This is a genomic window from Microbacterium sp. Bi128, assembly GCF_918698205.1.
Genome location: NZ_CAKKMM010000003.1, coordinates 1 through 49,598, shown reverse-complemented (window position 1 = coordinate 49,598; position 49,598 = coordinate 1). Strand labels below are relative to the sequence as shown.

Below are 49,598 nucleotides of genomic sequence, written 5' to 3'. Positions count from 1 at the left end.
CGGCGGGGGGCGCGCCGTGGGGACGCAGCATCGCGGGGCGACGCATGAACAGCACCGCGACCAGCCCGATCAGGATCACACCGATGGGCAGGAACAGCGCCTGGCCCATGGCCGTGGAGAACCCCTCGACGATCTGCGGCGGAAGGGTTCCGGAGCCGAAGCTCTCGGCGGCATCCCCCGCCCCCGGCAGGTTGGCCTCGAGCCGCGCCTGCATGAACGCGGCGATGGATGCCGAGCCGATCACCGAACCGACGGTCCGGGTGGTGTTGTAGATGCCCGCACCGGCACCGGCCTGCCGCGGGGGCAGGTTGCGAGTGGCGGTCGTCGCCAGCGGCCCCCACATGCCGGCATTGCCGACGCCCATGAGGGCGGCGGGGATCAGGAAGGCCCAGATCGGCGCGTCGCCGAAGACGAGCGCCGCGTAGAGCGCGAGGGCGCCACCCACCAGCAGGAGTCCGGGGACGAGGAGGAACCGTGGATCGGTGCGGTCGAGGAGCTTCCCCGCGAACGGGGCCAGAACACCCGAGAGAATCGCGAGCGGGATGAGCAGGAGTGCCGACTCGGTCGGGGTGAGGCCGCGCGCGAGCTGCAGATAGAACATCTGCGGCAGGGCCATGCTCGTCACGGTGAAGCCGACCGCCGCGATCGCGATGTTGGCGATCGAGAAGTTGCGCTCGCGGAACAGCTCCAGCGGCACCAGGGGCTCGGTCTTGCTGCGCGCCTGGGTCCAGATGAACAGGGCCATGACGGCGACACCCGCCGCGACCATCGCCCAGATCCACGGGGCCCAGTCGAAGTGCTCGCCCTCCTGCAGACCGAACACGATGAGGAACAGACCGACGGCGCTCAGGGCCACGCCGACGAGGTCGAACTTGTGGGACGTCTTCGGCAGCTGCGGCACGAGCACGACGGCGGCGATGAAGCCGATGATCCCGACGGGGATGTTGATGAAGAAGATCCACTCCCACCCGAGGCCGTCCACGAGCAGGCCGCCCGCGAGCGGGCCCACGAGAGTGGCGACACCCGCGGTCGCGCCCCACAGCCCCATGGCCGCACCGCGGCGCTGGGGCGGGAAGGTGCGGGTGATGACGGCCATGGTCTGCGGCGTCATGAGCGCGGCGCCGAGCCCCTGCACGGCACGGGCGATGATGAGCACCTCGAGCGACGAGGCGAGACCGCACGCGAGCGAGGCGAGGGTGAAGATCGCCAGACCCACGAGGTAGATGTTCTTGGGGCCGAAGCGGTCGCCCAGGCGTCCGGTGACCAGCAGCGGCACGGCGTAGGTCAGCAGGTAGGCGCTGGTGACCCACACGACGTTGTCGAGATTGTTGGTCGACGGGTCCAGCGCCGCCTTGATGGCGGGGTTGGCCACCGAGACGATCGTGGTGTCGACCAGGATCATGAAGAAGCCGATGACCAGGGCCCAGAGGGCCGGCCACGGGCTGCGTTCGGGCGGAGCGGATGCCGCGGAAGCGGCGCGGGAATCGGTCATGCGAGGGTCTCCTTCGAGGCGCGGAGTCGTTCGAGGTGGTCGGAGGGTTCGTCGACGGACCACGGGAGGGTGCCGTCGACCAGGGCCGTGCGCAGGGAGTCCTGCCAGGCGAGTTCGGCGTCGAGGAGAGCGGCCTGCCGTTCGACCTCGATCATGTACTGGCGCGGAACCGCTCGGTCCCCCGCGCGGGCCAGTCCCGCACGGTGGACGTCGCGGGAGGCGACGAGCAGATCCCGCCGCCGGTCGAGGAGGGCGACGACCTCGTCGCGCTCGAGGTTGTGCGCTTCGGCGAGCGCGACCCGGAAGTCACCGGGCCGGTCGATCTGCGGCAGTTCGGCGCGCACCCAGGCGTCCACGGCCTCGCGCCCGGCGTCGAGCAGCGTGTACGTCGTGCGTTCGGGGCGGTTTCCGTCGCGGTCGACGCCAACCTCGGCGATCAGGTTCTCGCGTTCGAGACGCCCGATCGTGTGGTAAATCGTGCCCTTCTGCAGCGGCACGAGGCGGTCGTCGCCCCGGTCGCGCAAGAGACGCATGATCTCGTACGGATGCATGTCGCCCTCGCGCAGCGTCGCGAGCAGCATGACCGCGAGCGGCGTGAGTCGTGTGGGCTCCGGCATCCACCCCTCCTTGGTCCGTGTCGACTAGTCCACATGGACTATACAGCAGGGAGGGGCCCGTGGCGGTGCCGGTCGGGTTAACGACGAATGTCCAAGACACGCGGGTCATCCGCGTGTCTTGGACATTCAGCAGAGGGCTGGTCGGTTACGGCATCGGCGCGTCGTGCTCGGCGTCGGCAGACACGGCGCGGCGGCGCTTCCCCCACGCGGGGAGACCGAAGATGCCGCGTTGGTTCGCCTCCTCGACCTCGAGCCCGTAGTGCTCGCCGATCTGATCGCGCAGCTGCGCCCGCTCGACCTTGTCGTACGCCTTGAGCTCTCGACGGAACGCCACGACCGTCGCCCAGCAGATCGCGAGCAGCACGAGGCTGAACGGCAGCGCGATGCTGATGGCCGCGGTCTGCAGCGCCGAGAGACCGCCCGCCACGAGGAGCGCGAACGCGATCACGGCGGTGGCGATGGTGAAGAACACGCGGACCCAGCGCTTCGGCTCCTCGTCGCCGCCCGTGGCGATCATGCTCATGACGAGCGCGCCGGAGTCGGCCGAGGTGACGAAGAAGATCCCGATGAGGATCAGGAACCCGATCGTGAGGAACACCGAGCCGGGCACCGTCTCGAGCATCTGGAACAGCGCCGTCGACACGTCGACCGTGCCGTCCTCACCGATGAAGGAGGCCGAACCGGTCAGCTCCGCGTAGATCGCCGATCCGCCGAGCACGGTGAACCACAGGATGCCGACGAGCGTGGGAACGAGGATCACGCCGGTGACGAACTCGCGCACCGTGCGACCGCGCGAGATGCGCGCGATGAAGATGCCCACGAAGGGCGCCCACGAGATCCACCAGCCCCAGTAGAACGCCGTCCACGCCCCCTGCCACGCGACGCCCGCGTCGCCGGTGTAGGCGCTCACGGTGAACGAGAGTCCGACGAAGTTCTGGATGTAGTTGCCGATCGACTGCACGACGTCGCGCAGCAGGAACTCGGTGGGGCCGGCGAACAGCAGGTACAGCATCAGGACGCCCGCGAGGACGAGGTTGATGTTCGACAGCCACTTCATCCCGCGACCGACGCCCGAGAGCACCGAGAACAGCACGAAGCCCGTGATGATGCCGATGAGAATTGCCTGGCTGATGATCGACGGCTCGACGACGTTGAGGAAGTCGAGGCCGGCGCTGATCTGGATGACGCCGAGGCCCAGCGAGGTGGCGACACCGAAGAGTGTGCCGACGAGCGCCGCAACGTCGATCGCGTTGCCCCACCCGCCCTGCACCAGACGCGCGCCGAGGATCGGCTCCAGCGCCCAGCGGATCGTGCGCGGGCGCTTGCGACGGTGGAAGGCGTAGGCCAGGGCGAGGCCGATCACGACGTAGATCGACCACGCGTGCACGCCCCAGTGCAGGAACGTCTGCGACATCGCCTGCTGCGCGAGCTGCGTCGGGGTGCCCTCCACGCCGGGACGCGGCGACGCGAAGTGGCTGAGCGGTTCGCTGACGCCGTAGAAGACCAGGCCGATGCCCATGCCCGCGGCGAACAGAAGCGCGAACCACGACATCGTCGAGAACTCGGGCTCGTCGTCGTCGCTGCCGAGCTTGATCCGCCCGAAACGACTGAACCCCATGGTGAGCGCGAACACCACGAAGAAGGCGGCGATGAGCACGTAGTACCAGTTGAACGCCGACACGATCGCCGTCTGCAACGTGCCGAAGGCCGCCTCGGCGGCGGACGGGAAGATCAGGGCGAACGCGATGAACGCGAGCGCGATCGCGGCGGCGGGCCAGAACACCCAGCCGCGCAGGGTGCGGTGGGAGCTGCCGGCGTGCGGGTCTATGGATACCTCGGTGTCGGGTTTCGCCTCGGTCATCCTTCAACGGTAGCGAGACGTCCCCGCGACACAGGGGGGCGGGCGCGGGGCGCGGCGATATGGCAAAATCTCCGCCCACGCGGCCATCGGGGCCACGGACGACCCGCGATAATGAGCGGGTGAACCCCGCTCCCCCTCTCGCGCTCGACGGCTGGCGCCACGTCTACTCGGGCAAGGTCCGCGACCTCTACGTCCCCGCCGACACCGCCGACGGAGCCGCTCCCGCGCACCTGCTCGTCGTCGCGAGCGACCGGGTCAGCGCCTTCGACCACGTCCTCGAGCCCGGCATCCCCGACAAGGGCGTGCTGCTGACGACACTGAGCCTGTGGTGGTTCGACCGGCTCGCCGGTGCCGACGGGGGTCGTGGCATCCCGAATCACCTGGCCGCCGACCACGTGCTCGAGGGCGACGAGACGAGAGAGCTGATCCCGGATGCCGTGCGCGGACGCGCCATGCTCGTGCGGTCGCTCGACATGCAGCCGATCGAGTGCGTCGTGCGCGGCTACCTCACCGGGTCGGGCTGGGCCGAATACCAGGCGACGCGCACGGTGTGCGGCATCCCCCTGCCCGATGGCCTCGGCGACGGCGACCGCCTGCCCGAGCCGTTGTACACCCCGGCCTATAAGGCGCCGATGGGTGAGCACGACGAGAACATCACGTACGAGCGCTCCGTCGAGCTCGTCGGCGCAGAAACCGCCGCCGCGCTGCGCGATGCGTCGCTGGAGATCTACCGCCGCGCCGCCGCGACGGCCGAGGAGCGCGGGCTCATCCTCGCCGACACCAAGTTCGAATTCGGCTTCGACGCGGCGGGTGTCCTGACGCTCGCCGACGAGGTGCTGACCTCGGACTCGTCGCGGTACTGGGATGCCGAGGCCTGGCGCACCGGCACGACCCCCGCCGCGCGCATGGCGAGCTTCGACAAGCAGATCGTGCGCGACTGGCTCGCCGCGAACTGGGACAAGCAGGGCGTGCCCCCCGCCCTCCCCGACGACATCGTGACGCGCACCCGCGCCCGCTACGCCGAGCTACTCGCCCGCCTGACGTCCTGACCCGGGTGCACCCGGGTGCACCGGGGTGCGCCAGATCACGTGATCTGGCCGAACGTACGCGTCACGACGTGCGATAAGCCGTACTCTCGCCGAGATCACGTGATCTGGGCGACATCACCCCCTCGAGGAGACACATGTTCCGTTGGAAGCTGCACGGGAACGGGCGCACCGTCGCCCCGGGCGCGGTCGTCGCCCCGGGCGAGCGCCTCAACTGGGGTGCGACGATCGCGATCGGGATGCAGCACGTCATCGCGATGTTCGGCGCCACGTTCCTCGTGCCCGTGCTCACCGGGTTCCCGGTGTCCACGACGCTGCTGTTCTCGGGCGTCGGGACGCTCCTGTTCCTCCTCGTCACCCGCAACCGCCTCCCCAGCTACCTCGGGTCGTCGTTCGCGTTCATCGCGCCGGTGACCGCCGCCACCGCGACCGCGGGGATGGGCTCCGCCCTCGCGGGCATCGTGGCCGTCGGCATCCTGCTCATGGCCATCGGGTTCCTCGTGCAGTTCGTCGGGCTCGGCTGGGTCGACCGGGTCATGCCCCCGGTCGTCGCGGGCGCGATCGTCGCGCTGATCGGCTTCAACCTCGCCCCGGTCGCGTGGTCGAACTTCCAGCTGCAGCCCCTGCCCGGCACGATCACGCTCGTCGCGGTGATCCTGTTCAGCGTGCTGTTCCGCGGGTTCCTCGGGCGCATCTCGATCTTCCTCGGTGTCATCGTCGGCTACGTCGCCACGGTGCTGATCCAGGCGGTCACGGGCGAGCAGCTCATCGACTTCGCGAAGGTCGAGGCCGCCCCGTGGGTCGGGTGGCCCACGTTCGCGGTCGCCGACTTCGCGTCGCCGCAGACGTGGTCGGTCATCGCGATGTTCCTCCCCGTCGTGCTCGTGCTCGTGGCCGAGAACGTCGGCCACGTGCGGGGTGTGGCGGCGATGACGGATGCCACGGCCAACCGCTCCACCGGGCGCGCGCTGATCGCCGACGGTGCCGCCACGACCCTCGCCGGCACGTTCGGCGGATCGGGCACCACGACGTACGGCGAGAACATCGGCGTCATGGCAGCGACGCGGGTGTACTCCACGGCGGTGTACTGGGTCGCGGGTCTCACCGCGATCGTCCTGAGCCTCTCGCCGAAGATCGGGGCGGTGTTCAACACGATCCCGGCCGGGGTGCTCGGCGGCGTCACGACCGCGCTATACGGCCTCATCGGCATCATCGGCATCAAGATCTGGGTCGACAACCGCGTCGACTTCTCGCGGCCGGTCAACCAATACACCGGAGCGGTGGCCCTGGTGCTCGCGATCGCCGGGTTCACGATGCAGTGGGGCGACTTCCAGCTCGGTGCGATCGTGCTCGGCTCGGTCGCGGCCCTGGTCATCTACCACCTCGGCAACGCGATCGCCCGCGCCCGCAAGACCGGCGCCGACGACGGCGGCCCCATCCCCGCCGTGGGTCCCCTGGGCGGCGACCCGTCCTGACGCCCCGGGGCGCGGCATCCTGCGCCGAGCGCCCACGGTGGGCATCCTGCGCCGAGCGCCCACGATCGGGTCGAGCGCCCACGTTTCGGACGTCCCGAACGTGGGCGCTCGACCGTTTCATGGGCGTTCGGCGACTTCCGTGGGTGTCGCGGCGGAGCGCAGCACACGCGGTGCGGAGCCGCAAGCCGGTCCGCGCGCACGGTGGGCCTCGGTAGCGTCGGCCGTCCCGGCGACGGCGCCCGTGCGCCCCGCCATCGATCACGAGAAGGGCATGCTCATGGCATCCGACACCGATCCCTCGCAGGCCGCCGCCGACGAGGACTCCTACGAAGGCGCCGACGTCGAGGTTTCGCCGACAAACGGCGAGCCCAAGGCCGGCGGCCTCGGTGCCGACGGCACCATCCCCGACGCCCCGAACGGCGTCGCGGCCGGCCACTCCGACACCGCGTCGAACTTCAACGCCGAGGAGGACTGACGGCGCCGCCGCGACCTGCGCCGAGCGCCCACGCCCGGGCCGAGCGCCCGCGTTCGGGCCGAGCGCCCATGTCCGGGTCGAGCGTCCACGCCCGGGCCGAGCGCCCACGCCCGGGTCAAGCGCCCACGTTCGGGCCGAACGCCCACCGAAGGGACGCCCCGAGCATGGGCGCTCGACCGGATCGTGGGCGTTCGCGGTTCGCCCAGGCACGCCCCGGTAGAATGGTCGAGGCGTGTCGGGAAGTCTGGTCGACGATCGTGTCGATCGACCCCGAAATGGATGCCATGACCGAGAACGACGTCCGCGCGCCGCGCTGGCCCGGATACGCCGAAGTCCACCGCGTCACCACCGTGCTCCGCCGCGAGTCCGTCGGCGGCATGCTGCTGGTGATCGCCGCCATCGCCGCGATCATCTGGGCCAACTCCCCCGCATCGGACGCGTACTTCGCCCTGCGCGACTTCCGCTTCGGGTACGAGCCGTGGCACCTCGAGCTGAGCGTCGGGGCGTGGGCCGCCGACGGACTGCTCGCGATCTTCTTCTTCATGGTCGGTCTCGAGCTCAAGCGCGAGATCGTCGTGGGGAGCCTCCGCCGTTTCAGCACGGCGATCGTGCCGATCACCGCCGCCGCCGCCGGCGTCGCGGTGCCCGCGCTGATCTACGTCGCCGTGGTCTCGTCGCAGCCGAGCCTGCTGGCCGGCTGGGCGATCCCCGCGGCGACCGACATCGCGTTCGCCGTGGCGGTGCTGGCGCTCGTGGGCTCGCACCTGCCGGGTCCGCTGCGCATCTTCCTGCTGACCCTCGCGGTGGTCGACGACCTCATCGCGATCGCGATCATCGCGCTGTTCTACACCAGCGACATCTCCCTGCTCCCTCTCGCGATCTTCGCGGTGCTCGTCGCGGTCTACGGCGTCATCGCGCATCGGGGCCGCGCCTGGTTCGCGCGCACGCCGTGGGGTGCGTGGGTCGTGCTGCTGCCGATCGGCTTCGCCGCGTGGGCGTTCCTGCACGCGTCGGGCGTCCACGCCACGATCGCCGGTGTGGCGTTGGCCTTCACGATCCCGGTCGCGCCGTCGAAGCGGAAGCCCGAAATCCGCGGGATGGACCTCGCCGAGCAATTCGAGCACCGCTTCCGCCCCCTTTCGGCGGGCATCGCCGTGCCGATCTTCGCGTTCTTCGCCGCGGGCGTGGCGATCGGCGGCGGCGAGGGTCTCGCCCGCGCAATTATGGACCCCGTGACGATCGGCGTCGTCGCCGGTCTCGTGCTCGGCAAGCCGCTCGGCATCCTGCTCGGGGTGCGCCTCCTCACGCTCGTGACGAAGGTCCGCCTCGACCCGGCGCTGAAGTGGATCGACCTCGCGGGCGTCGGCCTCCTCGCGGGTATCGGGTTCACGGTGTCGCTTTTGATCGCCGAGCTCAGCTTCCCCGCCGGTTCGGAGCACACCGACGACGCGAAGATCGCGATCATGGTCGCCTCGCTCGTGGCGTCCCTGCTGGCCGCCAGTGTGCTGCTGGTGCGCAACCGTCGCTACAAGCAGCTCGCCCTCGCCGAGGACGTGGATGCCGACGGCGACGACATCCCGGACGTGTACCAGCAGCCGATGCCCCCGAAGCGTCACCCCTCGGCTTGACCCTCACGCGGCGTGAGGCCCGAGCCTGGAGCGATGAGCGAGTTCTACGACGCCTTCGAGACCAGCCCCGTCCCGCCGCCCGGACCGGATGCCGTGGCCCCGCCGCTGTTCCGGGGCATCTACGGGATGCCGATGTTCGTCACCGTCCCGACGCGCGACCTCGCGGCGTCCGTCGACTCCTGGACGCGGGGGCTCGGTTTCTTCGAGCTGTTCGGCATCCCGGGACAGATGGTGCACCTGCGGCGGTGGGCGTTCCAGGACGTCCTGCTGGTCACGTCCGACGGCGACGCGGACGCCTCGGCGGCGAGCGTGAGCTTCGCGTGCGTGCTCGGTCAGGTGCCCGAGATCGTCGCCGCGCTGCGGGACGTCGGCGTCGAGGCCGTCCCGAACGACAGCCCCTGGAACACGCGCGACGTCGAGGTGCGGACGCCGGAGGGGACCCGCGTGATCTTCACGGCGGCGAAGGTGTTCGACCCCGAGAGCACCGAGGGGCGGAACCTCCGCCGCGTCGGGATCGGGAACGGCGACGACAATGGGCACCATGAGTGAGCGGGGACTGGCCGTCGGCGAGACCGCCGCGCGCCTGGGTCTGACCGTGCGGACGCTGCACCATTGGGACGAGATCGGCCTCGCGCGGCCCGCCGCCCGCTCCGGGGCGGGCTACCGTCTCTACACGGACGACGATCTCGAGCGCCTCCGGCGGATCCTCGTATACCGCGAGCTCGGCCTCGACCTCGAGGCGATCCGCACCGTGCTCGACGAGCCCGGCGGCGACGTCGCCGCTCAGCTCCGGGTCCAGCGGGCCCAGCTCGCCCGGCGGGTGGAGCAGTTGCGCGAGCTCGACGACGACCTCGCCCGCATGATCGCGGCCCAGGAGCGCGGCATCCTGCTGTCCGAGGAGGAGCAGACCGCCGCCTTCGGCCCCGACTGGGACACCGCGTGGCCTGCCGAGGCCGCCGAACGCTACCGCGGGTCCGAGCAGTGGCAGCAGTACGCCGAACGCTCGGCGGCGCGCACCGCGGGCGACTGGGCGGAGGTCACCGAGACGGTCGCGGCGCTCGACCGGGAACTCGGCGACGCCCTGGCATCCGGAGTCCGTCCCGGGGATGCCGCCGCGAACGCGTTGGTCGAACGCCACCGCGAGGTCGTCTCGGCGTTCTTCCCGGTCAGCCGGCAGATGCAGGTGTGCTTGGGGCGGATGTACGCCGCCGACCCCCGGTTCACGGCGCACTACGACGGGGTTCGAACGGGCCTTGCCGTGTGGCTGCGGGACGCGATCGACGCGAACGCCCGCGTGCACGGCGTCGATCCGGACACCGCGACGTGGGAGTGAGCGTCAGCCGTAGATCTGTGCGGCGATGTCGGACAGCCAGGCGCGCGCGTTGACGTTCACGGTCTCGAGGTAGATCCACACGTCGTCGCGCGCGACGATGACGTCTTCGCTGTCGGCGGCGTCACCCGGACGCGCGCAGTACTGCGCCCCGAAGTCCTGCGCCGCCTGACACTGGTACCCCTCGGATGCCAGCCCCGCGATGCCCTGCGTCACGGCGGCGTCGCTCGCGGTGCTGACGATCAGCAGGACGGCGGCGGCCTCTTCCTGGATCCAGTTGCACGACAGGACGGTCGTGGCATCCGCGGGGGCGGGGCGGACGAAGCCGTCCGCGTGCTGGGCGGTGAGTCCGCCGACGGTCTCGGCGCGGCTCGTCGCGGTGCCCAGATCGTCGCAGGATGCCGGGATCTTCGAGGCCACGCTCGCCGCCGTCTCCGACACGGAGGGGCTGGGCGTCGGGCTCGGGACGACGACGGTCACCGACGGGGTCGAGGTGGCCGAGGCCACCGGCGCCGCCTCCTCGGGAACGCACCCTGCGAGACCGGCGACCGCGATCAGTGCGGCGGCCGCGACGAGGCTTCTCCAACGACGCATGTCATCCTCTCGGCGCCGGCGAGGACTCGGGTATCCGCGCGGCGCTGCGCTCAGGGTAGCGTCTGGCCGCCGTGCGCGCCGCGAGGGATCTGCTTGATCGCCCGCCGCCGGTCAGGCCGAGGCGCGCGGGACGATCTCGATGGGCAGGATCGCGGAGTTCGGGGTCGCCCGCCCGGCGAGCACGTCGAGCAGCATCGTCGCCATCTGGCGCCCCTGATCGTGGGAGGGCTGCCGGACCGTCGTGAGCGCGGGCACGAGCGAGGTGGCGACCGCGGAGTCGTCGAAGCCGATCACCGCGATGTCGCGCCCCGGTTCGTGTCCGTGCTCGCGCAGCGCCGTGTATGCGCCGCGGGCCATCAGGTCGCTCGCGACGAACACCGCGTCGGGGAGGTTCCCGGATGCCAGGATCCGACGCATCGCGGCGGCACCCCCGACCTCGGTGAAGTCGCCGTCCTCCGCGGCGGCGGGCTCGAGCCCCGCGTCGGCGAGGGCGTCGCGGAAGCCCTGGAGGCGATCGATCCCCGCGGGCATGTCGGAGGGACCGGCCACCGTGGCGATACGCCGGTGTCCGCGGTCGAGGAGATACTGCGCCGCGGCGCGCCCGCCCTGCACGTTGTCGACGTCGACGTAGTGGTCGGTATCGCGCACGCGTGCCGGACGTCCGCCGTAGACCACGGGCACGGCATCCGCGAGCCGGTCGACGAAGGTGTCGCTGGTGTGGTGCGAGGCCACGATCGCGCCGTCGACGCTCCCGCTGCGGAGGTAGCCGAGCGCCTTGGCGCTGGCGTCGTCGCTGGCGATGAGCATGTTCATGACGTAGTCGGACTCGCCGATCACCTCGCCGATGCCGGCCACGATCGACCCGAAGAACGGGTCGCCGAAGAAGCGATCGGTGTCCTCGGGGATGACGAGCGCGATCGCGCGCGTCTGCCGGCTCGCGAGCGAGCGCGCGGCGCGGTTGGGGACGTACTGCAGTTCCTCGATGGCGCGGCGTACCGCTTCGAGCGCAGAGGGCGAGACGGCGGTCGAGCCGTTGACGACGCGCGAGACGGTCGAGCGCGAGACGCCGGCCCGCGCTGCCACCTCTTCGATGGTGGCGGCACCGCGCACAGGGGTCAGTGACATCGGTCTCCTCCCGGGCTCAGCGACCGCGTCGCTTCACTCGCGGCGACGTTGCGAGCGTACTCCCCCGGCCCCGGGCGGAGCGGTCACGCCGTATTTGGACAGAGCGTCTTTCATCGTGCGAACGGATGCGAAGCCGGAGAGGGCGAACGCGGGTGAACGTCGGAATGAATGTCACCCCGTTCAGGCACGACGTTCGCACACCGCTACCGGGCACTCAGTACTCGGCAGCAATGGCCCGGATAGAGCAGACGCACTGTGTCGCGGTGGCGCCGCGCCTCGCGGCACAGCTAAGGAGGACCTCCGTTCCGAGGTCTCGACGGATCGCGTTCACCAGGAGCCCCGCCGACGCCCTCTCTCAGCGCATCACGGCGGAACAACCGCGCCTCACGTACGGTGCGGGTCCATGCATGAAAGCCACAGAGCGCTCCGCCTCAACTATTCGCTCATCGTCGCCGAGACCGACGACGGACTCGCTGTCGACGTCGCAGACGCCGAGCCAATCACGCTCCAGGGCGACTACGACCTACTTCTGAGTGTCCTCGAGGCAATCGACGGCACCACTACCGGGTCATCGATCGCTGATCGCCTCTCAGATCGATACGCGCAAGAGCAGGTCGAGCAGGCGCTGGCTTTCGCTAAGGCGCAGAATCTCGTCAAGGATGTCGGCACCGAGGATGCAATCCAAGCAAAGAACCTCGGCAAGTGGGATCGCCAAATTCGAAACTTCACAAATCTCAGCGGCGTGGGGGATGACGAGGCCGTTAGCTACCACGAGCGGTTGGCAAGATCTCACATTCTTGTCCTCGGCGTCGGCGGTGTAGGCGGCTATGTAGCTTCCGCGGCAGCCATGATCGGCGTCGGTCGACTCACCATCGCTGATTTCGACACCATCGAACTCAGCAACACATCCAGGCAGATTCTCTACACAGAAGCAGACCTGGGACGCCCCAAACTGGAAGTTGCGATCCACGAACTGGTTCGTCGGGCACCCGCGGCAAACATCATCGCCATCGACCAGGAAGTCACCGACGACAACTCGATGCAGGAGCTGATTGACCGAGCTGTTGCCAAGAACGGAGCAATTGATCTTCTTATCCTCTGTGCCGACCACCCTCGAGGCAGAATTGCTCACATCGTTGATCGCATCTGCATCGAAGCGAAGACACCATACTTGCTATGCAGCCCTCATGATCTCTCCTGGGCATCGGTCGGCCCTCTCGTCATTCCGGGGGTTACCTCCTCCTACAGCGACATGTTTCCGGAGAATGCCATACGAACCCATGATGCACGCATTAGGGCAGTAAATGAACGTTTCGTCGCCAACATCATGGAGCCCTACAACGGGCTCGCAGCCAAAATGGCGCTCGTCGAAGCGGTAAAGTTCATCACCGGGTATGCGAAGCCCTTCGCGCAGGGTCGAGTAGTCGACCTTGACACCACTGACTGGTCGGTGTCCATCTATGAAGTCGAGTAGCGGCACCAGCCTTCCTGATTCTGCGCGAAACGCGCAGAACGTCTATCAAGCACTCTCCATTCTTCACCGCAGGGGCTTCGCGAATATCGATCTGACTGCCGTGGATCATTATCGGGGCGTGGACGACAAACCCAAGCTCGATCGGCTGACCCACCACACACGGACAGTCGAGGAGTTCCTCGAGAAGATCGCTCGCTCTGATTCGAACTTTCGACGAGCCGTCGGCCCGCCCGAATCTCGGGGTAGCTCGGGCCACGAGCAGCGCCGAGATCGTCCGAAGTTTGTTCAGCCCATTCCACCATTCCGCGGAACGGTCACGCGCATGCGGGAGGTCGCAGCGCTGGAGCTTCTGCTCAACAAGCGAACGAAGAACAACGTCCTCGTGTGCGGCGCAGCGGGGAGCGGCAAGACTGCCTTGGTCGAAGCTCTTTCGACGCTCCGACCACACCTCGGCCCCTTCTGGCGAGTCGACGCCGGGGCTCTCGTCAGCGGGACGAGAAACCGGGGGGACTTGGAGGAGCGACTGACGGAACTGTTCAGCTTCGTGACGAACACCAAGAGCACCGTCTTCATCGACGAGATCCATGCTCTTGCTCGAATGGGAGTGGCGGAGGGCTCCGTCGGCGCCCTCGACGTGATGAAACCCCACTTGGTAGACCCGGATTTTCGCGTCGTTGGAGCAACAACGTTAGATGAAGCTCGCTTCATCGTCGCAGACTCCGCCTTTCACCGACGATTTACCGTCCTCAGTCTGCCTGAGCTCGCAGTCGACCAACTTCAGGCGATCTACGAAGGGTGTATCGCTGAATCAGCGCTCCTTCGCCCGCTCGTCAGCTCATTCTCGGGCGTCATGTCCCTGCTCGAAACGCTGACCATACCGGCAAGTCGTGTCGACGCCATGCTCGATCTGCTCGAGCACGCTGACGCGTATTTGACGATCAGCACGGACGCCCCAAAAGATCCCGAGGAGCTATTGCGCGTCGTCTTTGCCAGTTACACCGAGTTTCAAACTCTTCCCGGAGGGACCGGGATTGCGATTGAGAGGAGGTGAAACATGAACAGCAACACCCAGGTGATTGCGCAGGCCTTCACGGTCGTCGCCACGAAAGCCCGGACGGTGGCCGCAATGCGCGGCTTGAGGTGGACACCTTAAGGCACCCACGTGGGGCGTCGCAAATGCGGCGCCCCACCCGCCTCAACCCATCCGAGAGACATATCGTGAAAATGAAGACGTACTTCGGAGTGAGCGCGCTCGCAACATTTGCGCGAGTGCTGCCCCAGGCCGTGCTCACGCCCATCCTTCTGGACAAAGGCCTTCAATTCGACAGCATCATCTGGACGCAGATCGTCTATATGATCGTCCTCAGCCTCGCTGAGTTCCCATCGGGGACGCTCGCCGACAGGTTCTCCAGGAAGAGGCTATACGTCCTCTCGATCCTCGTCTTCGCATGCGCATACGGGATCGTATGGCTCGGGGAGGGCCTGCTGACCATGTGCCTAGCCTGGGGGGTCTATGCCCTGGGTACCGCCCTCAATACCTCCACGATGGACATCCACTACGCCGCCGTGCTTCGCGACGATGAGCGGTCCTTCAAACGATTCTTCATGCTCGACCACAACGTGATCCTTGTGGCCACAATCGCGAGCGCGGTCGCGACGAGTGTTCTCTACCCGCTCCTCGGCCGAGGACTTTACGCCGTCTCGATCAGCTTCTTCGTGATTGCCGCGGCGTTCGGTTCGCTAGCACTACCGAGAACACCTATTGTACGCGAGCTGCAGGAAGACGAAGCACCCAAGTTTTTCGCATCGCTGCGCCGCGATCCATGGTTGGTATTTGTCATGCTTCTGTTCGCGCTCACGCAGCTCGCCTTCACCCCGTTCTTCCAGATGTGGCAGATGGTGTTCCTCGACGCGAAGCTCGACGCCGACTGGTTCGGCTTGATATTCATCGCATTCCAGTTCATCAATGTTGCGTCAAACGCGGTTTGGGCACGGCTCGAGCACAGCGATTTTCTCAGTTTTGCCGCACTCGCAACGGTCTTCGCCATCGGCTCTGCAGTCCCCTTCTCGGGCGAATCATGGACGATTCTTCTCGTTACCATGATCCCGTTCCCCCTCTTCCTCTACGCGAACAGCTTGGCCTTCGCTCTGCAATCTCGAGCGCCGGCAGCATTGATGTCGTCAATGAACGCACTCATGGGCACTGCAAGCACGGCAGGAGCGATTGCGACACTGGGCCTATGCCTCATCGGTCTGAATGTCACCGAACCCCGGGTTCTTCTCAGTGGAAGCCTCATGTTCTTCGCGGTCGCGTCCTCCGGACTGCTGGCTTTGGCCATCGCCCGTCGAGGGAGCGCCACATCCGAAGCGGAGCCTCCAGATCACCTCCCCCAAGCCGCACATTGACCTTCACGCTCCCGTCTCGCGGCGTGGGACTCGGAGATCGGCAAACGATCGAACCGAAGCGCAGGTCGATGAAGCGGCGCCCACTGTGCGTGACGACGAACACGATTCGACGCTCCATGTGCGGGCGGGGGCTTCTTTCGGGAGCCGAGACACCACTAAGTGCCGCTTCACTCGCGGCGACGCTGCGAACGTACTCCCCCGGCCCCGTTCGGACCGCTTACGCCGTGCTTGGACAGCGCGTCCTTCAGCGCGCGAGCGGGCGCAAAGCCGGACCGCTCGGCGATCTCGGCCGTCGCGTTGCGAGGCTTCGGCCTCAAGGATCGTGCGCGCGTGGAAGCAGAGGCGGTCGTAGTCGGCTTCAACCGAGGGGCGTGGCATCCGGGGTCCAGAAATCGCCAGCGCCTCCGCCCGGGCCGCGGCGATCAGCGCTCGGGGGGAAGCTGCCACCGCGGCGGCAGCGCTGACGGCACTCGCTGCCAGCACGTCAGTCTCCGCGGACGTCCTCGGCCAAAGCCCGGCGACGGCCTTCGGGTGGTGTGAATACCCCACGCTTGCCATTCACGATGGCATCGGCGTCCCGGCCGGCTCCGTCGGCGTTCTCGGTTCGTGGTTCCTCACCCCCGACCAGCGCCTCATCGCCGGCGACACGGGCAACGACGTCACCACGAACGTGGCCACACTCGGTCAAAACCACTGGCGAGGGAATATCACCTTGACCCGCCTCGCGAACTGCTGAGGTCACACAGATCGGCTGAGCAGGAGCTACCCATAAATGTCCCCTCTGGGCCGTCGCTACGACGACCCAGGGGGGACATTTCAACGTCTGGCTGACCGTCGAGGCGTGAACTGTCCCGCGTATCCCGAGCCGGAGGACTAGAGACGCAACGCGACCTGGGCCCTCAACGCCCGCTCCGCGATCACCCGCGCGTACGCCAGGCCCGAGTCCTTCACGGTCCGCTTCTGCGTCGCGTAGTCGACGTAAACGATGCCGAACCGCTTCTCGTAGCCCCAGGCCCACTCGAAGTTGTCCAGCAGCGACCAGTAGAAGTACCCGCGCACGTCGACCCCGCGGTCGACGGCATCCAGGATGGCGGCGAGATGCGCCTCCACGAATTCCACCCGCTCGGTGTCGTGGACGCGCGTCTCGCCGTCTTCCGCGACCGGGACGTCGTCGTAGGCGGCACCGTTCTCGGTGACGTACAGGGCGACGCCGGCCTCGGCCGAGTACTCGTCGCTGACGCGCGCGAGGAGGCGTGTAAGCCCCTCGGGCTGCACCTCCCAGCCCATGTTCGTGCGCGACAGGCCCCGCTCGTGCCAGAAGAGGTTCTCGTGCGCCGGGAACGGCGACGCGATCGGACGGACGGTGGGGGCGTCACCGGCCGGCGGGTTGACCAGCGGCGGCGTGCCGCCGACGAACTCGCCGTGGTAGTAGTTCACGCCGAGGGTGTCGATCGGAGTCGAGATCGCCTCGAGGTCGCCCGGGAGGACGGCCTCCTGCCAGCGATGCACCGCCTCGGGGTCGACCCCGCGGAAGTCCTGGATGATGTCGGCCGGGTAGCGGCCGCGGAACACCGGGTCGAGGAACCAGCGGTTGAATTGCCCGTCGATGCGTCGCGCGGCGTCGAGGTCGGCGGGGTTCGCCGGGTCGACGGCATCCGCCACCGTCAGGTTGAGCGTCAGCCCGAGGTTGAGCGACGCGTCGCGCGCGCGCAGCTCGCGCACCGTCTGCCCGTGGCCGAGCAGCAGGTGGTGGGCGGCGAGCATGCCCTCGGCCTGGGAGTAGTGGCCGGGGGCGTGGGCACCGGCGGTATAGCTGAGGAACGACGAGCACCACGGCTCGTTGAGCGTCGTCCACACGTTCACCCGGTCGCCGAGGGCGTCGTGCATGTCGAGCGCGTACTCGGTGAACCGGTCGCTCGTCTCGCGGACGGTCCAGCCGCCGCGATCCTCCAGCGCCTGCGGGAGATCCCAGTGGTACAGGGTCAGCCACGGGAGGATGCCGGCATCCAAGAGCTCGTCGACGAGGCGCTCGTAGAAGTCGACGCCCTTCGCGTTGAGCGCGCCGCCGTCGGGACGCACGCGCGACCACGACGTCGAGAAACGGTAGGTCTGCAGGCCCAGGCGCTTCATCAGCTGCACGTCGTCGCCGTACCGGTGGTAGTGGTCACAGGCGACGTCACCGTTGTCGCCGTTGATGACGGCGTCGGGCACGCGGCTGAAGGTGTCCCAGATCGAGGCCTTCCGTCCGTCCTCGAGCGCGGCGCCCTCGATCTGGTAGGCCGCGGTGGCCGCGCCGAAGAGGAAGCCCTCGGGAAAGGCTCGGGTGTGGGACATGGATCGGGTTCCTTCCGCGGGCGCAAGCGTCATCCCTTGACCGCCCCTTGCATGATGCCACTGACCAGCTGCTTGCCCGCGAAGACGAACAACAGCAGCAGCGGGATCGTCGACAGGAGCACGCCCGCCAGCACGATCGAGTAATCGACGAAGTAATTGGACTGCAGCAGCGACAGGGCCACCGGCAGCGTCGGGTTCTGGCGGTCGAGCACGATGAACGGCCAGAAGAAGTTGTTCCACGCGCTCACGAACGTGAAGAGGGCGAGCATCGCCGCCGCCGGCCGCGCGGCCGGCACCCCCACCGTGAGGAAGGTGCGGAACGAGCTGGCGCCGTCGACGCGCGCGGCTTCGATGAGTTCGTCGGGCACGGCCTGCCGCAAGTATTGCGTCATCCAGAACACCCCGAACGCGCTGGTGAGCGCCGGGACGATGATGGCCCCCAACTGCCCGGTCCAGCCCAGCTCGCTGAACAGGATGTACAGCGGCACCACGCCCAGCTGCGTCGGCACGGCCATCGTGGCCACGACGAAGACGAGCAGCCACGGTCCACCGCGGAACTTCAGCTTCGCGAACGCCCAGCCCGCGAGGGTGGAGAAGAAGACCACGGATGCCGCGATGAGCCCGGAGCTGATGATGGAGTTCAGCAGCGCCGGCCAGAAGTTGACCGCCGGGTCGCCCATGACGGCGGCGGCGTTGGCGAAGAAGTTGCCGCCGGGGATCCACGACCGGTTCGCGTCGCGGATCGTCGAGGAGTCCCCCGAGCCGATCAGCAGCGACCAGTAGAAGGGGAAGACGCTCGCCAGCAGCACCGCGCCGAGGGCGGTGTAGACGACCCACCCGGGCCGCGAGCCGCGCACCACGCGCCGACGCCGCGGCTTCGCGGGCAGGTCGGGATCGATGACCGGGACGGGGACGGCGTTGACGGAGCTCATCGGCCCGCCTCCTCTCGCGCAAGCTGCTTCTTCACGGCACGCGCCTGAGCACGCACGTCACGACGGGACCGCGCATCGCGCCGACCCTCGTCGCGCACGAGGGAGCGCGTGATGAACAGATTGACCACGCCGATGGCGAGGATGATGAGGAACAGGATCCACGCCAGCGCAGCCGCGCGGCCGAAGTTCCACTCCCCCCAACCGACGTTGTAGAGCCACAGCGTGACCGTGAGCCACTGGTTGTCGGCGCCGCCGGTTCCGTACTGGTCGTACATGCGCGGCTCGTCGAAGATCTGCAGACCACCGATGGTGGAAGTGATGATGACGAAGATCAGGGTGGGCTTCAGGCTCGGCAGTGTGATCGAGAAGAACTGCCGCGGCTTGCCCGCGCCGTCGACCGTCGCGGCCTCGTAGTACTCGCGGGGGACGGCTTGCATCGCGGCGAGCAGGATGAGGGTGTTGTACCCGGTCCAGCGGAAGTTCACCATCGTGGCGATCGCGATGTGGCTGGCGAAGGCGTCGGAGTGCCACGGGATGGCCGGCAGCCCCAGGCTCTGCAGCGTGGTGTTCACGACGCCGTACTGGTCGCCGAACATGTTGCTGAAGATGAGGGCGACGGCCACGGGGGCCATGACGTAGGGGATCAGCACGCTCATGCGCCAGAAGGTCTTGGCGCGGATGTTCTGGTCGAGCATCGCGGCGATGAAGATCGCGAGGATCAGCTGCGGGATGCTCGAGAGCAGGAAGATGCTGAAGGTGTTGCGCAGCGCGATCCAGAACTTGGGCTGGCTGAGCACCCAGGCGTACTGGTCGAAGCCGATGAACTCGCCCGAGTTGCGGACGAGATCCCAGTCCATGAACGAGATCACCGCGGTGTACGCGATGGGGAACAGCCCCGTGATCGCGAACAGGATGAAGAACGGCGAGATGTAGAGGTAGGGCGAGAGCTTCAGGTCCCACGCGCTGCGGCGCTTGCTGAAGCCCACCCGCCGGGGCTCGCGCGCCCCCGATGACGGCGTAGCCGTCGAGGTGCGCCGTTCGAGTGTGCTGGTCACGGTCTGTGCTCCGTTTCTGCCGCGTGAGGGGTCAGAATCTGTCGCCTGCGATGGCGGGCAAGCGACAATTTCTGACCTCTCACGCGAGAAGGGGACGGGGGACGGATGCCAGGGGCGCGAAGCCGCAGCCCCTGGCATCCGTTCGCTGGGGTCAGGACAGGGCGTCGACCTCGGTTGCCCACTGCTGCCAGGAGGTGGAGGCGTCTTGCGTGCCGTCTTCGACACGCGTCAGCGCCTTCTGCATGGCGTCGTTGATCTGGAAGTAGAAGGCGCCCTTGTACGGCGACACCTTCACCGCCTGAGCGCGCTCCGAGAGCATCTCGCCCACGGGCGCGTTGTTGAAGTACGCGTTCGTGTTGCTCAGCAGCGCGTCGGCCTTGAGTGCCTCGGTCTGGCTGGGGAACGTGCCGGCGTTCTCGAACGCCTTGACCTGGGTCTCGGGGTCGGTCAGCCAGTCGGCGAGCTCCTGAGCGGCCTGCACGTTGGCGCCGTTACCGGGCACGGTCAGGTACGACCCGCCCCAGTTGCCGGCACCGCCGGGGAAGACGTTGGCGATGTCCCAGCCCTTGACGTCGGGGGCGTTGCCCTCGATGACACCGAGCATCCAGCCGGGGCAGAGCATCGTGGCGAACGCACCGTTGGAGAGACCGGCGAACCAGTCGTCGGACCACTGGCCCAGGTGCGCCGACTGCGTCGCGCTGGCCTTGAGGACCTGGTCGTAGATCTTCTTCACCTCGGGGTTGGAGGTGGCGGTGATCTCGCCGTTCGCGGGGTCCTCGTACGCGGCGGCGACCTGGTTGATCGCGCCCTGGTAGGTGCCGCCGGCCGAGTCGAAGAACGCCTTGCCGGTCGCGGCGACGTACTGGTCGCCGACCGAGAAGTAGGTCGACCAGTCGCCCTGGAGGAGCTTGGCGACCTCGGCGCGGTCGGTCGGAAGGCCCGCGGCGGCGAACAGGTCGGAGCGGTAGCAGACGCCCTCGGGGCCGATGTCGGTGCCGTAGCCGACGAGGTTGCCCTCGGGGCTCGTGGCGGCCTCGACCTTGTAGTCGAGCCAGCGGCTCTTGAGGTCGTCGGGCACGGGGGCCAGCAGGTCGGCGTACTCCATGACCTCGGGCAGCCAGTCGACCTCGATGGCCTCGATGTCGGCGAGGCCGGTCTTGCCGAGCTTCTGGAAGTAGTTCTCGCGGGCCTCGTTGCTGGTCGCGGCCTTGTTGTGGACGATCTTCACGTTCGGGTGCGCGTCCATGTACTCCTGCAGGAGCGCGTCGGTGTAGCCGAAGTCGTTGAACGTCGCGATGGTGAGGGTGACCTCGCCGTCGCTCCCGCCCGAGGCGGAGCCCCCGCTGCCGGAACAACCGGCCAGAACGAGGGCGGAGGTGGAGGCGACGGCCGCGACGACGGCGGCACGGCGCAGGGCACGTGATTTCACTGGACACTCCTTCGTGGTGGGTGATCGGTGTGCTCCTGTGCGCGGCGCCCCTCGACCTCTGAATCGTGGGAGCGCTCTCACCGATCGGGATGACGCTATGGGATCGCTCCCACGGTGTCAAGAGAGCGCTCCCCAGACGCGTCCGGGAGGAGCGGGAACAGCCCCGTAGAATGGCATCCACTGCCCTTTCCGACACCTGGAGCTGGAATGCCCACCATCGTCGTCGACGTCATGCCCAAGGCCGAGCTTCTCGACCCGCAGGGAAAGGCGGTCGCCGGCGCTCTGTCGCGTCTGGGCGAGAACCGCTTCACGGACGTCCGCATCGGTAAGCGTTTCGAACTCACGGTCGAGGGCGAGGTCGACGAGGCCACTCTGGCCCGCGCCCGCGAGCTCGCCGACGAGATGCTCTCGAACGCGGTCATCGAAGACGTCGTGAACATCGAGGTCGTGGAGTGACGACGCGCATCGGTGTCATCACCTTCCCCGGTTCGCTCGACGATCGCGACGCGCAGCGCGCGATCCGCCTCGCCGGCGCTGAGCCCGTCGCCCTGTGGCACGGCGACCACGACCTCCGGGGCGTCGACGCCCTCGTGTTGCCCGGCGGCTTCAGCTACGGCGACTACCTGCGCGCCGGCGCCATCGCCGCCTTCGCGCCGATCATGTCCGAAGTGAAGGATGCCGCTGCCCAGGGCATGCCGATCCTCGGCATCTGCAACGGCTTCCAGATGCTCGTCGAGGCGCACCTGCTGCCCGGCGGCCTGATCCGCAACGCGCACCAGCAGTTCATCCGTCGCGACCAGCGCCTGCGGGTCGAGAACGCCTCGACCGCGTGGACCAGCGCGTTCGACGAAGGCGGCGAGATCGTCATCCCGCTCAAGAACGCCGACGGCGGATACATCGCGGATGCCGAGACCCTGGCCCGCGTCAACGGCGAAGGCCTCGTCGCGTTCCGGTACCTCGGGGTGAACCCCAACGGCTCGCTCGACGACATCGCCGGCCTCACCAACGAGCGCGGCAACGTGGTCGGCCTCATGCCCCACCCCGAGCACGCCGTCGAGCCCGGCTTCGGCCCCGGCACCCCGGTGGCCATGCGCTCGGGGATCGACGGACTGGGCTTCTTCACCTCGGCGATCTCCGCCGTGGTCGCCGCCGCCGCCTGACGCGAACCGGCCGACGGATACGTTCGGCGACAAACACGGCCGAGACCGGGCTGTTTGGCATATCCTCACAAGGGGAGCGCGCTTGTGGGGGACCGCCGTTCCCGCGGCCGATCGCGAACCCGAATCCGCGTCCGACCGCCGTCCTGGGTGTCTGTCATTCCACGACACGATCGCTGTGCATCACCTGCGATCGCGCTCGTCCGGCGGAGGTCACATGAGCGATTCCAACGGTTCCGTAGGCCCGACCGCAGCGCTCCGCGCGGCGGCAGCACACACGTCCCTGCGGCTGGAACCGGGGCACGGTCAACCGTTGCCGCGCCACCTGTCCCTGTTGGCCGAGGCCGAGCCCGGCCCGGCACCCCTGGTGTGGACCGACACGCGCGCGATGCTGCTGTCGGCGATGCTGGTCGCGCGCGCCCGCAACGATGCCCTCGGCGACGGGATCGAACTGGTGTCGCGGTACTTCGACACCGGGCGGCTCACTCGCCCGACCGCCCTCTCGGGCCCCGCGCGATCGGGTCTGTTCGCGAGCGTCGCGGAGTACTGCGCGGCCGTCGGCTGGCCGCAGATCGGCGGACACTACGCCTCGGAGGCGCTGCTGTTCGCCGAGACGCCCGAGCAGCGCTACCGCGCGTTGAGCATGCAAGCGCTGAACCTGGCCCTCAACGCCGAATACCCCGCCGCCGCGCACGCGATCGCCGAAGGGCGGCAGCTCTTCGCCGATCAGGGCTGGGCGTCCGCTGACGTCTCGCACTGCCTGCTGCTGGGCGACGGCCTGGTCGCGGTCAGCCGCGCCGACACCGCGCACATGCGGGCGATCGCCGACGAACTGGAGCACGCCCAGCCCGAAGATCCGTACTGGGCCTTCTGCGCCGGCATGATCCGGGTCACGACGATGTTCATCGAGCGCGACATCACCGAAGGTCTGGCCAAGACCTGGGAGATGCTGCACGGTTCCGGTCGCAGCCGCAGCTTCCGGATCGTCCGCGAACTGCTGCTGGGCCTGCACGCCGACATGCTCACCGCGCAGGGCGAGTTCGACGAGGCCCTGGCCGTGCTGTCGCACGCCGTCACGCACCCGGGGCACGCGGTGTGCTTCCCGATGCAGCGCGCCGCGACCCTGTTGCAGATGGGTCGCGAGCGCGAGGTCATCGAGACCACGAACGCGTGCGTCGCCCTGCACGACGAGCACTGCCTGCGCACCCTCACGCCGCTGCTGACACGGAGGGCCGTGGCCTTCCTGCGTCTGGGCAGCGAGAAGCGCGCCGTGCAGAGCATGGAGGCCGCGGTGATGCTGATCCAGCGCACCGGCGGCTCGGTCACGCCGTTCCTCATGATCCCGTTCGCCGACACCGACCGCCTGCTCGACCTGGTCGCCGCGCACAACGCGGACCTCGCGCCGACCCTGACGATGATGCGACGGATGCTGCCGGCGATCGCCGCGCGGTCCACGGACGCCGACGCTCTCGCCACCCTCACCAGCACCGAGCGCGAGCTCGCGCACCTGCTCACGTCGAGCCTCGGTATGCACGAGATCGCGCGGGCGCGGAACGTGTCGGTGAACACCGTGAAGTCCCAGGTGCGCTCGATCTACGGCAAGCTGGGGGTGTCGAGCCGGGAGGATGCCGTCGAGGTGCTGCAGCGCCCGCACGAGTGACCCCGAGGGCTCGCCGCGAACGAGGGGGCCCATGCGCGCGACGGACCAGGATGCCGTGATCGACCGGATCCTCGCGCTGTGGAGCGGCGACCTCGACACCCTCCCGTCCGAGCCACGGCTCGCCGAGCTGACCGGAGCCAGCCGCGCCTCGGTGCGCGAGGCGCTCGTACGGCTGGAGGAACGCGGATACGTGCATCGCACGCAGGGGACGCGCACGACGCCGAACCGGCGGCTGCCGGACGTCGGGCGGCGGATCGACGAGCAGTTCGACCATTCCCTGTCCATTCGCTCCGCCGGATACGAGCCGCTGCTCGAGCTCGCGGCATCCGAGGTGCGCGTGCTGCGCGCGGGCGATCCGGACCGCTTCGACGACCTGCCGGACGGCACGCGCGTGCTGCGGACGGTCAAGGTGTGGCGGGTGGACGGGGCGCCCTACGCCCTGGCCGAAGATCTCGTCCCGCTCGCACGCGAGGTCGAGCTCGACCCGCGACGACCGGTGTTCGAGCTGGCCGAGGAGGCCAACGGCATCCGGGTCGCGTGGGAGACGCTGTGGGTCGACGCGGTGAGTCTGGATGCCGAGCGCGCGGCGCTGCTCGACGCCTCGCCAGGGATCCCGGTGGTCGAGATGACGTACTGCGGGTACGGCACGGGCGACGACGTGGGGTACTGGTCGCGCGAGGTGCAGGTGGCGGCGCCGGCCGGGCTGCGCAATGCGCTGATCCGCCGGGTGCGTCACGATCGCGGCGTTTCGGGGGCGTAACGAGGTCGTGAACGTGTCCGACAAGCGCGTTCGCCACTTGTCAGACAGGTGTACCGTCGGGGCATGACCGAGACGCTTCCCTCCCACCCGTTGACCGCCGCGACGGTCACCGCCGAGAACTTCGCCCCGTTCGGCGTCATCCTGACACCCATGGCCGACGGCACTCCCTTCACGTCGGAGGAGGCCGTGCTCGACGTATCGGGTGGCATCCCGCGCTTCTATCTGATGTCGCTCGACGACAAGAAGCCCGAGTTCGTCCGGGTGACCCGGCACCTCGAGACCACGCAGACGCTCATGTCCGTCGGCGACGTCGAGTGGACGATCGCGGTCGCGCCGGCGGGCATCGAGGAGCCGAGCCTCGACGACCTGCGCGCGTTCCGCATCCCGCCCCGCACCGCGATCACGATGCTCAAGGGCACGTGGCACGCGGGTCCGTTCTTCGCCGAGCCGAGCATGGACTTCGTCAACCTCGAGCTCGACGACACCAACGTCGTGGACCACCACAACTTCCGGCTCGACGACGCGTACGGCGTCCGCGTCGTCGTCGAGTGATCGTGCTCGAACCACGCCCCGACGCGCCCGCCCGCCTCGCCGCACTCGAGCAGGAGGCCGCCCACCAGGAGGCGCTCAGTGCGGGCGACGGCCGCGCGTGGGTCGGCGAGCGCGACGGGGAGCACCCGGTCGTCATCGTCGGCGCCGGCCAAGCCGGCCTCGTGCTGGCCCGCGGGCTCCGCCGGCGCGGAGTCGACGACGTCGTGGTCCTGGACGCGGCCCCGGCGCACGCGACCGGACCCTGGACCACCTACGCGCGGATGCACACGATGCGGACGCCGAAGGACATCGCGTGGCCCACGTGGGGCGTCCCGGCCGTGAGCCCGCGCGCCTGGTTCGAGGCGGTGTACGGCGAGGCCGCCTGGCACGACATCGCGTACTTCCCGACCGTCGCATGGCAGGGATTCCTGCAGTGGTACCGCGAGGTCTCGGGGATCGCGACCATCGGATCGACCACGGTGACCGCGATCACCCCGACGACCCCGGACGGTCCGCTCCGCGTGGGGCTGGACGGCCCGGACGGTAGCTGGATCCTGCTGGCCCGCCACGTCGTGCTCGCGACGGGCATCGAGGGGGCCGGCGGCCGGCACGTGCCCGCGCTGCTCGACGCGTTGCCGCGGGAGCGCGTGCGCCACACCCACGACGCGATCGACTTCGCCGCGCTCGACGGCGCGCGTATCGGCATCCTCGGCGCCGGCACCGGTGCTTTCGACAACGCCGCGACGGCGCTCGAGCACGGCGCGGCGTCCGTCGACGTGCACATGCGCCGCCCCGCGATGCCCCAGGTCAGCCCCTACCGGTGGATGGAGTTCGCCGGGCTCATCGAGAACTACGGCTCCTTCACCGACGCGCAGAAGTGGGCGTTCAACGTGCACCTCTCGGCCGTCGACCAGCCGGCGACCCAGAATGCGATCTGGCGCGCCCACGCCTTCGACGGCTTCCGGTTCCGCACGTCGTCGCCGTGGCAAGGCGTCGAATGGGACGGCAGCGAGGTCATCGTGACGACGCCGCACGGCATCCATCGCTACGACCTCGTGATCGCCGCCACGGGGATCGTCGCCGACCTGGCGCGGCGGCCCGAACTGGCGGCGGTCGCGGCGGATGCCACCGTGTGGAGCGACCGTCTGACCCCCGCGCAAGTGGCGCAGAACCCCGGTCTCGCAGCTTTCCCGTACCTCGACGGCGACTTCGGCCTGGTGAGCCGGAGTGCCCCCGATGCCTCGGCGCTGTCGCGCATCCACATGTTCAACCACGGCGCGCGCCTGAGCGAGGGAATGCTGAGCCACCAGATCCCGGGGCTCGTCGGCGGGGCCACGAAGCTCGCGGCGGCGCTGTCGCGACGACTGTTCGCACGGGATGCCGACGCGTTGCTGACCGAGTACCTCGCCTACGACGTGCCCGTCGGGGTGCACATCGGCCGCCGGCCCGCCCCCGCGGACGCAGCGGTAGCGTGGAGCGGGTGACCGCCTCGCTCGTCGTATCCGTGCCCACTTCGCAGCTGCGTGACGACCTGATGCCCCTCCCGGAGGGGGTCGAGGTTCTCGTGTGGGACATGAAGGAGCCCGCACCGCGCCCGCACATCGACATCGTGGTCCCCCCGTACATGTCCATGGACGGCGTGATCGCCCGGTTGGCCGACGTGACGACCCGGCTCGTGCAGGGCCAGTCGATCGGCTACGACAACGTCGAGGGCCGCCTTCCCGCCGGCACCGTGTTCGCCAATGCCACCACCGTGCACGAGACGGCCACCGCCGAGCTCGCCGTCGCGCTGACCCTGGCCGCCCAGCGCGCCCTGCCGGACTTCGTGCGCGCCCAGGACCGCGGCGAGTGGAAGGGCACGTGGATGCCGGGACTCGCCGACGCGCGCGTGACCCTGCTCGGGTTCGGTGGCGTCGGCCGCGCGATCGCCGCGCGCCTGAAGCCCTTCGAGGTCGAGCTGCGCGGCGTCGCCTCGCACGGTCGCCTGCAGGACGACGTCGAGGTGCTGCCCCTCGGCGAGCTGTACGAGGTGCTCGCCGCCACCGACGTGCTCATCGTGTCGCTGCCCGGCGGCGACAAGACGCAGCACCTCGTCGACGACGAAGCCCTCTCGGCCCTGCCCGACGGCGCGCTCGTCGTGAACGTCGGGCGCGGCCCCGTCATCGACACCGATGCCCTCGTCGACCACGTGCGCCGCGGCCGGCTGCGCGCGGCGCTCGATGTCACCGACCCGGAGCCGCTGCCCGACGACCACCCGCTGTGGGCGCTGGAGGGCGTGCTCATCGTCCCGCACGTGGGCGGAGCCACCGGCGCCATGCGCCCCCGCATCGCGCGTCTCGTGCGTCGCCAGATCGACCACTTCCTCGCGGGCGAGGAGCCCGAGAACGTGGTGCTGCGCGGCTGACCCCGCGTCAGCCGGCGGCGCGCGCGGCGAAGGCGTTGGCCGCCGCCGCGACGTCGTCGACGTAGCTGTCGAGGTGGTTGTACGAGAAGATCGCGCGCCGCCAGCCGGCCGCGCTCGTCATCTCGCCGGCGGCGCACAGGTAGCGTCCGGCCGCGAGCGCGGCGTCGTCGATCTGGTTCGGGTCGGCACGTCCGTCGCCGTTGCCGTCGGCACCCCACCGCTGCCACGTGGCCGGGATGAACTGCAGCGGTCCGACGGCGCGATCCCAGACGGCATCCCCGTCCCACTCGCCACCGTCGGTGTCGGCGATCGCGGCGCTCGCGCTGCCGTCGAGCGGGATGCCGCGGATCGCGGGCTGCGGATACCCGGCGGCGTCGAGGCCGCCGCCCGAATGCGTGCCGTGCGCGGACTCGATCGCCCCGATCCCCGCGAGGGTGTTCCAGCCGAGACCGCACGCGGGCTGCTCGCTCTGCACGGTGAGCGCGCTCGACGCGTAGGCGCGCAGCGCGCGTTCCGGGATGCCGGTGGCCGCGGCGGTCCGTGCCGTCCAGGCCTGGTCGGCGACGACGAGGCGGACGCTCGACGGGACCGCGGCCGGAGCGGGATCCGCCTCCGGCGCCTCGCCGACGTCTGCGGTGGCCGAGGCATCCGGATTCACCGTCGTCGCGATCTCGACGGGAGCCGGGACGGCGGCGGTGCGGTCCTCGAGCGGGCGCTCGCGTCCGGCGGCCTGCGCCGACACGACGAGCACGACGGCGATGCCGACGAACACCACCGCCACGGCGACGGCGAGCATCGAGAACCATGAACGTCCCCGGTCAGCGTCGAGATCCACGCGGACCCTCCCCGGCATCCGCTCGGGTGACGAACACCGCGGCGAGACTAGCCCCGCGAATCGACGCGCCGGTGAACGCGGCCTGTCGAGTCGGCGGCGTCACGCCCGCGGGCCGCACGGGGGCCGGTGTCAGCCGCGGAAGCCGGCGGGATTGCCCAACAGGTCGGCGAACGCGAGCTCCGCGGGACCGATGAGCATGAGCCGGGAGCGCAAGTGGGCGCGCTCGAGGCGGATCGTCCGCCCCTCGGCGCCGAGCGGATGCACCCGCACGGCCTCGGCCAGACGCTCGCGGCTCACCGACAGCAGCGCGCCGAGGTATCCCGACAGCACCACGGTCTCGGGGCTGAAGGCGTTGACGAAGTTCGTCAGAGCGAGCGAGAGCACGTCGACCTGGCGGGTCACCTCGGCCAGGACGCGGGGATCGCGGGCGACGCCGAGCTCGACGTCGAGCTCGTCCTCGTCGAGCTTGCGACGCCCGAGCAGCGGCTCGAGCAGGTCGAGGCGCACCTCGGCCTCGAGGCAGCCCTTCCGCCCGCACACGCACGCGCGCCCCCGGGGATCGATCACCGTGTGGCCGAGCTCGCCGGCGTAGCCGGAGGTGCCGCGCAGCAGCGTGCCGTCGATGATGAGGCCGCCCCCGATGCTGTGCATCGCGCCGCCGAGGTAGAGCAGGTTCGACACCCCCACCCCCACGCCGAAGCGGGATTCGGCGAGCGCGCCGATGCTGGCGTCGTTGCCGGCCGACACGGCGATGCCGAGCTCGTCGCTCAGCCGCGCGGCAACCGGGTCGCGCTTCCACCCGAGCGTCGGCGACACCAGGACGGAGCCGTTGGCGTTCACCAGCCCCGGCACGGCGAGGCCCGCGCCGACGACGCGGTAGTGGCGGTCGATGTCGGCGCGCATCGCCTCGACCGACGAGGCGACGATCTGGACGAACCGGCGGGGCGAGGGGGCGCTGGCGGTGTCGTGGCGCAGTCGCGCGTGCACCACACCCCCGAGCCCGACCAGGGCCACGGTGACCGCGTGCGGTTCGGCGCGCACGCTCAGCGCCGAGACGTGGTCCTCGGGTTCGATGTCGAGGGTGGGGCGACCGACCTTGCCCGTGCGCTCACCGGCGGCGACCTCGCGGACGAGTCCCAGCTCGGTCAGTTCCATGACCAGCCCCGTGACCGTCGACCGGTTCAGTCCGATCGTGGCTCCGAGCTGTGCGCGTGAGAGCGCTCCCCGAAGGTGGAGCAACGACAGCACGGACGCGAGGTTCTGCTGTCGGATCAGGTCGTTGGTGGTACGACCTGCGGGCGGTGCGAGCGGCGTCGCTGGCTCGAACACGGCAGGAGTCATGAGGAGGGCACCTCCGCCATTCTCGCACTGCCCGCCCGTCGGATTTCACCGGTGTGGGGAGCGGACGCGACCGCCGCGCTCCCCACCCGATCAGACACCGCCGTTGCGTCGCTTGTTGAAGATGTCGAAAGCCACGGCGAGCAGCAGGACGATGCCCTTGATCGCCATCTGCCACGCCGCGTCGACGCTGAGGATGGACAGGCCCATGTTGAGCACACCCATCACGAGACCACCGACGACGGCACCGACGACGGTGCCGATGCCACCCTGCACGGCAGCGCCACCGATGAACACCGCAGCGATGGCATCCAGCTCGTAGTTCTGACCGGCGGATGCCACGGCACCACCGGCGCGGGCGGTGCTGACCACGGCGGCGAGACCGGCGAGCACGCCCATGTTGACGAAGATGAAGAACGTGACCCACTTCGTCTTCACACCGCTCATCACGGCCGCGAACAGGTTGCCGCCCATCGCGTAGATGTGGCGACCGAAGGTCGTGCGGTTGAGCACGAACGTGTACGCCAGCACGAGCACCGCGAGGATGATCAGCACGATCGGGGTGCCGTTGTAGGCGGCGATCGTGAACGCGACGGCCATGATCGCCACGACGGCGATGGCGTTCTTCAGCCAGAAGGACCACGCGACCTCGCGAGGCAGTTCGAGGCGACGGAGCGTCGCGCGGGTGCGCAGCTGCTGCACGATGAGGAGCACGCTCGCGATCGCGCCGAGGACGAGGGTCAGGCTGTCCCAGTTGCCGACGTAGCCGAGCAGCGGCGGCAGCCAACCGGCGCCGATCGCGGTGAAACCGTCGGGCAGACCGCTGATCGTGCCGCCGGTGAGCAGCACGAGCGTGAGACCGCGGAAGAGGAGCATGCCCGCGAGGGTCACGATGAATGCCGGTATCCCGACGAAGGCGACCCAGAAGCCCTGCCACGCGCCGACGATCGCGCCGACGATGAGCGAGAGGATCACCGCGATGAACCAGGGCAGACCCCATTGGTTCATCGCGATCGCCGCGATGGCGCCGACCATGGCCACCACCGAGCCGACCGACAGGTCGATGTGTCCGGCGATGATGACCATGACCATGCCGATCGCGAGGATCAGGACGTAGGCGTTCTGCTGGATGAGGTTGTTGACGTTGCCCGGCATGAGCAGGCGCCCGCCGGTGAGCACTTGGAACAGCACGATGATGATGACCAGGGCGGCGAGGATGCCGAACTGGCGGAAGTTGATGCGCGCCAGCAGGCCGCGGCGCCGGGGTCCGGGTTGCGTCGGAGCCTCGACGGTCTGGGTGGATGCGGTGGCCATTGCAGTCAGTTCCTTCCGGCGGTCATGTGCCGCATGAGCGTCTCCTGGGTGGCATCCGCACGGCTGACCTCGGCCGTGATGCGCCCCTCGGAGATGGTGTAGATGCGGTCGGAGAGGCCGATGACCTCGGGCAGCTCCGACGAGATGACGATGACGGCCTTCCCCTGGGCCGCGAGTTCGTTGATGATGCCGTAGATCTCGTACTTGGCCCCGACGTCGATGCCGCGGGTGGGCTCGTCGAGGATGAGCACGTCGGGACCCGTGAACATCCACTTCGACAGGACGACCTTCTGCTGGTTCCCGCCGGAGAGTCGTCCGGTGATCGCGGCGACGCTGGGCGCCTTGATGTTCATCTTGTAGCGGTACGAATCGGCGACCTTGTACTCGCGGTAGCGGTCGACCACGCCGAGGCGCGCGAGCCGCGACAGCGCGGAGGCCGACACGTTGACCTGGATGTCGCCGATGAGATTGAGGCCGTACCGTTTACGGTCCTCCGTGGCGTAGGCGATGCCCTGCTTGATGGCCGCGTCGACGGTACGGACGTCGATCTGCTGCCCGTTCTTGTACACCTCTCCCGAGATGCCGGTGCCGTACATGCGGCCGAAGATGCTCATCGCCAGCTCCGTGCGGCCGGCGCCCATGAGCCCGGCGAAGCCGACGATCTCGCCCGCGCGCACCATGAAGGAGGCGTCGTCGATGACCACGCGCTCCGTGTCGACGGGGTGGTGCACGGTCCAGTGCTCGACGCGGAACAGCTCGTCGCCGATGTCGGGCTCGCGCGGGGGGAAGAGGCTGTTGAGGTCGCGACCGACCATCGCGCGGATGATGCGGCCCTCGTCGGTCTCGGGGTCGTCCCGCTCCATCGTCTCGATGGTGCGCCCGTCGCGGATGATCGTGATGCGGTCGGCGATGCGCAGCACCTCCTTCAGCTTGTGGCTGATGATGATGCAGGTGATCCCCTGGTCGCGCAGCTGATCGATGAGGTCGAGCAGGTGCGCGGAGTCGTCGTCGTTGAGGGCGGCGGTCGGCTCGTCGAGGATGAGGAGCTTGACCTCTTTGGCCAGCGCCTTCGCGATCTCGACGAGCTGCTGCTTGCCGACGCCGATCTCGTAGATCTTGGTGGCCGGGTTCTCGCGGAGCCCCACCCGCTTGAGCAGGTCGGCGGCGGCGGTGTTGGTGGCGTTCCAGTCGATGACGCCGCGCTTGGCCTTCTCGTTGCCGAGGAAGATGTTCTCGGCGATCGAGAGGTAGGGGCTGAGGGCCAGCTCCTGGTGGATGATGACGATGCCGGCGGCCTCGCTGTCGTTGATCGAGCGGAAGGCGACCGGCTGGCCCTCCAGGGTGATCGTGCCCTCGAAGCTGCCGGCCGGGTAGACCCCGCTCAGCACCTTCATCAGCGTCGACTTGCCAGCGCCGTTCTCGCCGCAGATCGCGTGCACTTCACCGCGGTGCACGTCGACCGAGACGTCGGCGAGCGCCGGGATGCCGTTGAACGACTTCGAGATCCCCGACATGCGCAGGATCGGATCGGTCATGGTGTCTCCCTCCGTCGCCGCGCGGCGACAGATAGAGCGGCGGGGCGGGCGAACCCGCCCCGCCGCAGAAGTGGATCAGAGCCCGACGTCGGAGGCCTTCAGGAAGCCCGAGTCGATGAGCTTGGACTGCACGTCGGCCTTGACGACGACCTCCGGCGTGAGGAGGTACGACGGGACGACCTTCTTGCCGTTGTCGTAGGTCTCGGTGTCGTTCACCTCGACCGTCTTGCCGTCCTTGATCTCCTGGATCATCGTGAAGACGCGGTCACCGAGCGCGCGGGTGTCCTTCCAGACCGTCATGGACTGCAGACCCTCGAGGATCGCCTTGACGTTGGCCTTGTCGGCATCCTGACCCGTGATGATCGGGTAGTCCGCACCGGCGGTGTAGCCGGCCGACTTGAGGGATGCCTCGATGCCGATCGCGAGGCTGTCGTTGGGCGACAGGACGACGTTGACCTTCTTGCCGTCGCCGTAGAACGACGAGAGGCGGTTGTCCATCTCGGACTGCGCCTTGTCGGAGGCCCAGCCCTGGATGCCGATGCTGGCCCACGCGTCGTCGTTGGCGGGCGACTTGCCGCTGGGGACGACGAGCTGGCCCTTCTCGACGTACGGCTGGAGAACGTCCCAGGCGCCGGCGAAGAAGAACTTGGCGTTGTTGTCGTCGGGGCTGCCGGCGAAGGGCTCGAGGTTGAAGGGACCCTTGCCGTCCTTCAGTCCGAGCTGCTCCTCGATGAACTCACCCTGCAGGGTGCCCACCTTGTAGTTGTCGAACGTGGCGTAGTAGTCCACGTTCTCGCTGCCGTTGATGAGACGGTCGTAGGCGATGACGGTGGCGTTCTGCGACTTGGCCTCTTCCAGCACGGGGCCGAGCGTCGAACCGTCGATCGCGGCGATCACGAGGATCTTCGCGCCGCCCGAGATCTGGTTCTGGATCTGGCTGATCTGCTGGTCGGTCTTGTTGTCGGCGTACTGCAGGTCGACGGTGCAGCCCGCGTCGGTGAGCTTCTTCTGGAGCTGCTCACCGTCGTTGATCCAGCGCTCGAGGCTGCGGGTCGGCATCGCGATTCCGACGTTGCATTCGCCGCTGCCCCCGGCGGCGTCTCCGCCACCGTCGGCGGGGCGCGTGGAGCTACACGCTCCGAGGCTGACGGCGAGCGCCGCGATGGCCGCACCGGTCAGGATTTTCTTCAGCATTGTGATCTGCGTTCCTCTCTGAACTGCAGGGACCCCCGTGGTCGCACCCGGCGCCCTCCCCGGCGTCGGATCGGGTACGTCCTCGTCCCGGCTTCCTGGCTCCGTCGTAATTATGACGGCTCCGTGAACATATCCCCGGGTGTGCGCGTTTGTCCAGGGCCTCCCCGCTCCCGGAAAGCAACGAACGCGTAACGGACGTCCGGTGTCAGCGCTCGTCGCGGTCCGCGCCCGACCAGAGGTCGCCGCAGTCCACGGCGGCCGCCCCGTGCCCCCGGAGGTACGGGCGGGCACCCACGTCACCGTGAACTCCGGCGGCGAGCGCGTCCCAGTGCGCGCGCCCGATCAGCACGGGATGGCCGGGGGCTCCGGCGTAGGTCGCGAACGCGAGGGCTCCCGGGCGCGCGCGTCGCGCCAGGCGGGCGACGGCCGCCGCGGGCAGCTCCGGGGTGTCGACGGGCACCACGACGACGGCCGGAGCGGACGTGGATGCCACGGCCTCCAGGCCGGCGCGCAGCGACGCCGAGACGCCCTCCGCCCACGCCGCTGCCCGCACCATCCGGGCCCCGTGCGGGACGAGACCCGCGGCCTCGTCGGCGCCGGCGCCGAGGACGACGACGACCGGATCGCAACCGCCGTCGCGCAGCGCTCGGACGGCCTTCTCGACCCACGGGATGCCATCGGGGTCGCGCGCGAGCGCCTTGGGTCCGCCGAAGCGTCGACCGGCTCCGGCGGCCAGCACGAGGCCCGCGGGCGAGGCCTCGCGCGTCGTCTCGGCGGCGTCGGACGGGGGCTCGGCGGGCATGGTCACGACAGCGTAGCGTGCGCGAAACACGGCGCGGATACGGTCGCCAGCATGCTCGAACTGGCCGCCGAACTGCTGCCCCTCCTCGAGTCGGGAGTGCCCGTCGCGGCGGTCACCGTCACCCGGGTCGTGCGCAGTGCGCCGCGCGGAGTCGGCGCCACCCTGGCCGTGACGGCCGACGCGCGGGTGATCGGATCGATCTCGGGCGGCTGCGTCGAGGGCGACGCGGTGATGCTCGGCCTCGACGCGTTGCGATCGGGGTCGGTGCGTCGCGGACGCTTCGGGTTCGTCGGCCCCGACGACGCCGTCGTGGCCGCGGGCCTCGCCTGCGGCGGAGCGGTCGAGGTCGCCGCCTACCCGATCGACGGCGACGACCCCCGCGTGCGCGCGGCCCTGATCGATGCGGCGGCCGGCCGCGAGAGCACTCTGGACCTCGCCCTCGACGACGGCATTCCGTTGCGACTGCACCGCCCCGCCCGACCCCGCCTCATCGTGCTCGGCGCCGGTGAGCACGCGGCGGCGCTGTGCCGTCTGGGCGCGGCGGCCGGGTTCGCGGTGACCGTGTGCGACGCGTGGGCCCTGCTGGTCACGCCGGAGCGTTTCCCCGAGGCCGACGAGCTCGTCGTGGCACCGCCGCACGAGTACCTCGCGTCCCTCGAGGCCCCCGACGACCGCACGGCCGTCTGCGTCCTCACCCACGACGAGCGGCTCGACGTCCCCGCCCTGCGCGCGGCCCTGCGGCTGCCCGTCGGCTTCGTCGGCGCGATGGGCTCGCGCGCGACGGTGGCCCGCCGCGCGGAGTTGCTGACGCAGGCGGGGGTGACGGATGCGGAGCTGTCGCGGCTGCACTCCCCCCTCGGCCTCGACCTGGGGGCGCAGACCCCCGAGGAAACGGCGCTGTCGGTCGTCGCCGAGATCGTGGCGGCCCGCGCCGGCAGGAGCGCTCGACCCTTGCGGTCCGGCGACGGACCGCTGCACACCACGACGACGGCGGCGTGCGCACTCCCGGAACCGGTGCCGGCCCGATGACGGCGCTCGTGATCCGCGACGCGGTAGCCGTCGTCGAAGCCGAGGGGCGCGTTCGCACCGGCGACGTCGTGTGCGTCGACGGTCGGATCGTCGACATCGCCGCCCCGGCCGACGCGACCGTGATCGACGCGTCCGGGTGCGTCGTCACGCCCGGTCTCGTCAACGCCCACCACCACCTGCTGCAGACCGCGTTCCGCACGCTGCCGGGCACCCGCGGCATCCCGATGCGGGAGTGGCTGCCCGCGATGGCGGAGGCATATGCCGCGGCGGGTATAGACCCCGAACTCACCGGGATCGCCGCGCGCGCGGGACTCGCCGAAGCCCTGCTGAGCGGCGTCACCACGGTCGCCGACCACCACCTCACGTGGCCGTCCGGAGCCGACACGGTCGGCATGGCGCGGGCCGCCGCGGAGGCCGCGGCCGGTCTGGGCGCGCGGCTGGCGTTCGTACGCGGAGCCGCGCGGGACGACCCGGAGGAAGCCGCCCTCTCGGCCGAGGCGATCGCCGCCGCGCTCGTGGACGGATGCCCCGCCGGAGTGACCGCCGACGGGATGCTCCAGGTCGCCGTGGGGCCCGCGGGCGTGCACAGCGACCCGCGCGAGACCTTCACCCTGCTCGCCGAGGTGGCTGCGCGCCGAGGGCTGCGGCGGCGCACGCAGGCGAACGAGGTCGTGGACGTCGAGATCGCGCAGCAGAAGTACGGGCGACGTCCGCTCGACCTGCTCGAGGACTGGGGCTGGCTCGCCCCCGACGTGACGCTCGCGCACTTGTGCGGTGTCATCGACGACGAGATCGCCCGGATCGCCGCGGCCGGAGTCACCGCGACCCACGCCCCCGGCTGCGATGTGCCGATGGGGTGGGGCGTCGCGCCCGTCGCGAAGCTGCGGGATGCCGGCATCCCGGTGGGGCTCGGCACGAGCGGGGGCGGCAGCAACGACGCCGGTCATCTGCTCGCCGACGCCCGGCTGGCGCTGCAGGTCTCGGCGCTCGTGGGACCGCAACTGGCGGCCACGGCCGTGCTGGCGATGGCCACGGCGGGCTCGGCGGACGGCCTCGGACGACCCGAGCTCGGGCGCCTGACACCGGGGTCGGCCGCAGACCTGTGTCTGTGGGACGTCACGGGCGTCGCGGACGCCGGGGTCGCCGATCGGGTCGCCGGCTTGCTGGGGGCCGCGCCCGGGCGGCGACCGCGCACGGTGGTCATCGCGGGTCGCGTCGTCGTCGAGGACGGACGACTCGTCTCCGCCGAAGAGGACGAGATCACCGCGCGACTGTTCGAGAGGGTGGGACGATGACCACCATGGCCCCCGCGATCCCCGCCGACGACCCCACCACCGGCGACGAGCGCCTCGGCGCGCACTTGCGCGGTCTGCGCAAGGCGCGCGGACTCACCCTGACCCAGCTCGCCGAAGCGGCCGCCCTGTCGCATCCGTTCCTCAGCCAGCTCGAGCGCGGTCTCGCGCGTCCGAGCATGGCGAGCCTGGAACGGCTGGCCCGGGCACTGGGCACGAGCCGCGTCGAACTCATCGCCGCCTCCGAGCCGCCGCGTCCCGACGAGAACGCGCATCCGACGTTCGTGCGCGCCGACGAAGGGCTCGTCGGGCCGTATGCCGAGGGCAGCGCGCGCATGCTCGCCGAGGGACCGCGCCGGTTCGAACCGATGGAGTTCACCGGGGCCAACACCGAACCGGGCGACCACTACGTCCACGACGAGGACGAGTTCCTCACGGTGCTGGAGGGGTCGATCGTGATCTCGCTCGGCCCGTTCGGCGAGACCACGCTCGCCGTCGGCGACTCGGTGTACTGCCGCTCGGGCACCCCGCACCGGTGGCATTCGCCCGGCGGAGCGCCCTACCGGCTGCTGATCGTGAAAGAACTGGTGCACGGCTCCCCCGCCGAGCCCGTCGAAGGAGAGACATGAGCGGTGGTCTGACGTTCGAGGTGACGGTGCGCGAGCGTCGGGACGCGGCCGACGGCATCGTCGTGCTCGACCTCGAGCGTGCCGGGGGCCCGCTTCCGCACTGGTCGCCCGGGGCGCACATCGACGTCGTCCTCCCCGGCGGCGTGGAGCGGCAGTACTCGCTGTGCGGCTCGCCCGCCGACCGCGGCACGTGGCGGATCGGCGTCCTGCGCGAGCGCGAGGGGTCGGTGTGGCTGCACGAGAACGCCCACCCGGGGACCGCGCTGCGCGTGCGGGGCCCGGCCAACCACTTCCTCTTCGCCCCGACCGCGGGCCGGTCGTACGTGTTCGTCGCCGGCGGTATCGGGATCACCCCGCTCATTGCGATGATCGAAGCCGCCGAGGCTGCGGGGGCACCGTGGACGCTGCTGTACGCGGGCCGCTCGCGGCGCACGATGGCCTTCGCGGGCGACCTCGTCGAGAAGTACGGCGACCGCGTCGAGGTCTACGCGACGGACGAGGGCCGACGCCTCGATCTGGCGTCCCGCCTGGGTACTCCGGTGTCGCGCGCGGTGGTCTACGCGTGCGGCCCCGCCCGCCTGCTGGAGTCGCTGGATGCCACGATGGCGGGCTGGCCGCGCGGAAGCCTCCACGTCGAGCGCTTCGAGGCGAAAGTGCTGGGTCCTCCGGTGTGGACCGAGCCGTTCGAGGTCGACCTCATGATGTCGGGGCTGACCGTGACGGTGCCGCCCGAGAAGTCGATCCTCGAGGTCGTCGAGGAGTACGGCGCGGTCGTCCCGTCGAGCTGCCGCGTGGGCACGTGCGGCACGTGCGAGGTCCCCGTGATCGACGGCGAGGTCGAGCACCGCGACTCGGTGCTGTCACCCGAGGAGCAGGAGGCGAACCGCACGATGATGCTGTGCGTCTCGCGCGCGGCGTGCCCGCGCGTCACGCTGGAGCTGTGACCCCGGCCTCACCCGCAGACTCACCCCAGAGCGACTAGATCTCCACCCGGCGGCCCGCGCGGCCGGACACCGCGTCCGCGACGGCGCGGCGGATGACACGCATCGGCCGCCACCGCCGCGTCGCGACCGCGCACGCGAGGCACAGCGCGAGGAACAGCGCGCCGTTCGCGGCGCGCGGCACGCTCCATCGTCGCCCCGTGCCGAGCTCGCGGTGGAGGCGGTTGCGGAGGAAGTAGTACAGCAGCGCGGGGTTCGTCGACAGGAACATCGCGCGCACCTCGAACCCCGGCGGCATCCACCGTTCGCCGCGAGGATCCACCACGACCGCATCGGGGACCAGGACGAGGCGCCCGCCGCTCGCGCGGATGCGCGAGGTGTACTCGAGGTCGTCGCCGTAGAGCACGAAGTCGGCGCGCGGCAGGCCGATGCGGCGGAGGACATCGGCCCGGGCGAGCAGTCCGCCGTACGGCGCGTAGGCGAGATCCGTCCCCGCCACTCGCCGACGGGGGCGCCGCAGACCGACGCGCTCGAGGAATCGGCGCGCGAACAGACCCGCCTCGACCCCCGCGAACGAGACCGACTCGCGGGGACTCTCACGCGCGCGCTCGGCCGCGACGACCTCGGCGATCGTGGCCGGCTCGCCGTCCGGAACGCGGAGCGGGGCGACCGCGGTGAGGTCGTGGCCGGCGGCGCGCAGCGCCTGATCCGCCGCCAGGAGCCGGTCGAGGGCCCCCGGTTCGGGCAGGTTGTCGTCGTCGAGCAGCCACACGTAGTCGGTGCCGAGATCGCGCGCGCGGGCGATCGCGGCACCGAACGCGGGCGCCGATCCTTCGTTGCGTGGCATTCGGTGCACGACGATGCGCCCCGCGCCGGCCGCAGCGGCGGCGTCGAGCGCGGCGGCCGACGCGGGTGTGGAGCCGTTGTCGATGATCACGACCGGGGCGACCCCGGCGTCGATCATGCGGGCGACGACGGCGAGGCACGAGACGTGGCGGGAGCCGTACGTCACCGTGGCGCCGGCGACAGTGGGGCGGGAGTCGGTCACGGTGTCGGTCCTCCGTACACGTCCGTCAGGGCGCGCCGGAAGGCGGCCCCCGAGAATTCGTCCGCGACGGCGTCGCGCGAGCGGGCGGCGTCGCGGCGCGCGCCGACGGGATCGGCCAGGGCGCGCACGATCGCCGCTGCGAGGCCGCGGGCATCGTCGGCGACGGCGTACGCGCGGATGCCGTCTCCGACGATGCCCTCGACCCCGACACCCGTCGAGACCACCGGGAGGCCGCGGAGCATCGCCTCGACGGTCTTGAACTTCACCCCGGCTCCGGCCCGCAGCGGCACGAGCACGACGTCGGCCTCGGCATACGCGCCGTCGAGCGACTCGAGGCGACCCGTGACGACGAACGCGCCGGGGCGCGTGGCGGCGATGCGGCGCATCTCGTCGGTCGGACGCGCACCGGCGAACACGAAGCGCACGGAGGGATTCACCTCGAGCACCCACGGCGCGATGTCGGTCATGGTCCACACCGCCGCCTCGGAGTTCACCGAGCGATCGAAGGCCCCGACGAACAGCACGGTGGGGGCGGGATCGCCCGCGCGCACGCACGGCTCCGCCCCGTCCGCGAGCGGCGGACGGACGACGACCGCGCGGGCCGGCGCTCCGGCCGCGCGGTGCACGAGAGCGGCATCCTTCGCGCTGAAGGTGAGCACGACGTCGGCGCGGCGATAGACGCGACGCTCGTCGCGGCACACGCTCCACCGACGCCAGCGCGCGAGGAGCACCCGCGGATGCCACGCCGGCCCCGGGGCGGCGGCGAGGAAGCGCTCGTAACTCTGCAGCAGGACGTCGTGGGCGACGACGATGTGGCGCGGGGCACCGGTCGGTCGGCGACGCACGCCGAACCACCCGGACTCGGTCCACTGGTACTCGATGACGTCGGCCGCCGCGAGCACCGCCCGTGCCGCGCGGCTGCGCCGGAGGGCGCGACGGCGCCGGGCCACCGGGCGCACCGGGAACAGGCGCTGCTCCTGGCGCTCGATCCCCTCGACGAGGCGGCGGGCGAACGGGCGGCGCGGCCGCGGTGCCGGCACGAGCACGACGTCGACGGCATCCACCAGGTGGTCCGCCGCGGCGCGGTTGTCGCGATCGTCGAACGACACGACGGTGACGCGATGCCCCAGCTCCCGCAGCGTCCGGAGGTGGCGCAGCAGGTACTGGCCGCCCGCGTGCGGAATGCCGTCGTACGGGACGACCGGCGACAGACAGACGATCCGCATGCACCCTCCCCTTCGTGCCGCGCGGTCGGCACGAAGAACCAGAGTGCAGGTCACTCGGCGGCGAGGCCGCGGCATCCGGATCCGACGGAGCCAGGTGAAGCAATGGCAGCCGGGTGGCGAGAGCGCGCGTGAACGCTTCTGGCGGCGCGCGGAGCACCGGGGCGAAGGCGGCACGACGCATCGGACGGCCCCCTACTGTGTGTCGCGGCGGCGGCCCCGGTCCGCTCGGGAGGAGACAGACCGTCGTGAGGATCACCCACCTCCACAGCACATTCGTCACCCCCTGGGGTGGCGCGGAGGCCTATCTCTTCGCGCTCGCGTCCGCGCAACGGGCCCGCGGACACGATGTCGCGATCATCACGGCCGTCGCGGACGGCGAGAGCATCGCGCGCGCAGCCGCGGCCGGCGTGAGGGTCACCGTCCGCCCGACGTGGCGGCCGTATCCGCCGGACCGGCACGGGTCCTCGGCGTTCGTCCGCGCCGTCTTCCACGGTGTCGACACCGTGCACGGTGTGCTGCTCCCGCGCGCCTACCGCCGGGTGCAGGACGGTCGCGACGTCGTGCACGTCCACCGGTTCCAGGGGGTGGGGGCGAGCGTTCTGCGCGCACGCCGCGCCCCCGTCGTGCACACCGCCCACGACTACTGCCTCGTCGACACGGCGTCCACGACGATGCGCCGGGGAGCGCTGCCCGCTCGTCTCGGTCTCGCGCAGCGGCTTCGGGCCCGGATCGTGTCGACCTCGGCACGACGGGCGACCGTCGTGGTGTTCCCGAGCGAGCGGACGCGACGCCGGCACGCCGAACTCGGATTCCGGGCGGGTCGCGCGCAGTTCCTCGTCGTACCCCACGGATGGCCGGCACCGCCCCTCCCCGCGGAGGGGACTCCCCCGCACCGCCCCCGGTTCGTCTTCCTCGGCAGGCTGCAGAAGCCCAAGGGCATCGATCTGCTGCTGCGCGCGTGGGCCGAGGCGCGGCTCGACGCCGACCTCGTGATCGCGGGCGACGGTCCCGAGCGCCCCCGGGTCGAGGCGGCCGAGAGCGACACCGTCCGTTACGTCGGGTGGGTGGATGCCGAGGCCAAGGGCGCGCTGATCCGTTCGGCGACCGCGCTGGTGTTCCCCTCGCTCTGGCCCGAGACGTTCGGGCTGGTGATCGCCGAGAGCCTGCTGCTGGGCCGCCCCGTCGTCGCCACCCCCGAGGCCGCCGGCGACCTCATCGTCGACGGCGAGAACGGCGTCGTCTCGAGGGATGCCACGCCTTCGGGGTTCGCCGACGCGCTCCGGCGTCTCGCGACCGACGCGGAGCTGCGGCGGACGGTCACCGCGGGGGCGGCCGCGAGCGCCGACGCGCTCGACTTCGACCGGCACGTCGAGCGCGTCGACGAGGTCTACCGCGTCGCGCGAGTGGCGTTCGAGACCGGCGCCTGATCGAGCGTCCGGGGAAGCAGCCGCGGCGCCAGCGCCGCCGCGGCCACGAGCGGCACCGCGAGGAACAGCCACGCGGCGCTCGGAACGGCCGTCCACGCGAACAGGGCGCCGACGACGAGGTTGCCCAGGAGCACCGCGATCCCGCCGCACGTGGCGAGCAGGCCGAAGAACGACCCGGTCGGTCTCCCGGCGGCGAAACGGGGAGCCAGGGTGAGCGCCGTCGGGTGGGTCGCCATGTGCCCGAGGATCACGAGCGCTGCGGCCGCGAAGACGGTCGCCACGCGCGCGGCGTCGTCGAGCGGGAACGCCGCGGCGACTGCCAGGACCGCGAAGCCCGCGCCCGAGAGCACGTACCCGACCCGGAGCGCTACCGCCGGCCCGACGCGCGCGGCCCACCTCGATACCGGGAGCTGGAGCGTGAGCGTCAGCACCGAGACGCCGGCGAACATCGCCGCGGTCGCCGCCGCGGCATCCGGGACCCGGGCCAGTTGCAGGGGCAGCGCGAGGTAGAGCTGGTTGTAGGCCAGCAGATCGGCGGCGTGCAGCGCCGAGAAACCGACGAACCGGCGGTCGCGCAGCGACCACCACCGGCCGGGTGGCCGGTCGACGGAACGGTCCGCGAGGGTGCGCGGGAGTGCGACCGCGAGGAACACCCCGATCGCGAGGAAGAACGCCGCGCCGCCGAGCGCCACGACGACGAACCCCCACCCCAGGAGCGCAGCACCCACGAGCGGGCCGATCACGGCCCCGAGCTCACCCGTGACGCTCAGCCACGCGAACAACGACGCCCGCGAGCGGGGGCCGGGAGCGGGACGGCGAGCCTCGGCTTCCGCGAGGAGGATGTTGAGCCCGGGCGAGAAGAGCGCGCCGCCGAGGCCGGTGAGCACGGTTCCGAGCACGAACAGCGCCAGGGTCGGCGCAGGGGTCAGGAGCGAGCCCGCGAGCGTCGCGAAACCGGCGATGCGCACGGCGCAGCCGAAGAGGATGACGCGGCGGGGGCCGAAGCGATCGGCGAGCACCCCGCCGACGAGGAACATGCCCTGCTGCATGAACGTGCGCACCCCGAGCACGAGTCCGACGGCGACGGCGGCGAGCCCGAAATCCTCGGTGAGGACGAGCGCGAGGAAGGGCACGACGGCGTAGAAGCCGACGTTGAACAGCAACTGCGTCCCGAGCAGGACGGGCGTGCGGGCAGGCGGGTTTGGCACAGGACTCCGGGGTAAGCGAGAATGATTCTCATTATGCATAGTGGTCTCGCGTCGCTCCCCCCGGTCGTCTCCCTCACCGACTCCGTCGTGCGGGCCGGCGACGGCCGTGTTCTGCTGCGCGTGGACCATCTCACCGTATGCGCGGGGGACCGCATCGCCGTCACCGGCCCCTCGGGAGCGGGCAAGACCGTGCTGCTCCGGCTGCTCTCCGGCCGCCTGGCCGCGGGCCTGAGCGCGAGCGGGCGACGCGACACCGCCTCGGAGCGTGTCGCGATGGTTCCGCAACGCGGCCTGGACGCCCTGCACCCCCTCCTCCCCCTGGGCACGCAGCTGCGCACCGTCACCCGAGCCTCCGCGGAGCGCGTGCGCGAAGTGCTCGCGGCGGTGGGCCTCGGCGATCCGCGCGCGGCCCGGCGGCGGCCCGCCGAGCTATCGGGCGGCCAGGCGCAGCGCGCCGCGATCGCGCTCGCGGTGCTCTCGCGCGCCCCCCTCATGCTCGCCGACGAACCCACGAGCGCCCTCGACCACGACACGCGCGACCGCGTGCTCGACCTCTTCTCCACCGTGATCGGAACCGACCAGGCCCTCGTCGTCTCGACGCACGACGAAACCGTGGCCGACCGACTCGGCGCCGCCCGGATCCGGGTGGCCGACGGGGCGCTGGTGGCGGCGTGAGCGCTCTCGTGGTCGAGGCAGTCACCGCCGCCTACGGGCGCGGCCGCCCGGTCCTCTCCTCCACCTCGTTCGACATCGCCCCCGGACACTCCCTCGCGGTCGTGGGCCCGTCGGGGGCCGGCAAGTCGACGCTCGCCGAGATCGTGCTGGGTCTGCGGCCCGCGGCATCCGGATCCGTCACCGTGGCCGGACGCCCCTGGCCCGCCGCGCGTGCCCACCGCCACCTCGTGCAGGGGGTGCCCCAGGATGCCGCGGCGGCCTTCGTCCCGCGCTGGACGCTGCGCCGCTCGATCGCCGACGCCGTCCGCCGCCTCACCGACGGCCACGACATCGACCGCCGCATCGACCGGGCGGCGGAGCTCGCCGACCTCGACCGTTCCCTGCTCGACCAGCGCCCGTCGGAGGTGTCGGGCGGGCAGGCACAGCGCGCGGCGATCACGCGCGCCCTCGCGGTCGACCCGGCGGTCCTCGTCGCGGACGAACCGACCAGCGCCCTCGACCCCTCTCGGACCGCCGCCGTGTCGCAGGCCCTCGTCGACCTCGCCCGCTCGACCGACACCGCGCTGCTCCTCGTCACGCACGACCCCGCCGTCGCCGCACGCTGCGACCGCACCCTGACGCTGATCGCGCCCTCGGCGTGATCCCGCGCTGCCCGGCAGCGCCCCCGACCCTCCATCCGAAAGGAACCACCATGACGGCATATCCGCGCCGCCACCGCCTGTTCGCCCTCGCCCTCGTCCCCGCGGCGCTGCCCTTGCTGAGCGGGTGCTTCTCACCCGGCGTGTCGGCCGCCCCCGAGGGGGGCGACGCGCGCATCTCGATCGCGATGCTGCAGCCGCCACGCTCGGGCCTGAGCCCCCTGAGCGACGACGCGTTCAAGCTGTCGCGCTGGTCGACCGCCGAGACGCTCGTCGTCCTCGCCGCCGACGGCACCCCCGAGCCCGCGCTCGCCGCCGGGTGGGAGCAGGTCGACGACACCACGTGGCGCTTCGACATCCGCCCCGGGGTGACCTTCCACAACGGCGACGCCCTCACCGTCGACTCCGTCGTGAACGCGCTGCAGCACGCGATCGACGCGAGCCCCCGGCCCCGCATCCTCAACGGCGTCGACATGACGGTCGTCGCCGACGGGGACGCCGTCGTCGTGACCACCGGGACGACCGACCCGCTGCTGCCGAACCGGCTGTCGAGCCCGCAGCTCGCGATCCTCGACGACGACGCGTACACCGACACCGGCGTGAGCCCCGTCGGCACCGGGACCGGGCCGTTCGAGCTGACCGCGGTCGATGGGATCGTCGGCGCGACGCTCGACCGCTACGACGGCTACTGGGGCGACACGGCCCTCGCCGCCGGCATCGACGTCCGCTTCGTGCCCGATGGGACGGCGCGCGCGGCCGCCCTGCGCACCGGAGCGGCCGACATCGTCGAGGCCATCCCCGCAGGTCAGGCGGCGACGATCGATGAGAACCTGCTGCACGAGGTCGCGATGCCCCGCACCAACACGCTGTACCTGAACACCGCGAACGGCCCCTTCGCCGACCCGGCCGTCCGCGCCGCGGCCCGCGCGGCCGTCGACCGCGCCGCGATCGTGGCGTCGGTGTACGAGGGACGCGCCGACGTGGCCGAGGGCCTGCTCGGCCCCGCGCTCACGTGGGCGGCGGACTACCGCGACGAGTCGGGCTACACCGACCTGTTGGCGGCGCGCCCCGCCGCGGCGGCGGTGTCCGGCATCCCGATCACGCTCGGCACCTTCACCGACCGCGCCGAGCTGCCCGAGGTGGCGGTGATCCTCGAGCAGCAGCTCGAGGCCGCAGGGTTCGTCGTGCAGCAGGACGTGCGCGAGTACCAGTTCATCGAGGCCGACGCCCTCGACGGGAAGTTCGACGCGTTCATCCTGTCGCGGGCGACCGTGCTCGACTCGGGCGACCCCGTGGCGTACCTCGCCTCGGACTTCACGTGCGAGGGCGGCTTCTCGATCGCGCAACTCTGCGCCGCCGACGTCGACCGGGCCGTGTCCACCGCCTCGGCGACGGCGGCGGGCACCGACCGTCAGCGCGCCACGATGGCCGCGGAGGCCCGGGTGCTGGCGACGGATGCCGCTGTGCCGCTGCTGCACGAGCGGGTCGTCCAGGGCGAGTCGACGTCGGTCGTCGGCGCGGCGCGCGACCCGCGCGAGCGTCTGCTGGTGACCGCGAAGACCCACCTCGCGGACTGACGACCGTGCGCCACAGCCACATCGCCGGGCTCGTCTCCCGCGTGCTCAGCGGGATCGCGCTGCTCGTGATCGCCGGGGCACTGCCCTGGCTGTCGCAGCGCGATCCCGCGGCATCCATCCTGCGCGCGAGATACGCCGAGCTCGAGCCGACCCCGGAAGCCCTGGATGCCATCCGCACCGAGCTCGGCCTGGAGGGCGGCCCAATCGCGACGAGCGTGCACTGGTGGGCGAACGTGCTGCAGGGCGACCTCGGCCGGTCGTGGGTGAGCGGCGGCGAGATCGCCCCCGGCGTGTGGCACGCTCTCGGTGTCTCGCTCACCCTCACCGGCTTCTCGATGGTCGTGGCGTTCGTGGTGGCGGGGGCCCTCGTCGCCCCTGCCATCGGCCGGATCGTGCGGGACCGACCCTCCCGCGGCTCCGGGCCCGTGGGCGTCGCGTTCACGGCGCTCCCGGAGTTCCTGCTCGCGAGCGCGCTGCTCGTCGTCGTGGCCGTCCAGCTGCGGTGGCTGCCGCCGTACGGCTGGAGCGGACTCGACACCGCCATCCTTCCGGCGCTGGCGCTCGGCATCCCCTCGGGCGGCCTGCTCGGGCGGCTGCTCGCCGACGCGATCGCGGGCGTCGCCGAGGAGCGGTGGGTCGAGGTGTGGCGGCTCGCCGGCGCACCCCGCCGCGCGCTCGTGGCCGGCGTCCTGCGCCGTGCGGGAGCCGCCGTGGTCGACCAGGCCGGCCTCGTGATCATCGGCGTGCTGGGCGGAGCGGTCGCCGTCGAGCAGGTCTTCGCGATCCCCGGACTCGGGCGCTACCTGCTGGGCGCCGCCAACGCGCAAGACCTGCCCGCTCTGCAGGGCGGGGTGCTGCTGATGGCGGTCGCGGCGGTGGCCGTCGGGCTGCTCGCCGGGGCCGCCCGGCGGGCGTTGCGCGGCGGACCGCTGCCCCCGGGAGCCCTCGCCGCCCCGCCCGAAGCGCGCGGGGACGGCCGCGCCGCACGGGTGACGGTGGCGGTGGCGATCGGCATCCTGCTGCTCATCTTCGCGACCGGCCTGCCGCGCGACCCGTACGCCCTGGCGCACGCGCGGCTGAGCCCGCCGAGTCTCGCGCTGCCGTTCGGGGCCGATGCGAGCGGCCGCGACCTGCTGGCGCGCGTCGCCCACGGCACCGTCGGGACGCTCCTGCCCTCGCTCGGCATCGTGCTGCTCGCGATCGTCGTGGCGCTGCTGCTCGCGATCGTCGGCGAGATCGCTCGCGGGCCCGCCGAGATCGCGAACGCGACCCCGCCGATCCTCGCGGGGGTGATCGTCGCGGCCCTGCTCGGACCCTCGGTGGGCGGGGCGGCGCTCGCGGTGCTGTGGGTCACGTGGCCGCCGCTCACGACGCACGCCGCCGCGCTCCTGGACGAGGCCCTCGCGGCGCCGCACGTGAAGTGGATGCCGCTGTCGGGGGCGTCGCGCACCGAGATCTGGGCGCGGCACGTCGTGCCGACCGTCGTCCCGCCGCTCCTGCGCCACGGGATGCTGCGGCTGCCGGGTGTCGCCCTCGCCCTCGCCGCGCTCGGGTTCCTCGGGCTCGGCGCGCAACCGCCGCAGCCGGAGTGGGGCCTGCTGCTGTCGGAGGGCATCGACTACGTCGAGCGGGCGCCGTGGACGACCGTGGCTCCCGCGTTCGCGCTCGTGGTGACGTCGGTGCTCGCGGTCGCGGCGGCCGGTCTGCGGCCGCGACGGCGGCACGGGCTGCGCGAGGGGCGGCGGCGCGAGGGGCGGCGGACACCCTTCCTCGCGGAGACGCCCGCCGCCGCAGAGACGCCCGCCGCCGTGGAGTCCGTGCCGCTGTGAGGCCGCCCGTCGGCCGAATCGCGCGGCCGACGGCGGTGGCTCAGCGACGTGCACAAACTCCGTCCGAAAGCCGGGGAGGGCACTGAGGTTGTGCGCATCACTGAGGGTGCGCGCACCCCGCGGCGCCCGGAGCTGACACCGGGCGCCGCGCGCCGCAGGTTTGTCGAGAGGGTCACGAGCGGGAAATACGGCGGAAACGACGGGTTCCTAGCATCGGAAACACCGCAGATGTTGGTCACACCAACACTGGAACGCCGCTCCCGACGGCACGCCTCGATGACGTGGCATCCTTCCCCTCACTCTTCGGAGGTCCTCGTGTCCGCCGCTCCACCCGTCTCGATCACCGCGATCCACAACGCGCGACTGGCCTCCGGCGCGCTCGTGGACATCGCGATCGACGGCGACACCGTCGTCGCGGTGGTCCCGGCCGGCTCGCCGCTGCCCGGCACCGGCAGCGCGACGGACGGCGAGACGCTCGACCTCACCGGCTACGTCGTCACCGCGGCGGGCGCCGAACCCCACGCGCACCTCGACAAGTCGCAGTCCTGGGATGCCATCCGGCCGCCGTTCGGCGACCTCGAGCGCGCGATCGAGAGCTGGCACGCCTTCGCGATGACGCTCGACGAGGAGGACACGCTCGACCGTGCGCGTTCCACGGCGCTGCGGATGCTGGCATCCGGGATCACCGCCGTCCGCACCCACGTCGACCTGCTGCGCGGAGAAGACGCGCTGACCGGAGTCCGCGCCCTCGTCCGCTTGCGAGACGAACTCACGGGCCTCATGGACATCGAGCTCGTCGCGCTCGGCGGGCCGACCGTGCCCGACGCGGTCTTCGAGGCCGCCCTCGACGCGGGCATCGACCTGGTCGGCGGGGCCCCGCACCTCGCCGACGACCCGATCGCCGATCTCGAACGCCTCATCGCCCTCGCGCGGCGCCGCGACGTCGGACTCGACCTGCACACCGACGAGAGCCTCGCCGGTGCCGACACCCTCGCCGCCTACGCCCGCGCCGTCACCGGCTGGCACCGCCCCCGCACCGCGGGGCACTGCGTCCGCCTCAGCATGATGCCCACGGAAGACCTCGCCCCCCTCGCCGAGGCCGTGCGCACCGCCGACATCGGCGTCATCGCCCTGCCGATCACCAACCTCTACCTGCAGGGGTGGGATGCCGCTCACGCGGTGCCCCGCGGAATCGCGCCGATCGGGCGCCTCAAGGCCGCCGGCGTCCGCGTCGCCGCCGGCGCCGACAACGTGCGCGACCCGTTCAACCCCGTCG

At 70.7% G+C, this 49,598-nt stretch carries 44 protein-coding genes; 26 read left to right on the top strand and 18 right to left on the bottom strand.

Annotated features, from left to right (window positions below; translation table 11 throughout):
* The 3 genes from LQV45_RS00780 to LQV45_RS00770 form a co-directional block, all read right to left on the bottom strand.
* Positions 1-1,492, bottom strand: a 1,492-nt coding sequence (locus LQV45_RS00780) for a DHA2 family efflux MFS transporter permease subunit (RefSeq protein WP_230005297.1), incomplete at its 3' end; no start/stop codon positions are given.
* Complete coding sequence (locus LQV45_RS00775) at positions 1,489-2,109, bottom strand: PadR family transcriptional regulator (protein WP_230005296.1); 621 nt, start codon at positions 2,107-2,109, stop codon at positions 1,489-1,491. The genes LQV45_RS00775 and LQV45_RS00780, both read right to left, overlap by 4 nt.
* Positions 2,110-2,254: 145 nt before the next feature.
* Entirely contained in the window at positions 2,255-3,970 is a 1,716-nt protein-coding gene (locus LQV45_RS00770) for a BCCT family transporter (RefSeq protein WP_230005295.1), read from the bottom strand.
* Positions 3,971-4,029: 59 nt separating this feature from the next.
* Here LQV45_RS00770 and LQV45_RS00765 point away from each other — a divergent pair, with 59 nt between their 5' ends.
* The 6 genes from LQV45_RS00765 (at position 4,030) to LQV45_RS00740 (ending at position 9,927) form a co-directional block, all read left to right on the top strand.
* Entirely contained in the window at positions 4,030-5,019 is a 990-nt protein-coding gene (locus LQV45_RS00765) for a phosphoribosylaminoimidazolesuccinocarboxamide synthase (protein WP_230005294.1), read from the top strand.
* Positions 5,020-5,153: 134 nt separating this feature from the next.
* A complete protein-coding gene (locus LQV45_RS00760; RefSeq protein ID WP_230005293.1) occupies positions 5,154-6,491 on the top strand; it encodes a uracil-xanthine permease family protein in 1,338 nt (445 codons plus the stop codon).
* Between the two features lie 139 nt (positions 6,492-6,630).
* Positions 6,631-6,966, top strand: a complete 336-nt coding sequence (locus LQV45_RS00755; protein ID WP_230005292.1) for a hypothetical protein — start codon at positions 6,631-6,633, stop codon at positions 6,964-6,966.
* Positions 6,967-7,250: 284 nt separating this feature from the next.
* Positions 7,251-8,594 (top strand): Na+/H+ antiporter NhaA, encoded by a 1,344-nt coding sequence (gene nhaA / locus LQV45_RS00750; protein WP_230005298.1) that lies wholly within the window; start codon positions 7,251-7,253, stop codon positions 8,592-8,594.
* Between the two features lie 33 nt (positions 8,595-8,627).
* Complete coding sequence (locus tag LQV45_RS00745) at positions 8,628-9,143, top strand: VOC family protein (protein ID WP_230005291.1); 516 nt, start codon at positions 8,628-8,630, stop codon at positions 9,141-9,143.
* Entirely contained in the window at positions 9,136-9,927 is a 792-nt protein-coding gene (locus LQV45_RS00740; RefSeq protein WP_230005290.1) for a MerR family transcriptional regulator, read from the top strand. Before LQV45_RS00745 ends, LQV45_RS00740 begins: the two co-directional genes overlap by 8 nt.
* Positions 9,928-9,930: 3 nt before the next feature.
* Here LQV45_RS00740 and LQV45_RS00735 read toward each other — a convergent pair whose 3' ends face one another.
* Entirely contained in the window at positions 9,931-10,518 is a 588-nt protein-coding gene (locus tag LQV45_RS00735) for a hypothetical protein (RefSeq protein WP_230005289.1), read from the bottom strand.
* Positions 10,519-10,629: 111 nt separating this feature from the next.
* Positions 10,630-11,643: a LacI family DNA-binding transcriptional regulator gene (locus LQV45_RS00730; RefSeq protein ID WP_230005288.1), complete on the bottom strand. Its 1,014-nt coding sequence runs from the start codon at positions 11,641-11,643 to the stop codon at positions 10,630-10,632.
* Between the two features lie 403 nt (positions 11,644-12,046).
* Here LQV45_RS00730 and LQV45_RS00725 point away from each other — a divergent pair, with 403 nt between their 5' ends.
* The 3 genes from LQV45_RS00725 to LQV45_RS00715 all read left to right on the top strand — a co-directional run bounded on the left by LQV45_RS00725 (position 12,047) and on the right by LQV45_RS00715 (position 15,523).
* Positions 12,047-13,117: a ThiF family adenylyltransferase gene (locus LQV45_RS00725; protein ID WP_230005287.1), complete on the top strand. Its 1,071-nt coding sequence runs from the start codon at positions 12,047-12,049 to the stop codon at positions 13,115-13,117.
* Between the two features lie 118 nt (positions 13,118-13,235).
* Positions 13,236-14,168 carry an AAA family ATPase gene (locus tag LQV45_RS00720; protein WP_230005286.1) on the top strand — a complete coding sequence of 311 codons (933 nt, stop codon included), beginning with the start codon at positions 13,236-13,238 and terminating at the stop codon, positions 14,166-14,168.
* A 173-nt stretch (positions 14,169-14,341) separates the two neighbouring features.
* Entirely contained in the window at positions 14,342-15,523 is a 1,182-nt protein-coding gene (locus LQV45_RS00715) for an MFS transporter (protein WP_230005285.1), read from the top strand.
* Between the two features lie 873 nt (positions 15,524-16,396).
* Here the strand turns inward: LQV45_RS00715 and LQV45_RS00710 are convergent.
* The 4 genes from LQV45_RS00710 to LQV45_RS00695 all read right to left on the bottom strand — a co-directional run bounded on the left by LQV45_RS00710 (position 16,397) and on the right by LQV45_RS00695 (position 21,273).
* Entirely contained in the window at positions 16,397-17,857 is a 1,461-nt protein-coding gene (locus LQV45_RS00710) for a glycoside hydrolase family 1 protein (protein WP_230005284.1), read from the bottom strand.
* Between the two features lie 29 nt (positions 17,858-17,886).
* The gene (locus LQV45_RS00705) at positions 17,887-18,789 is read right to left on the bottom strand and encodes a carbohydrate ABC transporter permease (RefSeq protein ID WP_230005283.1); all 903 of its coding nucleotides are present in this window, start codon (positions 18,787-18,789) and stop codon (positions 17,887-17,889) included.
* The gene (locus tag LQV45_RS00700) at positions 18,786-19,844 is read right to left on the bottom strand and encodes a carbohydrate ABC transporter permease (protein WP_230005282.1); all 1,059 of its coding nucleotides are present in this window, start codon (positions 19,842-19,844) and stop codon (positions 18,786-18,788) included. The genes LQV45_RS00705 and LQV45_RS00700 overlap by 4 nt, the downstream gene beginning before the upstream one ends.
* A 151-nt stretch (positions 19,845-19,995) precedes the next feature.
* Positions 19,996-21,273 (bottom strand): ABC transporter substrate-binding protein, encoded by a 1,278-nt coding sequence (locus tag LQV45_RS00695; protein WP_230005281.1) that lies wholly within the window; start codon positions 21,271-21,273, stop codon positions 19,996-19,998.
* 207 nt (positions 21,274-21,480) lie between these two features.
* On the opposite strand from LQV45_RS00695, the gene purS reads away from it, so the two are divergent.
* The 7 genes from purS to LQV45_RS00660 all read left to right on the top strand — a co-directional run bounded on the left by purS (position 21,481) and on the right by LQV45_RS00660 (position 27,785).
* Positions 21,481-21,729 (top strand): phosphoribosylformylglycinamidine synthase subunit PurS, encoded by a 249-nt coding sequence (gene purS / locus LQV45_RS00690; protein ID WP_138175442.1) that lies wholly within the window; start codon positions 21,481-21,483, stop codon positions 21,727-21,729.
* Positions 21,726-22,433, top strand: coding sequence for a phosphoribosylformylglycinamidine synthase subunit PurQ (purQ, locus tag LQV45_RS00685; protein ID WP_230005280.1), 708 nt, complete (start codon positions 21,726-21,728; stop codon positions 22,431-22,433). Before purS ends, purQ begins: the two co-directional genes overlap by 4 nt.
* 214 nt (positions 22,434-22,647) lie before the next feature.
* Positions 22,648-24,090: a response regulator transcription factor gene (locus LQV45_RS00680; protein ID WP_230005279.1), complete on the top strand. Its 1,443-nt coding sequence runs from the start codon at positions 22,648-22,650 to the stop codon at positions 24,088-24,090.
* A gap of 31 nt (positions 24,091-24,121) precedes the next feature.
* Positions 24,122-24,850, top strand: coding sequence for a GntR family transcriptional regulator (locus LQV45_RS00675; RefSeq protein WP_230005278.1), 729 nt, complete (start codon positions 24,122-24,124; stop codon positions 24,848-24,850).
* A gap of 63 nt (positions 24,851-24,913) precedes the next feature.
* Positions 24,914-25,402 (top strand): ureidoglycolate lyase, encoded by a 489-nt coding sequence (locus LQV45_RS00670; protein WP_230005277.1) that lies wholly within the window; start codon positions 24,914-24,916, stop codon positions 25,400-25,402.
* A 2-nt stretch (positions 25,403-25,404) separates the two neighbouring features.
* Positions 25,405-26,865 carry an FAD-dependent oxidoreductase gene (locus LQV45_RS00665; protein ID WP_230005276.1) on the top strand — a complete coding sequence of 487 codons (1,461 nt, stop codon included), beginning with the start codon at positions 25,405-25,407 and terminating at the stop codon, positions 26,863-26,865.
* Positions 26,862-27,785, top strand: a complete 924-nt coding sequence (locus LQV45_RS00660; RefSeq protein ID WP_230005275.1) for a 2-hydroxyacid dehydrogenase — start codon at positions 26,862-26,864, stop codon at positions 27,783-27,785. Before LQV45_RS00665 ends, LQV45_RS00660 begins: the two co-directional genes overlap by 4 nt.
* Before the next feature lie 7 nt (positions 27,786-27,792).
* On the opposite strand, the gene LQV45_RS00655 is transcribed toward LQV45_RS00660, so the two are convergent.
* The 6 genes from LQV45_RS00655 to LQV45_RS00630 form a co-directional block, all read right to left on the bottom strand.
* Entirely contained in the window at positions 27,793-28,620 is an 828-nt protein-coding gene (locus tag LQV45_RS00655; protein ID WP_230005274.1) for a lytic transglycosylase domain-containing protein, read from the bottom strand.
* 129 nt (positions 28,621-28,749) lie between these two features.
* Positions 28,750-29,961: an ROK family protein gene (locus LQV45_RS00650; RefSeq protein WP_138175430.1), complete on the bottom strand. Its 1,212-nt coding sequence runs from the start codon at positions 29,959-29,961 to the stop codon at positions 28,750-28,752.
* Between the two features lie 90 nt (positions 29,962-30,051).
* Positions 30,052-31,272 (bottom strand): multiple monosaccharide ABC transporter permease, encoded by a 1,221-nt coding sequence (mmsB, locus tag LQV45_RS00645; protein ID WP_138175428.1) that lies wholly within the window; start codon positions 31,270-31,272, stop codon positions 30,052-30,054.
* 5 nt (positions 31,273-31,277) lie between these two features.
* Complete coding sequence (gene mmsA, locus LQV45_RS00640; protein WP_230005273.1) at positions 31,278-32,807, bottom strand: multiple monosaccharide ABC transporter ATP-binding protein; 1,530 nt, start codon at positions 32,805-32,807, stop codon at positions 31,278-31,280.
* 75 nt (positions 32,808-32,882) lie between these two features.
* Positions 32,883-34,001, bottom strand: a complete 1,119-nt coding sequence (gene chvE, locus LQV45_RS00635; RefSeq protein WP_230005272.1) for a multiple monosaccharide ABC transporter substrate-binding protein — start codon at positions 33,999-34,001, stop codon at positions 32,883-32,885.
* Positions 34,002-34,206: 205 nt separating this feature from the next.
* Entirely contained in the window at positions 34,207-34,803 is a 597-nt protein-coding gene (locus LQV45_RS00630) for an NTP transferase domain-containing protein (protein ID WP_230005271.1), read from the bottom strand.
* 51 nt (positions 34,804-34,854) lie between these two features.
* Here LQV45_RS00630 and LQV45_RS00625 point away from each other — a divergent pair, with 51 nt between their 5' ends.
* Genes LQV45_RS00625 through LQV45_RS00610 form a run of 4 tightly spaced genes read left to right on the top strand, consistent with a single transcriptional unit; the run spans position 34,855 to position 38,697 of the window.
* A complete protein-coding gene (locus LQV45_RS00625; RefSeq protein ID WP_230005270.1) occupies positions 34,855-35,832 on the top strand; it encodes an XdhC family protein in 978 nt (325 codons plus the stop codon).
* Positions 35,799-37,127, top strand: coding sequence for an amidohydrolase family protein (locus LQV45_RS00620; RefSeq protein WP_230005269.1), 1,329 nt, complete (start codon positions 35,799-35,801; stop codon positions 37,125-37,127). Before LQV45_RS00625 ends, LQV45_RS00620 begins: the two co-directional genes overlap by 34 nt.
* Positions 37,124-37,753 (top strand): helix-turn-helix transcriptional regulator, encoded by a 630-nt coding sequence (locus LQV45_RS00615; protein ID WP_230005268.1) that lies wholly within the window; start codon positions 37,124-37,126, stop codon positions 37,751-37,753. The genes LQV45_RS00620 and LQV45_RS00615 overlap by 4 nt, the downstream gene beginning before the upstream one ends.
* The gene (locus LQV45_RS00610) at positions 37,750-38,697 is read left to right on the top strand and encodes a PDR/VanB family oxidoreductase (RefSeq protein WP_230005267.1); all 948 of its coding nucleotides are present in this window, start codon (positions 37,750-37,752) and stop codon (positions 38,695-38,697) included. The genes LQV45_RS00615 and LQV45_RS00610 overlap by 4 nt, the downstream gene beginning before the upstream one ends.
* Before the next feature lie 34 nt (positions 38,698-38,731).
* Here the strand turns inward: LQV45_RS00610 and LQV45_RS00605 are convergent, their stop codons facing one another.
* Together LQV45_RS00605 and LQV45_RS00600 are read right to left on the bottom strand one after the other, a co-directional pair.
* Positions 38,732-39,742 carry a glycosyltransferase gene (locus LQV45_RS00605; RefSeq protein ID WP_230005266.1) on the bottom strand — a complete coding sequence of 337 codons (1,011 nt, stop codon included), beginning with the start codon at positions 39,740-39,742 and terminating at the stop codon, positions 38,732-38,734.
* Positions 39,739-40,968 (bottom strand): glycosyltransferase family 4 protein, encoded by a 1,230-nt coding sequence (locus tag LQV45_RS00600; RefSeq protein ID WP_230005265.1) that lies wholly within the window; start codon positions 40,966-40,968, stop codon positions 39,739-39,741. The genes LQV45_RS00605 and LQV45_RS00600 overlap by 4 nt, the downstream gene beginning before the upstream one ends.
* A gap of 245 nt (positions 40,969-41,213) precedes the next feature.
* Here LQV45_RS00600 and LQV45_RS00595 point away from each other — a divergent pair, with 245 nt between their 5' ends.
* Positions 41,214-42,395 carry a glycosyltransferase family 4 protein gene (locus tag LQV45_RS00595; RefSeq protein ID WP_230005264.1) on the top strand — a complete coding sequence of 394 codons (1,182 nt, stop codon included), beginning with the start codon at positions 41,214-41,216 and terminating at the stop codon, positions 42,393-42,395.
* Here LQV45_RS00595 and LQV45_RS00590 read toward each other — a convergent pair.
* Complete coding sequence (locus LQV45_RS00590; protein ID WP_230005263.1) at positions 42,356-43,603, bottom strand: MFS transporter; 1,248 nt, start codon at positions 43,601-43,603, stop codon at positions 42,356-42,358. The two genes, LQV45_RS00595 and LQV45_RS00590, sit on opposite strands and share 40 nt — an antisense overlap.
* Positions 43,604-43,636: 33 nt before the next feature.
* On the opposite strand from LQV45_RS00590, the gene LQV45_RS00585 reads away from it, so the two are divergent.
* From LQV45_RS00585 to LQV45_RS00565, 5 genes are all read left to right on the top strand, one after another.
* Positions 43,637-44,278, top strand: a complete 642-nt coding sequence (locus LQV45_RS00585) for an ATP-binding cassette domain-containing protein (RefSeq protein ID WP_230005262.1) — start codon at positions 43,637-43,639, stop codon at positions 44,276-44,278.
* Complete coding sequence (locus LQV45_RS00580; RefSeq protein ID WP_230005261.1) at positions 44,275-44,919, top strand: ABC transporter ATP-binding protein; 645 nt, start codon at positions 44,275-44,277, stop codon at positions 44,917-44,919. The genes LQV45_RS00585 and LQV45_RS00580 overlap by 4 nt, the downstream gene beginning before the upstream one ends.
* A 50-nt stretch (positions 44,920-44,969) precedes the next feature.
* Positions 44,970-46,493 (top strand): ABC transporter substrate-binding protein, encoded by a 1,524-nt coding sequence (locus LQV45_RS00575; protein WP_230005260.1) that lies wholly within the window; start codon positions 44,970-44,972, stop codon positions 46,491-46,493.
* 5 nt (positions 46,494-46,498) lie between these two features.
* On the top strand, positions 46,499-48,322 hold the full coding sequence (locus LQV45_RS00570; protein WP_230005259.1) for an ABC transporter permease subunit: 1,824 nt from the start codon (positions 46,499-46,501) through the stop codon (positions 48,320-48,322).
* 315 nt (positions 48,323-48,637) lie between these two features.
* A partial coding sequence (locus LQV45_RS00565) for an amidohydrolase family protein (RefSeq protein WP_230005258.1) occupies positions 48,638-49,598 on the top strand: 961 nt, incomplete at its 3' end.

Coding starts and splice junctions, on each gene's coding strand:
- LQV45_RS00775 (WP_230005296.1), bottom strand. CDS start 2,109: ATGCCGGAGCCCACACGACTCACGCCGCTCGCGGTCATGCTGCTCGCG.
- LQV45_RS00770 (WP_230005295.1), bottom strand. CDS start 3,970: ATGACCGAGGCGAAACCCGACACCGAGGTATCCATAGACCCGCACGCC.
- LQV45_RS00765 (WP_230005294.1), top strand. CDS start 4,030: ATGGCAAAATCTCCGCCCACGCGGCCATCGGGGCCACGGACGACCCGC.
- LQV45_RS00760 (WP_230005293.1), top strand. CDS start 5,154: ATGTTCCGTTGGAAGCTGCACGGGAACGGGCGCACCGTCGCCCCGGGC.
- nhaA (WP_230005298.1), top strand. CDS start 7,251: ATGACCGAGAACGACGTCCGCGCGCCGCGCTGGCCCGGATACGCCGAA.
- LQV45_RS00745 (WP_230005291.1), top strand. CDS start 8,628: ATGAGCGAGTTCTACGACGCCTTCGAGACCAGCCCCGTCCCGCCGCCC.
- LQV45_RS00740 (WP_230005290.1), top strand. CDS start 9,136: ATGAGTGAGCGGGGACTGGCCGTCGGCGAGACCGCCGCGCGCCTGGGT.
- LQV45_RS00735 (WP_230005289.1), bottom strand. CDS start 10,518: ATGCGTCGTTGGAGAAGCCTCGTCGCGGCCGCCGCACTGATCGCGGTC.
- LQV45_RS00730 (WP_230005288.1), bottom strand. CDS start 11,643: ATGTCACTGACCCCTGTGCGCGGTGCCGCCACCATCGAAGAGGTGGCA.
- LQV45_RS00725 (WP_230005287.1), top strand. CDS start 12,047: ATGCATGAAAGCCACAGAGCGCTCCGCCTCAACTATTCGCTCATCGTC.
- LQV45_RS00715 (WP_230005285.1), top strand. CDS start 14,342: ATGAAGACGTACTTCGGAGTGAGCGCGCTCGCAACATTTGCGCGAGTG.
- LQV45_RS00710 (WP_230005284.1), bottom strand. CDS start 17,857: ATGTCCCACACCCGAGCCTTTCCCGAGGGCTTCCTCTTCGGCGCGGCC.
- LQV45_RS00705 (WP_230005283.1), bottom strand. CDS start 18,789: ATGAGCTCCGTCAACGCCGTCCCCGTCCCGGTCATCGATCCCGACCTG.
- purS (WP_138175442.1), top strand. CDS start 21,481: ATGCCCACCATCGTCGTCGACGTCATGCCCAAGGCCGAGCTTCTCGAC.
- LQV45_RS00680 (WP_230005279.1), top strand. CDS start 22,648: ATGAGCGATTCCAACGGTTCCGTAGGCCCGACCGCAGCGCTCCGCGCG.
- LQV45_RS00675 (WP_230005278.1), top strand. CDS start 24,122: ATGCGCGCGACGGACCAGGATGCCGTGATCGACCGGATCCTCGCGCTG.
- LQV45_RS00670 (WP_230005277.1), top strand. CDS start 24,914: ATGACCGAGACGCTTCCCTCCCACCCGTTGACCGCCGCGACGGTCACC.
- LQV45_RS00650 (WP_138175430.1), bottom strand. CDS start 29,961: ATGACTCCTGCCGTGTTCGAGCCAGCGACGCCGCTCGCACCGCCCGCA.
- mmsB (WP_138175428.1), bottom strand. CDS start 31,272: ATGGCCACCGCATCCACCCAGACCGTCGAGGCTCCGACGCAACCCGGA.
- mmsA (WP_230005273.1), bottom strand. CDS start 32,807: ATGACCGATCCGATCCTGCGCATGTCGGGGATCTCGAAGTCGTTCAAC.
- chvE (WP_230005272.1), bottom strand. CDS start 34,001: ATGCTGAAGAAAATCCTGACCGGTGCGGCCATCGCGGCGCTCGCCGTC.
- LQV45_RS00630 (WP_230005271.1), bottom strand. CDS start 34,803: ATGCCCGCCGAGCCCCCGTCCGACGCCGCCGAGACGACGCGCGAGGCC.
- LQV45_RS00625 (WP_230005270.1), top strand. CDS start 34,855: ATGCTCGAACTGGCCGCCGAACTGCTGCCCCTCCTCGAGTCGGGAGTG.
- LQV45_RS00615 (WP_230005268.1), top strand. CDS start 37,124: ATGACCACCATGGCCCCCGCGATCCCCGCCGACGACCCCACCACCGGC.
- LQV45_RS00610 (WP_230005267.1), top strand. CDS start 37,750: ATGAGCGGTGGTCTGACGTTCGAGGTGACGGTGCGCGAGCGTCGGGAC.
- LQV45_RS00600 (WP_230005265.1), bottom strand. CDS start 40,968: ATGCGGATCGTCTGTCTGTCGCCGGTCGTCCCGTACGACGGCATTCCG.
- LQV45_RS00585 (WP_230005262.1), top strand. CDS start 43,637: ATGCATAGTGGTCTCGCGTCGCTCCCCCCGGTCGTCTCCCTCACCGAC.
- LQV45_RS00575 (WP_230005260.1), top strand. CDS start 44,970: ATGACGGCATATCCGCGCCGCCACCGCCTGTTCGCCCTCGCCCTCGTC.